Here is a 56,438-nt window from a genome sequence, read left to right on the forward strand (position 1 = left end):
TCGCCAGCGGCGCGCCGCCCTCGTTGGTGAGGCGTATATAGTCGGCACCCCTCCAAACTGTCAACAACCATTTCAATCTTTTTTGAATTTTTTGCGACAAAGGATTTTCGGTAGCCGACTTCCGCGGCGGCATGGGAATAACAAAGCCCACCACCACGCTGGAGCCCTATTGCCGCCGCATTACGGCTTAACACCAAGGCCAATAAAGCGGGCGTGCGCACCATCGGCGCGGCCCCCTTAATAAGAGACTATAAGAGAGCCACTGAGAGAAAAGTGTGATTGGGGATTTCGGCCGAGGCCAGGCGCTTCGTTGACTTCGCCCGCCGTGACAGGCAAATGTCATGGCCACAACAAAAGCGACAAGCCGTCCCGCCCGGGGAAGAAGCAGCCTTTCTGGATGCCAGATACGGAAAATGTCATAGCCGAACTCGGCAACGAGCCGCCGCTGATTGCGGACGGTCGCAGTGGCCCACCCGACCGGCGCGAGGTTTCGGCACGCTGGCTGTCGGGCACATTTCTTACCGGCGTGACGTCTAGCGTGCTGATGGGGGTTGCGCTGTTCGCGGCCCTTGATGGCCGGCAGCAACTGGCAACGCCGCCCGAGATCGCCGAACTGATCAGCCTTGCAAGAGGCGACGATTCCGGCGAGATCGCCAAGACCACCAGGCTGGTGGCGCCGCGCCAGATCGCCAAGGCCAAGGACCGACGGCGCATGGAAGTATCGATGGTGACCAAGGTCGGCGATCGCGACGTCATCCACACCATGCCTTTCGTGCAGATCAAGATGGCGCTTGCCGCCGGACACGCGACCAGCCGCGCCTATCCGCCTTTCGACCCGATGCAGGTGTTCGGCGACGATCGCGACGGCAATGCCGGCCAGCCGGCGACCGCCGCCGCCGGCCAGATCTATGGCGCCAAGGTTGAAAGCGAGATGAGCCTGAAGACGGTCGATTTTCCGATCGAGACGGCGGCCTTCGACGAAAAGAGCGACTTGTCCGCCGACGAAGTGGAAAAGGTGGTGCGTGAGGCCGGCACCGGTCTAAGCGACGGCGCGGTGCAGGTCGCATCGCTGCATTATGTCGACCCGCAGCGATTCGGCGACGCATTCGCCGAGAGCATGGCCGGCTCCTACGATGTCAGGATCATCCCGGAAAACGTCTCGGTGTCGCTACGCGCTGCCCCCGACGATCAGGCGCCGGCTTTCGCCGAGGAAATCATCCCCTTCACCAGGGATCGCGACATAGTCGAGGCCTTCGCCGATTCGGGCTATACGGGCGAGGACGCCACCGGCATGGCCGAGGCGATCGCCAAATTGCTGAATGCGACAGCGCTCAAGGCGGGAACCGTGCTGCGCGTTGGGCTCGAGATCCATGGCGACGCCGCCAAGGTCGTTCGCACCGGCATCTATGACAGGACGCAGCATATCGTCACCATAGCTATAGACGATCACGGCCAATATGTGCCGGCGCAGGAGCCGGAACCCAATCCCGAATTGGCGACCGCATTCGACGATTCGCCCGCGCCGGTGGTGCGCGGCAATCTGCCTAATGTCTACGATGGCATCTACCGCGCCGCCTACTCCTACGGCATGTCCAAGGCGATGACCAAGCGGCTGATCAAGCTCCTGGCCTCAGGTGTCGACTTCCAGTCGCGGCTCAATCCGTCGGACCGCATCGAGGTGCTGTTCTCGCAGCCGGACGGCGACGACCGGGCATCCGACGAATCCGAACTGCTCTATGTCTCGGCGACATTCGGCGGCACGACTCGCAATTTCTACCGGTTCCAGATGCAGGACGGCAGCACCGACTATTTCGACGGAGACGGCCGCAGCGCTCAGCAATTCCTGCTGCGCAATCCCCTGCCCGCAGGAAAGTTCCGCTCCGGCTTCGGTGCCCGCAGGCATCCGATCCTCGGCTATGTACGCATGCATACCGGCGTCGATTGGTCGGCCTCGATCGGCACGCCGATCATCGCCGCCGGCAACGGTGTCGTCGAGAAGGCCGGCTGGGCCGGCGGCTATGGCAAGCAGATCATCATCCGCCACGCCAATGGCTACGAGACCTCCTACAATCACCAGAGCGCTTTTGCCAAAGGCATCGCGCCGGGTGTGCGCGTCCGCCAAGGCCAGACCATCGGCTTTCTCGGCCAGACCGGTCTCGCCACCGGTCCGCATCTCCACTACGAGCTGATCGTCAACGGTACCAAGGTCGACCCGATGCGGGTTCGCCTGCCGGTCGGCAAGGTGCTGAAAGGCGACGATCTCGTCGCCTTCAAGCGCGAGCGCGGGCGTATCGATGACCTGCTCAAGCAGGAAGACAGTGATTCGCTGAAGGTCGCGAGCGCCAAGATCGAAGGCTGAGCCGACTTTGGAGCCTTCGGGCTCTTCAGCCTTGCGGATTCTCGGATCGGCGCGACCAGGGCAGTCGCTCGCCTGAAACGGTCGTCCACGCCACGATCGCCGAGAGCAGGCAAAGCAGCGCAGTCACCAGGGCGACGGCTGCGAAAGCTGCATCGCTGGCGGCGAGCCTTGCTGCATCGAGATCCGGTGCCAGGCCGGCCGGCGCCGGTTCGCCGAAACCCGGAATGCCGGATGCGGCACCGGTGTTCAGCGTTGCCGCATAGACCCAGGCCGCCAATGAACCCATCGCCGCCACTGCGATCAGGCCGCCAATGCGCGAGACGGCGTTGTTGATTCCCGAAGCAGCACCCGTATCCTTGTCATCGACCGCCGTCATGATCGCCGTCGACAGCGGCGACACGACCAGCGCCATGCCGAACCCCATCACCGCCATCAGCGGAAACACTCCCCACCAGAAACTGTGGATCCCGGCATAGGCCAGCCAGGCAAGCCCGGCAAAGGCGACAGCAACCACCAGACTGCCGCTGGCGATCGGAAACCGTGGACCGATCCGGTCGGACCAGTGGCCGATCGGCCCCGAGAACAGCGCGATCAGCGCCGACAGCGGCAGAAAGATGAAACCGACCTCAGCCGTGCTCAGCCCCCATCCGGCGATGAGCAGCATCGGCAGGTAGAACAGATTGGCCGACAGCGCGAAATAGAGGAAGAAGGTTGCCACATTGGCGCCGGCGAAGGCGCCGACCCGAAACAGCGAGAGATCGATCATCGGTTCGCGCTGCCGGCGCTCGAAGACAATGAACAACACGAGCAGCACCGCGCCGGCGGCGATGCTCGGGCCCGACATTTGCCCCTCGCCCTCTGCGCTCATCGAAGTCAAGCCGTAGGCAAGCGCCCCGAACGCCAAGGTGGCGAGTGCAGCGCCACCGAGATCGAGGCTGCGCTTTTCCGTCGGAGTGTCGGCCGGGACCTTGGCGAGCAGGAGATAGATCGAGAGAAGTCCAAGCGGCAGATTGATCGCGAAGATCGCCCGCCAGATACCGTCGCCGAAGGCCGACAAGACAACGCCGCCCAGCACCGGGCCAAGCGCCGTCGTCAGCGCCGAGGCCGCCGCCCAGATGCCGATCGCCGTGCCGCGCTCCTTCTTCGGATAGGCCTTGGCGATAATGGCGAGGCTGCCCGGCACCATGATGGCGGCACCGATGCCTTGAATGGCGCGAAACGCAATGAGCACTGGCGGGTTCGGCGCCACCGCGCAGGCAAGCGAGGCAACAATGAACAGCGCGATACCTGCCACGAAAGCATGCCGCAGGCCAAAACGGTCGCCGGCGGCGCCGCCGACAAGGATGAGCGCCGAAAGCGTCAGCGCATAGGAGTTTGAAATCCACTGCGCCTCGGCGAAACTGGCACCGAGGTCGACGCGGATCGCCGGCGTGGCGATGGCCAGGATCGAACCGTCGATGAAGCCGAGCGCGGAAGCCAGGATCGCCGCGATCAGCACGAACCTGCGCCGCGATTGCGGGCAAAACGTATCGGCCCGAAGAGAGCCGGTCAGGGAGATGGCAGCGGCTTCGCTTGGAGACTTCATGCAGCCTGCTTAGACCTCCGATCCGCCGGCAACAACCGGCCAGAGGGTTACTGTCGTTGAAACCAGAACAGGGATCGAGACCTTCATGGCACCGATCACGGCTCCTTGCCGACAGCGTTCAGTCGATGAATTCCACCGTGACGCCCGGCGAGACGATTTTTGCCAGCTCGCGCGCGTCCCAATTGGTCAGCCGCACGCAGCCATGGCTTTCGGTCTTGCCGATCTTGGAGGGATCGGGTGTGCCGTGAATGCCGTAGGTCGGCTTGTCCAGCGCGATCCAGACCGAGCCGACCGGGCCGTTCGGGCCTGGCGGGATGGTCAGGATCTTGTCGTTTTCGCCCTGCTTGAAATTAATGTTCGGGTTGTAGGTGTAGTTCGGATCCAACGCGACCCGCGACACCGCATGCGTGCCGGTGGGCGAAGGCGTGTCCGCCGAGCCGATGGTGGCTGGATAGGCCGCGATCAGCTTGCCCGATGCGTCATAGGCGCGGACCTGCTTCTTGCCCTTGTCGGCGATGATGCTTGCCACCGGCTTCACCACCAGCCTGCCGAAATTGGCGACCTTGATGATCGTGCCGGGACGGTTGAAATTGGCGTCCGGATTGAGCGCCTTCAGATAGTTCTCGTCCATGTGGAACCGCTCGGCCAGCGCTTCGGTGACGGAGGTGTAGCTCAGCCGGTCGAGTTGCGCCTTCTGGCTGTAGTCTTCCGGCACCGAGGCGACATAGGGGCCGGCCGCGTCTTCGGGGGTGATGGCATAGGAGGCGAAGGCATCGCCGCCGGACTGCTCGAGCGCCGCCTGGATGCCGACCACATCGGTCGACCGCAGGGAGCTGCCGGTGATCTCGTTGTAGGCGGCGAGCGCCTTGTCGACGTTCGAGCCGAAGCGCCCGTCGACGACGCCGGGCGAAGCGCCGGCGCGGTCGAGCAGCACTTGCAACGCCGCGACATCCTGACGTGCACCGAGTGAAAGCGACGGATCGACCGCCGTTTTGCCGCCGATCTTTGGCGGCAGTGCCGCCTGGTCGCCCGGCGCCGTCGGCTCGACCGGTTCGATCGAAGCCTCGTTGAGCGGCTGGCGTTCGATGGTGCGCGGCTGCGGCGCTTCCGGATAATTATCGCCGTAGCTATCATCCCGCGGGGCTTCGGGAAAAGCTTCGACCGAATTGTCGTCGTAGGGATCGTATTCGTCGGCCGGCGGCACGACGATCAAGCCTTCCTCTTCCAATTGCCTGCGGCGCAAGCCTGCCGTGTCTTGCCCGTCGAGATAATAGCGATCGTCCTCGACCGGCCCGAGATTGCGTGAGCCCTCGCGGCGCAGCGCACGGCGGTCGAACCTGGTCTGCGGCGGCTGGATCGCAAGGACCTTGCCGGTTTCCGCATCGACGATGACGCGGTTTCCCCTGGCGTCGTAGTAGACGTCGAAATCGCCGTTCTGGGCGACCAGCACACCGCCGTCATCGGCCGCACGGGTAGATCGCGGCGCAATGTCTTCCGTCGGCGCGGCCATTGCGCTCGAAGAAAGCAGCCCGGCGGCGAACGCCGAAAGGGTGAAGATCGTGCGGAACATGTTGCCCAAATTCTCCGGTCCGTAATTGCCGCCGCCCAGCATTGCCCTAAACGGCGAACCCCTTCGCCAGCAAATCAGTTGCCGACGATAAGGTTCCAACATGAACCGGGCATGAAGATGGCGGATTTCTGGCGACCTGGAGCAAGAACACTAGCTAGGGGCGAGCCGCAATTCCTTGCGCGCCTGTTTCGTCAGCTTGAGGACGACAAGGCGATGGCTTTCGCGCAGGTAGTCCTTCAGCGCGTCATCGTCCATGCTTTGATTTGTCTGGCGCTGGATCCATTTCATGCCGCGTGACGCAAGATAGGGCGCGGGCCGAAGGCCTGGCTGTTCCTTCAAGATGTCATAAGCGATGTCGGAGCATTTGAAGGTGACGAACGGCTCCTTCCCCTCGTTCCAACCGCCGATGGCAAACACCTTGGCACCGACCTTCCAGACATGGGCGCCGCCCCATTGGACGACGTGGGTCGTCGCAGGCAGCGAGGCGCAGAAGCCGTTGTAGTCATCCAGCGTCATCTGCGCCCCGCCATTTTATGCAAGCCTGCTCGGATCAGGCAGCCGCCTCCGTCGCCACGACCGTCGGCTTCGAGCGGAAGTTCAATCGGTCGGAACCTGCGGTGACCTTGACGGTCGACCCGTCGAGGACGTCGCCGAGCAGGATTTTTTCCGCCAGCGGGTCCTGCAGTTCCTTCTGCATCACCCGCTTCAGCGGCCGCGCTCCATAGGCCGGATCGTAGCCCTTGGCCGCCAGCCAGTCGACCGCCTCCTGGTCCAGCGAAAGCGTGATCTTGCGGTCGACAAGCAGGTTTTCCAGCCGCTTGAGCTGGATCTCGACGATGCGGCCCATATCCTGCCGGCGCAGCCGGTGGAACAGGATCACTTCGTCGACGCGGTTGAGGAACTCCGGCCGGAACGATGCCCGCACCACGCTCATCACCTCGTCGCGCACGACATCGACGTCCTGGTTCTCGCCGAGATTGACCAGATATTCGGCGCCGAGGTTCGACGTCATGATGATCAGCGTGTTGCGGAAATCGACCGTGCGGCCTTGTCCATCGGTCAGGCGGCCGTCGTCGAGCACCTGCAGCAGCACGTTGAAGACATCGGGATGCGCCTTCTCGATCTCGTCGAACAGTACGACCTGGTAGGGCCGGCGTCGCACCGCTTCGGTCAGCGCGCCGCCTTCCTCATAGCCGACATAGCCGGGAGGCGCGCCGATCAGCCGGGCGACCGAGTGCTTCTCCATGAATTCCGACATGTCGATGCGCACCATGGCGCTCTCGTCGTCGAACAGGAAGCTGGCGAGCGCCTTGGTCAGCTCGGTCTTGCCGACGCCCGTCGGCCCGAGGAACATGAACGAGCCGATCGGCCGGTTCGGGTCCTGCAGGCCGGCGCGGGCACGGCGAACGGCTTTTGATACGGCCTGCACCGCTTCGCCCTGGCCGACGACGCGCTTACCGATCTCGTCTTCCATGCGCAGCAGCTTGTCACGCTCGCCCTGCAGCATCTTGTCGACGGGAATGCCGGTCCAGCGCGACACGATATGGGCGACGTGATCGGGGGTGACCACTTCTTCGACCATGCCGACCTTGCCGTCTTGAGCCTCGGCCTGCGTCAGCTTCTTTTCGAGTTCCGGAATCTTACCATAGGCCAGCTCGCCGGCACGCTGGAATTCACCCTTGCGCTGGGCAATGGCGAGCTCGTTGCGCGCCTCGTCGAGCTGCTTCTTCAGATCCGCGGCGAGCCCGAGCTTCTGCTTCTCGGCCTGCCACTTCGAGGTGAGTTCGGTCGATTCTTCCTCCAGGGCGGAAAGATCCTTTTCGAGGCGGGCGAGCCGGTCCTTCGACGCGTCGTCCTTCTCGACTTTCAGCGCCTCACGCTCGATCTTGAGCTGCATGATACGGCGGTCGATCTCGTCCAGCGTTTCAGGCTTCGAATCGACCTGCATCCGCAGCCGCGACGCGGCCTCGTCGACAAGGTCGATCGCCTTGTCCGGCAGGAACCGGTCAGCGATGTAGCGGTTGGACAGCGACGCTGCCGCGACCAGCGCAGAATCCGAGATGCGCACCTTGTGGTGCTGCTCGTATTTTTCCTTCAGGCCGCGCAGGATGGAGACGGTGTCTTCGACGGTCGGCTCATTGACGAAGACCGGCTGGAAGCGGCGGGCAAGGGCCGCGTCCTTCTCGACATGCTTGCGGTACTCATCGAGCGTCGTCGCGCCGACGCAGTGCAGTTCGCCGCGTGCCAGCGCCGGCTTCAACAGGTTCGAAGCGTCCATGGCGCCGTCCGCTTTGCCGGCCCCGACCAGCGTGTGCATCTCGTCGATGAACAGGATAATGCCGCCAGCGGCAGCCGTAACTTCCGAAAGCACCGCCTTCAGCCGCTCCTCGAATTCGCCGCGATATTTGGCGCCGGCGATCAACGACCCCATGTCGAGCGCCATCAGTTGCTTGTCCTTGAGCGATTCGGGCACATCGCCGTTGACGATGCGCAACGCTAGCCCTTCGGCGATCGCGGTCTTGCCAACGCCCGGTTCACCGATCAGCACCGGATTGTTCTTGGTGCGGCGCGACAGCACCTGGATGGTGCGGCGGATCTCGTCATCGCGGCCGATGACCGGGTCGAGCTTGCCGGCGCGGGCGTCGGCGGTGAGATCGCGCGCGTACTTCTTCAGCGCATCATAGCCCTGCTCGGCGCTCGCCGAATCGGCGGTGCGGCCCTTGCGGACGTCGTTGATCACCTGGTTCAGCGCCTGTGGTGTCACGCCGGCTTTGGTCAGGATATCGGCGGTCTTGGCGGATTTCTCGACCGCCAGCGCCGTCAGCAGCCGCTCGACCGTGACGAAACTGTCGCCGGCCTTCTTGGCCAGTTCCTCGGCGGTAGAAAACACTTTGGCCAGCGGCTGCGCCAGATAAAGCTGGCCGTTGCCGCCCTCCACCTTGGGCATTGCCTCAAGTGCCGTCTCGACGCCAAGCTTGACGTCGCGAACGCTGCCGCCGGCGCGCTCGATCAACGACGCGGCCAAGCCCTCATCGTCGTCGACGAGCACCTTCAAGATATGTTCGGGGGTGAACTGCTGGTGGTTGCGCGAGAGCGCCATGGTCTGCGCGGACTGGATAAAGCCGCGCACGCGCTCGGAGTATTTTTCAAGGTTCATCTCTGTCTCCTTCCGTCACCGGCCCGCTTTGCGGCACCGGATCAGATTGCGGTGACGGACCCGCCCGTTCGAGCCGGGTCCTGTTCAGGCGAGATATGGGGCGCAAGCCACGGACCCTCAAGACGTCCCGATAATGGTGGACGCATAATATTCCACGGGCGCGCAAAACAAAAACGGCGGAGATTTCTCTCCGCCGCCCAAAAATGTCTGAAAGCCTTGCTCAATCAGTTGTTGACGTCGACGCTGGCGGGCTCCCCACCAGCGTCTTCCGCCGGCGCTGTATTCAAATTATCGGCGCCAGCATTGTCATTGCTGCTGTCCACCTGATCAGCGTTGACACGCGGGCGGCGCGGACGCCTGGGGCGCCGGGCAGCGCCATTTTCGGCAGCCGCTTCCTTCAGCTCGGCCTGGGCAGCGAGAGCCGCCGGCGAGAAGTTCTCGAACTGCGGCGCGGGCTCTGGCACAGAAACAGGCTCGACCGGGGACACAGCTTCTGCCTGTACGGGCGTTTCGCTCTGTACCGGCGTCTCGTTACGCCGGTTCTGATCGCCGCGCTGTCCGCCTTGCTCGCCGCGCGAACCATATTCGCCGCGCTGGCCGTTCTGGCCGTAGCCGCCATTGGGGCGACGGTCGCGATGGCGGCCGCCATTGTTGTCGCGCCCACCATTATCGCGCCCACTGTTCTCGCGATTATCGCGGTTTTCCTGGTTGAACGCCAATTCGGCCGGCGTGCCGTCGATAACCGGCTGCGGGCCGGCACCATGATTAACCACCGGAGCCGCGGTTTCACCAGCATTGCTGTTGCCGGTGTTGTCGAAATCGTCGCGGTCGTCGTCGCCGTCCTCGTCGAAATCGTCGCGGTTCTGCTGAGCGCTTTGGATCGGAAGCTGCGCCTGCGCGGCAGCGATGATGCGATTGTAGTGCTCGGCGTGCTGGAGATAGTTTTCCGCCATCACCCGGTCGCCGGAGCTTTGCGCATCACGGGCAAGGGTAGCGTATTTTTCGGCGATCTGCTGAGCCGATCCGCGGATCTTCACGTCCGGGCCGTTGCTCTCGTAGTTGCGCGTAAGGGGATTTGGGCCCTTGCGGTTGTTGTTATTGTTATTGCCGCCGCCGCCGTTGTTGTTGCGACCGCGCATGCGCCTGTTCTGCTGTTGTGGCCTCATTCGACTCTCTTCATTTTTGAAATTTTCGAAAATTCTTCACGAACGGAGGCGCTCATGCGGCCAGCCGTTTCGTCTCTTCACCGGCGTTCGCCCGCATCGATTGCGTTGGCGCCACGTGTCATCCTGTTCCGGTTACATCACTTGTCGGACGATTCCCGCACGAAGCTTGGGCGTCGTTTGCGCAAGAAGGCAGCTATTTCCAAGGAAACCGAATCGCTAAGAGCACTGCCTGCTTCGTCTCATCCGGTTAAGGCGACCCTAGCCGCATTCCCCGACATTGCCAAGCGTTTTTTCGCACTGCATCACGGCTTTGTCGGTTCAAAGATCAGAACCCTGTCGTTTCCGCCAAGATCGCGGAACACCCCTGCCGGCATGTAGCCGGCTTCGAAGAATATGTCCGTGACATCCTTGCATTGCGTGTGGCCGATCTCGACCGCAATCCTGCCTTCGGCTTCCAAAAAACCTGCCGCCTCGGCGGCGATGATCCTGTAGGAACTCAGACCGTCCGCGCCGCCATCCAAGGCTCTGCGTGGATCAAAACCGCGGACCTCGTCCTGCAGATTTTCGATGTCTATGGACGATATATAGGGAGGGTTAGCGGCAATTACATGGTATCGGCCAAAAACTTTTTCGAACCAGTCGGATTTGAGCACCTGGAACCGGCTGGCCAACCCCAATTCCTCGGCATTGCGCATGGCGGTGCCCAGCGCATCTTGCGAAATGTCGACCCCAGTGGCGCGCGCCGCCGGAACGGCGCTGAGCAGCGCCAGTGCGATCGCGCCGGTGCCGGTGCCGAGATCGAGGATGCGGCATTCGCCTTCCCGTTCTGCTGTGGTCTTCACGAAGGGCAGTACCGCTTCGACCAGCGTTTCGGTATCTGGTCGCGGCTCCAGCGTTTCCGGTGAAAGCGACAGGCGCAAGCCGTAGAATTCGCGATGGCCGAGGATGCGATGCACCGGTTCGCCGGCGATCCGCCGCCTTAACGCTGCATCGATAGCGGCAATCGCGCCGGCATCGACCCTGCGTTCGGGATCGGCGATGGCTTGCGTGCGGGTGGTGCCGGAAAAATGTTCGACGATCAGCCTGGCATCCAGCGCCGGATCGGCGACTGCGGCCGCGGCAAGGCGTGCCCGTGCCGCTTTCAGCAGCGGTCCCAGCATACCAGGCAGACTGTCAGCCATCGACGCCGATATCGGCGAGCAGCTTCGACTGGTGATCGGCCATCAGCGCGTCGATGATCTCATCAAGTTCGCCCATCATCACCCGGTCGAGCTTGTAAAGCGTCAGATTGATGCGATGGTCGGTGACGCGACCCTGTGGGAAATTGTAGGTGCGGATGCGTTCCGAGCGATCGCCCGAACCAACCTGCGACTTGCGGGATTCGGAGCGTTCCTCGTCGGCCTTGCTGCGCTCTAGGTCGTAGAGCCTGGCGCGCAGGATCTGCATGGCTTTCGCTCGATTCTGGTGCTGCGACTTCTCCGCCTGCACCACCATGATGCCCGTCGGCAGATGGGTGATGCGCACCGCCGAATCGGTGGTATTGACGTGCTGGCCGCCCGAACCCGAGGCGCGCATCGTGTCGATGCGGATGTCTTCGGCCCTGATGTCGATGTCGACCTCTTCCGCTTCGGGCAGCACGGCAACCGTCGCCGCCGAGGTGTGGATGCGCCCGCCGGCCTCGGTCGCCGGCACACGCTGCACGCGATGCACGCCGGACTCGAATTTCAGATGGGCAAAGACCCCCTTGCCCGAAATGGTGGCGATGATTTCCTTGTAGCCGCCGACCTCGCCCTCGCTTGCCGACACCATCTCGAAACGCCAACCGCGCGCCGCAGCGTAGCGTTCGTACATGCGAAACAGGTCGCCGGCAAAGAGAGCTGCCTCGTCGCCGCCGGTGCCGGCACGGATTTCGAGGATGGCATTCTTGTCGTCGGCGGCATCCTTGGGCAGAAGCAGGATCTGGATGTCTTTCTGCAATGCTTCGATGCGTTCCCTGACCTCGGGCAGATCGGCCTCGGCCAATGCCCGCATTTCGGCATCGGTGCTCTTGTCGGCGAGCATCGCCTCCAGATCGGCCTGTTCGTGCTCGGCGGTGCGCAGCGCCCTGATCTTTGCCACCATTTCCTGGATGTCGGCATATTCCGACGCCATCCTGACATAGGCGTCCGCCTCCGGCCCGGCCGACATCTGCGCCTCGAGCATGTCGAAACGCTTGACGACTTGATCCATACGGTCGCGGGGCAGGTTGATCATGGTGGGGTACTACTACAACGGTATAGAGCGGTCGTCGGCAAAGGCCTGCAGCAGCGCGCGCATCGGCAACTTCTGGGACGGCGCCATGAGATTGTCGGCGAAAAATGCTTGCAGCTCGGCCAGCGGCAGCTCCGTCAGCATCGCCTTGACCGGACCGATCGAGGCAGGCGACATCGAGATCGAACGGTAACCAAGGCCGACCAGCGCCATCGCCGAGATCGGCTTGCCGGCGAGCTCGCCGCACAAGGTCACCGGCGTGTTGTTGCGCACGCCCGCGTCGGCAATCTGCTTCAAAGCGCGCAGGAACGGCGTCGACAGCGTATCGAAGCGGTCGGAGAGCTGCGTATTGCCGCGATCGACCGCCATGACGAACTGGAACAGATCGTTCGAGCCTACCGAGACGAAATCGACCGCCTTCATCAGCTCGTCGAGCTGGAACAGCAGTGAAGGCACTTCCAGCATGGCCCCGAGCTTCAGGCTGGTCGGCAAATGATGGGCAAAACGCGACAGATGCCGCACCTCGCGATCGAGGATTTCGCGTGCCTGTGCGATCTCGCCGAGTTCCGTCACCATCGGCAGCATCAGCTTCAGTTCACGCCCGCCGCAGGCCTTCAGAAGCGCGCGGATCTGGGTGCGCAACAGGCCCGGCCGGTCTAGCGTCAGGCGGATGGCACGCCAGCCGAGCGCCGGATTCTCTTCCTGGACCACGTCCTTAAAGTAAGGCAAAACCTTGTCGCCGCCGATATCGATGGTGCGGAAGGTCACCGGCTTGCCGCGCGCCGCGTCGAGCACGTCTCGGTAGAGCCGTTCCTGAGCTTCCGCACGCGGAAAGGTCGAGGCGACCATGAATTGCAGCTCGGTGCGGAACAGGCCGATGCCCGCAGCGCCCGCCTCGGTAAGCTGCGGCAGATCGACGGCCAGGCCGGCATTCATCAACAGATCGACATGGACGCCGTCCTTGGTCACCGACGGCTTCTTGCGCAGTTCGCGATAGACTTCCTGCCGCCGGGCCCGGAAGCGGACCTTTTCGGCATAGGCGGCTTCGAGGTCGGGCTGGGGGCGCAGATGGATCGCACCTTCTTCGCCGTCGACAATGATGGCGTCGCCGTTTTCCGCCATGGAAACGGCACCCTTCATCTGGCCGGCGACCGGTATGCCCATGGCTCTCGCCACGATGACGACGTGGCTGGTCGCAGCCCCATCCTCCAGCACCACGCCACGCAGCTTGTCTCTGGGATAATCGAGCAGTTCGGCGGCGCCCATCGAGCGGGCGACGATGATGGCGTCCTTCGGCAGCGACGTCGCGACATCGTCCGGCCCACGCCCCATCAACTGGCGCAGCAGCCGGTTGGCGAGATCGTCAAAATCGCTCATCCGCTCGCGCAGATACGGATCGGTCATGTGCAGCATGCGGGCCCGCATGTCGCTCTGCACTTTTTCCACCGCCGCTTCCGCCGTCAGGCCGTTGCGGATCGCCTCTTCCAGCCGGCGCACCCAGCCGCTGTCGTTGGCGAACATGCGATAGGCTTCGAGCACCTGGCGATGTTCGCCCTCGAAGGCGACTTCGCGGCGTTCCAGCATGTCGTCGATCGAGAGCCTGAGCGAACCGAGGGATGCATCGAGCCGCCTGATCTCCTCGTCGCTATCCTCGTTGAACAGATTGGTGACGACGATGCGCGGCTCGTGCAGCACGACATGGCCAAGGCCGACACCCTCGTTGAAGGATAGGCCGGTAAAGCTCACCGGGCGGCGCAGGTCGAGTTCGAGCCCGGGCCGGGTCAGCCGCGCAAGATCGCCGGTGGCGATCATCTCGGCGATCACCATCGCCGTCGTTTCCAGCGCCTCGACCTCGTCGTCGCGATAATGGCGCATGGTCTTGTTCTGGACGACCAGCACGCCGAGCGTGCGCCCTGCCCTGAGCACCGGCACGCCGAGGAAGGAGTTGTAGATCTCTTCCCCCGTCTCTGGCAGGTAGGCGAAGGCGGGATGTTCCTGCGCGTTCGAGAGATTGAGCGGTCGTGCTGAGGCCGCGATCGTGCCGACGAGGCCTTCCCCCAGCCTGAGCTGCGCCAAATGGACGGCGTTCGGGTTCAGGCCTTCGGTGGCATAGAGTTCGAGCACCGAATCGGCACGCAGCACATAGAGCGAGCACACTTCGGCGACCATGTTGGAGGCGATGTCGCGCACGATGCGGTCGAGCCGCTCCTGCGGCTCCAGCGGCTCCTGCATGAGCTCGCGGAGCCGTTTCAACAAAACGCGCGGGCCACTGGCCGTATCACGCATCGCGGCTTGTTCTCCAATGGACATTTTGCCCGCCGCAGTTTCTCCCGCGGCCGACGCTCACGCAACAACTCAATTAGAGCGCCGTGCATCCGATTGGACGCATAAAGGACGCTCTAAGACTTTCGGTCCGCTGCATCGTGCTTTCCGAGAATCGACTGTCGATTTCGGGCCGATGCAATCTGCTACTGCTTATCCAGACCGTAGATGGAATGCAAAGTGCGAACTGCAAGTTCGGTGTAGGGACCGTCGATCAGGATCGAAATCTTGATTTCGGAGGTCGTGATCGCGCGGATATTGATCGATTTGTCGGCCAGCGCCTTGAAGGCGGTGGCGGCGACGCCCGCATGGCTCCTCATGCCGATGCCGATCACCGAGACCTTCGACATGCCGGCTTCCGACTGTACGACGTCATAACCGATCGTGGCCTTGATCCGCTCGAGCACGCCAAGCGCCTTGTCGACATCGCCGGACGGCACGGTGAAGGTCATGTCGGTGAATTTGCCGTCCTCCGAAATGTTCTGAACGATCATGTCGACATTGATATTGGCTTCGGCCAGCGGCCCGAAAATGCCGGCGGCGACGCCCGGCCGGTCGCCGACACGGCGCAACGAAATCTGCGCTTCGTCCTTGGCGTAAGCAATTCCGGTGACGACCTGCTGTTCCACGATCTCTTCCTCGTCGCAAATAAGCGTTCCGGGCGGATTGAGCAAATCCCCCATTCCGGGCGCATCGGGATCGTCGAAGGACGACCGCACGAAAGTACGCACCCTGTGCACCATGGCAAGCTCGACCGAACGCACCTGCAGGACCTTGGCGCCGAGCGACGCCATTTCAAGCATTTCCTCGAAGGAAATCTTGGCCAGCCGCCGTGCCTTCGGCTCGATGCGGGGGTCGGTGGTGTAGACCCCGTCGACATCGGTATAGATGTCGCATCGGTCGGCCTTGACCGCCGCGGCGATGGCGACGGCACTGGTGTCGGAACCGCCACGGCCGAGCGTCGCGATGCGGTTGTCCGGTCCGATGCCCTGGAAGCCGGCGACCACCGCCACCTGGCCCTCGCCGAAGCGCTTGATCAGGAATGCGCCGTCAATGTCGAGAATACGCGCCGCGCCATGGGCATTGTCGGTCTTGATCGGGATCTGCCAACCTTGCCAGGAACGGGCATGGACGCCCATGTTCTGCAGCGCGATCGCCAGCAGGCCGGCAGTCACCTGCTCGCCGGAGGCGACGACGGCATCATATTCGCGCGCATCGTGCATGGGCGAGGCTTCGCGCGTCCATTGCACGAGCTCGTTGGTCTTGCCGGCCATCGCCGAGACGACCACCGCAACCTCATGGCCGGCATCGACCTCGCGTTTGACGTGGCGCGCCACATTGCGGATGCGGGCGATGTCGGCGACGGAGGTTCCGCCGAATTTCATCACGATGCGCGCCATTGAAGCGAAATGCCTTTGACTGGATGCCCGGGCCGACGGCCGAAAAGCGGAAAGGGAGCGTCCGGACGGGCCGGTCGCTGAATTCGCGGCCTCCTTAGCCAAATGCTTGGGGTTTCGCAAGGCGTGCCGCCAGTCGTCGGTTGGTCGACGGAAGGCGAAGCAAGCTGCCACATGCCGGCAGATCGCAGCCGGCGCCTCCTGGCATCGTGAGCACTGCCCTGTCGACAGGCGAAATTGCTGCCTTGACATTCGCAGCCTCGCGACCGACTTCCTAGCGCACCAGAGCGCGATCAGCAAAAGTCGTATCCGGTTTTGCACCCGATCGCGCTCTGAACTTTTGAGTCTGCGGGAGACACACCATGCCAGAACCCAGACGGTCGACGATCGATGCCGGAGAAGTGGAGCGCTTTTCCGCCCTTGCCGCCGAATGGTGGAACCCGAACGGCAAATTCCGCCCGCTGCATAAGTTCAATCCGATCCGGCTTGCCTATATACGCGACCAGGTGGCGGCGCGCTTCGGCCGCGACCCGCGTGCGGCGCGGCCGTTCGAGGGCCTGCGCTTCCTCGACATCGGCTGCGGCGGCGGGCTGTTGTGCGAGCCGATGGCGCGGCTTGGCGCCGAGGTGGTCGGCGCCGACGCATCCGCCACCAATATCGAAGTGGCCAAGCTGCATTCGGCGGAGGTCGGCGTGACGGTCGATTACCGTGCCACGACGGCTGAGGATCTGGCCGACGCCGGCGAGAAATTCGACGTTATCCTCAACATGGAAGTGGTCGAGCATGTCGCCGACATCGACCTGTTCGTTGCCAAATGCGGCGAGATGGTCAAGCCCGGCGGGATCATGTTCGTCGCCACCATCAACCGCACGCTGAAGGCGCTGGGTCTGGCCATCATCGGCGCCGAATATGTGCTGCGCTGGTTGCCGCGTGGCACCCACCAGTTCGGCAAGCTGGTGCGGCCGGACGAGTTGGAAAAGGCGCTCGCCGGCGCTGGCCTGACCATCATCGACCGCACCGGCGTCGCCTACAATCCGCTCGCCGACCGCTGGCAGCGATCTAAGGACATGGACGTCAATTATATGGTGCTGGCGGAGAAGGCACCCGCCTGAACTTTGTCATGAAATGCCTGAACCTTCTCACGTCGCCACGTTCTCACCTGTCTGGCTCTGCGCCTTTGTGGTGATCTGGCTTTGCGCTTTCGTGGTGATGAACACGCCGGCGGTGATGATGATAGCACCCGCCCAGGTCAGCAATTGATAGTGCTCGCCGAGAAAGATCGTGCCGGCAAACAACCCGACCGCAGCCGCGACATAGCCAATCTGGCTGAGATAGACCGGGCCGCCGACCGCCTGCAGTCGGAAGAAGAAGGCGAACATCGCCGCGGCTGACGCGACCTGCCCGACGACCACCAGCGGCACATTGCTGAGTGGAGCAAGCGAACCGCCGCCCTGCAGCGTGAGGATGCCGCAGAGGAGCAGCGCAGCCGCTGCCAGATGGCTGCCGACGGCCAACTCGATCGGTCCGGTCCCTTCGGGCCAGTCGACCGTGCGGTAGATGTTGCCGACGGCGAGGCTGACCGGGATGAGCAGCCCTATCGCCACCCAGAAAAATTCGGCCGGCTGGCCGGCCTCGCCGCGCGTCATCGCCACCATCACCGCACCGACAAAGCCGACTGCAATACCGACGACACCAAGCAGATTGGGGCGGCGAACGCCGAGCAGGATCGAAAACACCAGCGTGACCACCGGCGACAGCGTGAACATGATGCCGGTGTAGCCGGCGCCGAGATGCGGAATGGCCGAGAACATCAACAGATTGGGGAAGGCGTAGGACACCGCCGCGGTGACGAAGAAGTAGCGCAGCCTGTGCGGGGTAAGCCGGATGCGCTGCCCGCGCAGCAGCAAGGCGCACAAAAGCACGCCGCCGGCGCCGAGCGAGATGACCAGGGCCCAGACCATGGCGGGGAAACGCCGGCTGCCGTCGCGATCTTGCCGAACGGCAGCGTCAGGCCGAGCAGCCCGCCGGTGACGACCAAAAGGCCGAGCGCTGAATCCCAGAGAAATTTCATTTCGTAGCCCCGACGCTATTTGCGGCCCTTGGCCGGCATTACATCTTGAGATAAGATAATGCAAAGATACTTAACGTCAAGATATTTAATGGTGAGATAGATGGATCGTGCAGCCAACGCCATCGAGCAGTGGAAAAAGGAACGGCCGGATTTGGACGTTTCACCGATGGCCGTGCTTGGACGGTTGAACGAAGCCTCGTCGCTGATAGCACGAGAACGCCTCGCTCCGCTGTTTGCCCGTTTCGGTTTGCAGACCGGGGAATTCGATGTGCTGGCGACGCTGCGCCGTTCCGGATCACCTTATGCGCTGACGCCAACCGCCCTCTATGAAGCGACGATGGTGACGTCGGGCGCCATGACCAACCGGCTCGACCGGCTGGAGAAGTTAGGATTGATCATGCGCGGGCCGCATCCCAACGACCGGCGCGGGATTGTCGTGCAGCTCACCGCGAAAGGTCTCGCCTTGATCGATGAGGCGGTCGCCGCCCACGTCGCCAACGAACACGAGATACTTTCCGGTCTGACGCGTCAGGAGCAGGAGACGCTTGCTCGCCTGCTCGAGAAGTTGATAGCGAGTGTGGGCTAGCCTGTCAGTTCCGCTCGTCGGGAAAACTCGGAATCGGCATGAATTCGACGCCGTCTTCGGCCAGGCTCTTTGCCTCCTCGAGCGTCGCCTCGCCATAGATGCCGCGTGGATCGCTCTCGCCGAAATGGATCTTGCGCGCTTCCTCGGCAAATTTGTCGCCGACATAGTCGGCGTTCTCGCGCACCTTCTCGGCCAGCGCCTTCAGTTGCGCCAGCGCCTGCTTCTGGGCCTCGCCCATGGCGAGAGCGATCTTTTCCTGTTTGCGCCCGGTGGAGACGGCCGGCGCCATCAACGCCTTCTCGACTTTGTGCGAGCCGCAAGTCGGGCAATCGACGAAGCCACGTTTCTTCTGGGTGTCGAAATCGTCATTGCTGCGAAACCAACCCTCGAATTCGTGCTCGTGGTCGCAGATCAGGGCAAAGCGGATCAAGATGCTGCACCCCTGAGCGGCAGCGCCTCGGACAATCCGCCGTTGACGGCAAAATCCCGCGCATTTTTCAGGTTGGGGATCTTCTTGCGCGCGGCGACCGACTGCGTCGGGTCGATCTCGGCGACGATCACCGCCGGTTCGTCATGCGCAGCTTCTGCGAGGATGCGGCCCCAGGGATCGACGATCAGCGAATGACCATAGGTCTCGCGGCCGTCCTCGTGCAGTCCGCCTTGCGCCGCAGCTACGACATAGGCGCCGTTCTCGATGGCGCGCGCCCTGAGCAGCACGTGCCAGTGCGCTTCGCCGGTCTGGCGGGTGAAGGCGGCGGGCACCGAAAGCATGTCCGCGCCCGCCAACGCCTCGGCGCGGAAGAGCTGCGGAAAGCGCAGATCGTAGCAGACGGCGAAACCCAACCTCGCGCCATCGATCCCGGCGCCGCTGATCTCGGTGACGACGGCCTCGGTGCCTGGCTCGTAGGCGGCCGATTCGCGCCAGCTCTCGCCATTGTCGAGATCGACGTCGAACATGTGGATCTTGTCGTAGGTGGCTAGTGTCGCGCCATTCGGCCCGAACAGAAGCGCACGATTGGCGAGCTTGCCGTCGGCGCGCAGGATGGCGGTCGAGCCGATATGCAGGAAGATGCCAAGTTCTTTCGCCAGCTTGCGCGAGGTCGCGACGATGATGTCCTTGTCCTCGGACGTGAACGAGGCGGCCCGCGCCTGTTTGTCGCGGACCAGCGCACCGGTCATTTCCGGTGACTGGATATAGGTCGCGCCCTGGCTTGCCGCCTCGCGCACCAGCCGCTCCAGATCGGCCGCATTGCGCTCGGGGCTGATGCCAGAACGCATCTGGATCGCCGCCGCCTTGAAAGCACCCATCGTCATATCCTCAATTCGTCGAACCATCGGTGAGCAGACGGTCCAGCCGGCCCTCCGCCTCCAATTCGTGGAGATCGTCGCAGCCGCCGACATGTGTGTCGCCGATGAAAATCTGCGGAAAGGAAGAGCGGCCGTTCGCGCGGGAAATCATTTCCCGGCGCAGTTCCGGCGAGAAGGAGGCGTCGTGCTCGGTGTAGGCGACGCCCTTGCGCTCGAGCAGCCGCTTGGCTGCCGTGCAATAGCCGCACATCACCCGTGTATAGATCGTCACGTCGACCATCGGTCAGCAATCCTGCCTTTCCTTCAATCTATATAGTCGCGGACTCGTCGGCCCGAAAGTCCCCCGGCAGCACACGCGCAAAGGTCAGCACGTCGACCGCCCCGGCGCCGCCCTTCTTCAGCGCCTTGGCGACCGCGCGAACAGTGGCGCCGGTGGTATAGACATCGTCGATCAAGAGCACCCGGCGGCCGGCGATCTCGATCTCGGCCTCCTCGGGCACGCGAAAGGCGGCGCGCACATTCTCCTCGCGTTCCCGCCGCTCCAGCCCGACCTGCTGGCGGGTGAGTTTGACGCGCCTGACCGCGGAAGGCGCAAAAGGCAGGCCGCCAAGCTGCGATACCGCCCTTGCCAGTTCCGCCGACTGATTGAACTGGCGCCTGAAAAAGCGCCGCCAGTGCAGCGGCACCGGCACGACCACATCGGCTTCCGCGGTCAGTTCGGCGCCGGCGCGCAGCATCCAGCGCGCCATCCACGGCGCCAGATCGGTGCGATCCTGGTATTTCAACCCTTGCACCATCTGGCGGGCGACACCGGAGTAGGCGACCGCGGCCCGCGCGCGCTCGAAGGGCGGCGGGTCTGCGATCGCCTCGGCCGACAGGAAACCCTCGCCCATATGATGGATGAATGGCGTGCCCATGACCGGGCACCATGGCCGTTCCAGGAGCCTGAGCTTCGGCCAGCAGGCACCGCACAGCACGCCGGGCTGCGAGACATGCCGGCGGCAGCCGGCGCAAACCGGCGGAAACAGCACGCGCGCCGGCCAGTCCAATGCCTTTCGAGCGATACTCTTGATATCTGGCATTGGATCGGCCACGTGGTTCGTTGTCCGCCACCCTATATCAGAGAGCGGAAACCAGGAACCGTCAGTTGCAGCCCATAGTCGATACGTCTCTCTGGCTGGCGCACAAGCGCCGGGCGCTCTCCAATCCGGCTGCCGGCGCGGATTTCCTGATGCGTCGGGCGGCCGAAGAGCTTGCCGAGCGGCTGGGCGCCGTCGAGCGCAAATTCGACCGAGCGGCCGTGCTGTTTTGCCAGACGCCGGCGGCGGTCGACGTGCTCGCGAAAAGCGGCAAGGTGGCGGAGATCGCGCGCGTCGAGGCGGACGCTGCGTTCCTGGACGACGCTGAGGGATTGGTGGCGCCGCTGGAGACAGTGCCGTTCGAGCCGGAAAGCCTCGATCTCGCCGTGTCTCTTTTGTCGCTTCAGGCAATGAACGACATTCCCGGCATGCTGGTGCAGATCCGCCGCGCGCTGAAACCGGACGGTCTTTTCCTCGGCGCTTTTGCCGGCGCCGGCACGCTTTCCGAACTGCGCGAAAGCCTGCTCGCCGCCGAGACCGAGCTTTATGGCGGCGCCAGCCCGCGCGTCATCCCGTTCACCGACGTGCGCGACGCCGGCGCGCTTTTGCAACGCGCCGGCCTGGCCTTGCCCGTCGCCGATGTCGAGACGGTGACGGTGCGCTATGATTCGCTGTTCGGGCTGATGGCGGACCTGCGGGCGATGGGCGAGACCAGCGCCCTCATCGACCGCACCAGGCGACCGGGGACACGAAGGCTGTTTGCCCGCGCCGCAGAAATCTACGCCGAGCGGTTTTCGGATGCCGATGGCCGCGTCAGGGCGAGCTTTCCGATCGTCTGGATGTCAGGCTGGGCGCCCGACGCCTCGCAGCAAAAGCCGCTGAAGCCAGGCTCGGCGAAAATATCGCTGAAGACAATCCTGGAAAATCCCGAAGGGCGTTGACCGGATTCTACGGATTAGGGGCCCGATCGTGATCACTACGGGAGAGCGTTCGCAAGCCTGTCGCTGAACAGCAATTTGAGGGCATCGAACGCCTGGCCGCCCCCGGCAAGGATGGCGACCGACAGCACGGCCGCGATGAGGCCGTATTCTATGACCGTCGCGCCGGCCTCGTCTTCCAGAAATCGTTGCAACGATGTTTTCATGCCGTCGATCCCGCCTGCCGGAATCCTAGCGCCGACCTGTTAAGAAAGGTTAATGGCGCAAGCTTAACAGGCGATGAAACGAGCGTTTTAAACGATATCAGCAGTCGCCGCTGCGCTTGCCATTGTCGCGTATCACGCAGACCGAACTGGGCAGCGGCTGCAGCACGCTCCTGCGCAGCGTGTAAGTGCCACGACGGCCGATCGAGTTCCTGCTTTCAATCGACCCCGTGCTCATCCTGTCGAGGCCGCCGACAAAATCGGCGCGGTCGGACTGCAGTCGCATCCGGCTGTCGAGGAAGGGCGTAGCGATCAAAGCCAGCGCCACCGCGGCAGAGCCGAACAGCAGCGTGATCCGCAATATGCCCATGCCGGCATTGACAGCCCTGTAATTGCGCTCGGGTCGGATCGAATCCCAGTCCCTGTCGACGCTCATGCAACCGCTCTCCGGCGAAGGCCGAACACGACCTTCCCTTGATTTCCGCGCTCCAGTTCTTTCACGGCGAGATAAATCTTCCATTAACGCTGTCCAAATCCGGCAGTGACGGCGCTATCACAGAAGGTCGATGAGGAACTGGATCAGCGGCGCGTCGGCCGGTGGCATCGGAAAATCGCGCATCTGGCGCGGCCGCACCCATTTCAGCACCTGCCCCTCCTTCGGCTGCGCGATGCCGCGAAAGCGGCGGCAGACGAACAGCGGCATCAGCAGGTGAAAATCATCATAGGAGTGGCTGGCGAAAGTGAATGGCGCCAGGCAAGGGATATCGGTCTCGATGCCGATCTCCTCGTACAACTCCCGGATGAGGCATTCTTCCGGTGTCTCGCCGGGCTCGACCTTGCCGCCCGGAAACTCCCACAAGCCGGCGAGTTGCTTGCCTTCGGGCCGCTGCGCCAAAAGCACGCGGCCGTCGGCATCGACCAGCGCGCAGGCTGCGACCAACAGCAGGCGCTTGCTGGCAGGATTAGCGCCGGTCATGCGCCGGGCGGCCGGCGATAGTGGTAGCGATAGACCTCGTCGAACCCGAGCGAACGATACAGCGCCAACGCCGGCGCATTGTCGGCCTCGACCTGCAGCCAGGCTTCCCGGGCACCGCGCAGCCGCGCCCATTTCAGCGCCGATAGGATGAGGTGGCGCCCATGGCCCTTGTTGCGCACCGATTTGTCGGTGGCGATCTCGAACAGCCCGGCAAGATCGCCGTCATGAACGCAGATCAGCGTCGCCAGCGGTTCGGTGCCCTCTTCGAGCGCGAACAGCCCGGCTTCCGGCTGGATGGCGCCGATGATTTCCGACAGGCCCGGCCGCAGCGACACATCCGAGCCGCTCACCTTGAGCGACGCCCCAATGAAGCGGCTGATGTCCTTCAGCGGAATCTGGTCCATGGCGGCATCGAGCTGGGCGTCGGCCAGCGGCAGCCGCATCACCAGCGATTCGTCGAATCTGCTCCAGCCTTCGCTGTCGAGATGTTTGGAAAGGACCGGCCCCGACAGCGGCGATATGCGGAAGGTCAGCGGCCGGCCATAGGCGTCGAAACGGCGGCTGGCGCGGCCGATGCGCTCGGCAATGTGCTGGATATCGCCCGGATCGAGCGGGTTGACCGAATTCAACCGCTTGGCCGGATGACCCGCCGTTAGCCGCACCACCCAGGTGCCGTCATAATGGACGGCCGCCGCCGGCCAGGCGCGAAAGCCGGCCGCCTCGTAGCGGCGCACGATGGCAAGCACGCTTGCCGGATGTCTGGAAACCAACGCCATCAGCTCCGATAATCGCCGTTGATGGCGACATACTCCTTGGTGAGGTCGCAAGTCCACACCGTCGCCTTGCCGCGGCCGATGCCGATATCGGCACGGATGCGGATCTCGTCGCGCTTCATGTAGGCCGATGTCGCCTCTTCGGAATAGGCGGCATCGCGCTCGCCCTCATGCGCAAGCCTGTTGTCGCCGAACCAGATCGACAGAAGATCGCGGTCGGCCGGTTCGCCGGCCTTGCCGACGGCCATGACGACGCGGCCCCAATTGGCGTCCTCGCCGGCGACCGCCGTCTTGACCAGCGGCGAGTTGGCGATCGACAGCGCGATGCGCTTGGCCGAGCGGGCTGATTTCGCGCCGGTAACGGTGACTTCGACCTGCTTGCGGGCGCCCTCGCCATCGCGCACCACTTGCAGCGCCAGCGATTTCAGCACCTTGCCAAGCGCGCGGCGGAAGGGGCCAAGGCGCGCATCCCCGGCATCCGTGATCTCAGGCGCGCCGCGCCTGGCGGCCGTGCCGGTGGCGAAGATCAGCAGCGTGTCGCTGGTCGAGGTGTCGCTGTCCACAGTGACGGCGTTGAAAGTCTTGGCCGTGCCGCGCGATAAAAGATCCTGCAGCACCGGCGCTGCGATCGGCGCGTCGGTGGCGATGAAGGAGAGCATCGTCGCCATGTCGGGCGCGATCATGCCGGCGCCCTTGGCAATGCCGTTGATGGTGACGTCGGCGTCGCCGAGCTTCACCGTTGCGGTCGCCAGTTTTGGATAGGTGTCCGTGGTCATGATCGCCTTGGCGGCTTCGGTCCACAGATCCGGCCTGCCGTCCTTGACCAGTCCGGCAAGCAAATGGCTGAATTTGCCGGCATCCAGCGGCTCGCCGATGACGCCGGTCGAGGCCAGAAACACCTCATCCGGCGCGCAACCCGCAGCCTTGGCTGCAGCCTCGCCGGTCATTGCCGTGGAGCTACGGCCCTTCTTGCCGGTAAAGGCGTTGGCGTTGCCGGAATTGACGACCAGGACGCGCGCCTTGCCCTGCCCAAGATTCTGCCGGCAGAAATCGACCGGCGCCGAAGGGCATTTCGACTTGGTGAACACGCCGGCGACCGTGGTGCCGGCATCGAAGACCATGGCGAGCAGATCGGTGCGGTTCTTGTACTTTATCCCGGCCTCGGCGGTAGCGATGCGGACGCCCTCGATAGCAGGCATTTTGGGGTATTTCTTCGGCGCGAGCGGCGAAATCGTGGCGGACATGAAGACCTCGGGCGGGGAAAACGCAAGGGAACGCCGGTTTGCCCGATAGCGGGCGCCGACGCAAGGGCGTTTTCCCGGCCGTTGCGGGCGGTGCCGGGAGCTTCGCCCGATTCATCGGAACGATGCGTTCCCTTATCCAAAACGGGCCGTTTCGTTTCGCTGGGAAAAGTATGTATGGTTTGCGGACGAAAAATCATCGGCAAAGGGAAACAGGATGGGTGTTGATCGGGTCCGCAAATCGATTGGCCCGCGGCGCAGCCCCGACAGCGCCGACGCCATCCTCAACGCCGCCGAGGCGGTGCTGGCCGAGGCCGGTTATTCCGGCTTCTCGATCGAAGCGGTGGCGCGGCGGGCGCGTGCGGGAAAGCCAACGATCTACCGCTGGTGGCCGAGCAAGGCCGCTTTGCTCTTCGACGTCTATCAGCGGGGCAAGCGCGTCGACAATCCCGACAGCGGGAATCTCGAGGATGATCTCGTCGGTTTCCTGAAGAGCCTGTTCTCGCACTGGCGCGAAACACCATCAGGCAGCGTCTTCAGATCGCTGATCGCCGAGGCGCAGTCGGACGCAACCGTGGCCGCCGCCCTCGCCGAATACACGAAAGGACGCCATGTCCATACCGGCCGAATGATCGAACGCGCCAAGGCAAGGGGCGAAGTCGCGGCCGATGTCGATCCGGCGCTCGTCGCCGACCTGGTCGCCTCCTTTGCCTGGAAGCATCTTTTGACCAATCGCCTCGACGAAGACGAAACGACCATACGCACAGCCGTCCGCTACGTGATACAAGGCATCGCTCCACCGGAGCACGCGGCGATCCAGCGGCGTTCAAAACGTCGACGCATTATAGGATAGGGCGCACTTCTTCCCTTCCCCCCCTTGTGTGGGAGAAGGTGGATTGGCGCGCAGCGCCAAGACGGTTGAAGGGTGTTGGACGGAGTGCCGGCGGTGCCAAGCTGGAACACCCCTCATCCGACCGCTTCGCGGCCACCTTCTCCCACAAGGGAGAAGGGAAACCCTAGCCTCACATTGGCCTACTTGGTGTTTTCCAGCGCGTCGACCGTCTGCTTCAGCTTCTCGTCCGGGATTTCGACTTTGGCGTCGGCGCGCAGCGTCTTGACCAGCGCGATATACTTGTCGCGGATGACCGCCTGACGGGCCTGATCCTTGACAGCGTCGAAAGCCGGCGGCTGCTTGGTCCGCTTGTCCTCGACCTTGATGACGTGCCAGCCGAACTGCGTTTGCACCGGCTGCTCCGTATATTTGCCGACCGCCAGCGCGGCGGCCGCCTTGTCGAATTCCGGCACCATCTGTCCAGGACCGAACCAGCCGAGATCGCCGCCGCTGGTCTTGCCGCTCGGATCGCTGGTGTGCTCATTGGCGAGCTTTTGGAAATCGGCGCCGCCGTCGAGCTGCTTGATGATCGCATCGGCTTCTTCCTTCGACTTCACGAGGATGTGACGGGCATGCACCTCGTTGGTCGGCGGCGTGTTGGCGATTTCCTGGTCGTAGCGGGCGCGAACCTCGGCATCGGTGACCTTGTCGACGACATCCTTCTCGACCATTTCGCCATGCAGCGCGCGCTGCTGCAGGAACGCCATGCGGCGCTGGAAGTCGGGATCCTTGTCGAGGCCGCTGGTGACCGCCTGGGTTGCCATGACCTTGATTTCGATCGCCGCCGAAAGTGCTGCGGCGCGGCGCTGTTCGGGCGGCATCTGCGCGAACTGCTGCGACAGCTCGCCTTCCGCAAGCGCAAGGTCTGCCTCGGTCAGCGTCTGGCCGTTGATCGTGGCGACCACAGCGTTCGGATCGACAGGCGCTGCCGGCTGGGCGGGGGCGGCCGGTTGGGCGGGGGCGGTGTCCTGCGCCATCAGCGGCGACAGCGACAGGGCCGACAGCCCGAATGCCAGGCCGAGGCTGGCGAGCGACGCGCGGCGGAACAATAGGGACATACGATCAACTCCAATGGGGGATAGCTAGAGCGGGATGGCTTCAAGACCAGCCGGATTATGGCGGAATTTGGCACGGTCGACAGGGCGAGCGCGCCGTTGACATCGATTGAGCCCCCTCTTATCTGTCCAACGACTTTGCGTCCAGAACCGTTTTCCGGGCGCTTTTTGCGTTTGTCCGCGTTTCACGTGGATTTGATGGGGCCGCCCGGCACCCGTCGCAACGACTTGGAATACTATCGAAAGGACCATTGAATGGTCAGTTTTGGCGGTCTCGCCCGTAAGGTTTTCGGCTCCTCCAACGATCGTCGGGTCAAGTCGACGCGGCCGCGCGTCGAAGCGATCAACGCCATGGAAAACGAGATGCGGGCGCTCTCCGACGCCGAGCTGACGGCCCGCACGGAGAAATTCCGCCAGGATGTCGCCAACGGCGCCAGTCTCGACGACCTTCTGGTGCCGGCCTTCGCCACCGTGCGCGAGGCGGCGCGCCGCGTGCTCGGCATGCGCCCGTTCGATGTTCAGCTGATCGGCGGCATGGTGCTGCACAATGGCGGCATCGCCGAGATGCGTACCGGCGAAGGCAAGACGCTGGTCGCCACGCTCCCCGTCTATCTCAACGCGCTCGCCGGCAAAGGCGTCCATGTCGTCACCGTCAACGACTATCTGGCCACGCGCGACTCCGAATGGATGGGCCGCGTCTACAAATTCCTCGGCCTAACCGTCGGCGTCATCGTCCATGGCTTGTCCGACGAAGAACGCGCCGCCGCATATGCCGCCGACGTCACCTACGCCACCAACAACGAGCTCGGCTTCGACTATCTGCGCGACAACATGAAGTTCGAGCGCGCCCAGATGGTGCAGCGCGGCCACAGCTACGCGATCGTCGACGAGGTCGATTCCATCCTGGTCGACGAGGCGCGCACGCCGCTGATCATTTCCGGTCCGCTGGAAGACCGCTCGGAAATGTACAACACCATCGATGCCTTCATGCTGAAGCTCGACCCGGCCGATTACGAGATCGATGAGAAGCAGAAGACCTCGATCTTCACCGAGGAGGGCACCGAGAAGCTGGAAAACCTTCTGCGCGACGCCGGCCTGCTCAAGGGCGAGTCGCTCTACGACGTAGAGAACGTCGCCATCGTCCACCACGTCAACAATGCGCTGAAAGCGCACCAGCTGTTCCAGAAGGACAAGGACTATATCGTGCGCAACGGCGAGATCGTCATCATCGACGAATTCACCGGCCGCATGATGCCGGGCCGCCGCTATTCGGAAGGCCTGCACCAGGCGCTCGAAGCCAAGGAGCATGTGGCGATCCAGCCGGAGAACCAGACGCTCGCCTCCGTCACCTTCCAGAACTATTTCCGCCTCTACAAGAAGCTCGCCGGCATGACCGGCACGGCGCTGACCGAGGCCGAGGAATTCGGCAACATCTACGGCCTCGAAGTCACCGAGATCCCGACCAACCTGCCGGTCGTCCGCATTGACGAGGACGACGAGGTCTACCGGACGGTCGAGGAGAAGTACAAGGCGATCGTCAAGGAGATCAGGGAGGCGAGCGCCAAGGGCCAGCCGACGCTGGTCGGCACCACCTCCATCGAAAAATCCGAGCAGCTCGCCGAGCGCCTGCGCAAGGAAGGCTTCAAAGATTTCGAGGTGCTGAACGCCCGCCACCACGAGCGCGAAGCCGCGATCGTCGCCCAGGCCGGCAAACCCGGCGTCATCACCATCGCCACCAACATGGCCGGCCGCGGCACCGACATCCAGCTTGGTGGCAATGCCGACATGCGCATCGCCGAGGAGCTTGGCGATATGCCTGACGGTCCCGAGCGCGAAGCCAAGGAAAAGGAAATCCGCGACGATGTGCAGCGGCTGAAGGAAAAGGCGCTGGCCGCCGGCGGCCTCTACGTGCTCGCCACCGAACGCCACGAGTCGCGCCGTATCGACAACCAGCTTAGGGGTCGTTCAGGAAGACAAGGCGATCCCGGGCGCTCGAAATTCTTCCTGTCGCTGCAGGACGATTTGATGCGCATCTTCGGCTCCGAGCGCATGGACGGCATGCTGCAGAAGCTCGGCCTCAAGGAAGACGAGGCGATCATCCACCCCTGGATCAACAAGGCGCTGGAAAAGGCGCAGAAAAAGGTCGAGGCGCGCAACTTCGACATCCGCAAGAACCTGCTGAAATATGACGACGTGGCCAACGACCAGCGCAAGGTGGTGTTCGAGCAGCGTATCGAGCTGATGGACGGTGAAGGCCTGTCGGAGACCATCGCCGAGATGCGCGAGGGCGTCATCGACGAGATCGTCGCCAAGGCTATTCCCGAAAACGCCTATGCCGAGCAGTGGAACGTCGCCGGCCTCAAGGCCGAGGTCGCCGAATTCCTCAATCTCGACCTGCCGATCGAGGACTGGGTCAAGGAAGAGGGCATTGCCGAGGACGACATCCGCGAACGCATTGCCCAAGCCGCCGAAACGGCGGCCAAGGAGCGCGCCGAGCGTTTCGGCCCCGACGTGATGACCTATGTCGAGCGCTCGGTGGTGTTGCAGACGCTCGACCATCTGTGGCGCGAGCACATCGTCAACCTCGACCATCTGCGCTCGGTCGTCGGCTTCCGCGGCTATGCCCAGCGCGACCCGCTGCAGGAATACAAGGGCGAGGCGTTCGAGCTGTTCCAGGCAATGCTGGGCAATCTGCGCCAGGCCGTCACCGCGCAATTGATGCGCGTCGAGCTGGTCCGCCAGGCGGCCGAAGCCCCGCCGCCCGAAGCGCCTGACATGTTCGGCAGCCATATCGACGGCACCACCGGCGAGGACGATTTCGGCGAGACCGGGCTTCTGATCCGCCAGGAGACCAACACCATCGTCGCCCCCGAAAACCGCGACCCCAACAACCCCGCCACCTGGGGCAAGGTCGGCCGCAACGAGGCCTGTCCGTGCGGTTCGGGGAAGAAGTACAAGCACTGCCACGGAGCGTTTGCGTAAGCACTCCCTTCCCTTCTCCCCGTTCACGGGGAGAAGGTGCCCAAAGGGCGGATGAGGGGCGGCGCGGTGGTCAAAAATAGAAAATGGCCAAGACGCGCCAGCAGATTAAAAGCGCTCAATACCAGCGCCATCGATGCTTTTGAACTCCATTGCATTGATGTCTAGTGCGCCGCATAAAGTGCCATCACCGTGACGATATACGAGACGGTGATCATGGCATAGGCGATCTGGAGAAAGGTCATGTAGTCATCCTTTTGATTCGAGAACGACCTACCAGATATTCCCAGATTTCCTTTCCCGCCATGGGAAAATGAAGAGCGATTTCCCGTACTTAAACATTTACTTATCTACAATGCCCTTACTAAATCGACCACCGGACACAGGGGCGTTAATTATCTTGCGACTCTCTATCGGTGCTGCGCCGTCGATTTCACAGTTTGCATCGTTTGGATTTGTTGATCCTCGGTTGCGTCACCGCCACGGCACCGTGAACCACAGCGCAAAGCAGTACGTTTCAGGCGAGATTCACACCAACAACATCGAGTCCTTCTGGTCGCACGTTAAGCGGTCTATGTGCGGGACTTACGTTTCGGTTTCGAAGAAGTGGTTGCAGACCTACCTTTGGGAGTTCGAGTCTCGCCAGAACCTTCGTCGGGAACCGCACTTGATGATTGATCTCTTGTTGAAATCGTTCCCGCGCCCGGTTGGGAAGTGAGTGGCGGCTTTAGTGGCCATCGCCTTTAGAAGGCGGTCGAAACGTGCGTCAGGTTTGTCGATCATTGTTCATGTCCCTTCTTATCGTCGGGGATTAGAGAGAGCTGCCGGCCGGCAGGCGTAGCCGGTACAAACCTGAGCACCTCCAATATCTTGTATGCTGGCTTTCCCTTTTTGCCGCTTTCGTCCTTTGAAGTCGTGATTTCTAGGCGGACTTGATAGGTGTCATCGACCATTGCTCCGCCACGAGCAAGAGCGTCCTTGGCAATAGTGGTTTCTGAGATGTCGGCATATATATGATCCGTGCCGAGCTTGAACCGCCACTTGTCTGCCTTTTCATCGTAGACAGGTCCATACACACTTAGCCACGCAGTCGTCGGGTCAACGTCGGGTTCACTCTGCTCTTTTTCCGCAGGCCCTGTGTTGCACGAGGCCAATATTGCATCTGCCGATGATGCATCGATTGTTTCGACAAATTGGTCATCTTTGCGCACGCCGAGACTGGTGAAGCGGTCTCGCCCAATGGGTGAAAGCGCATCCCTTGTCGCGGCGAGGGCTTTAGGGTTTTCGCCAAGGTTGTGGATGTGGTGGTGCACGTGAACCTCGTTGTGATCGCCCTCGAACCTAATGGCGACCACGCCTTGGCCATTCTGATCGGTGATTTCGGTCTTGCTTTCGATCTTTCGTCCGCGCTTCACTTTTAGATATCCAAGATAACTTAAATACCCTGCAACGCCGACACCTGTTGGCTTAAAGATTCCAATCCATTCCAAGACTTCCTTCGCCGTCTTGACGGGGCTGCTGTCTATGAGTGATTTGACGTACTCATAGTATGTTATAACAGCTTCAAAATTGACCTGGAAGCACTTATGTTCGAAGTCGGATACTACGAGTACCTTAGCCTTCGCCTTGCTGCCGTTGAACTCAGTATTAGCTTCTCGGATAAGCTTGCCGAATCCGAGTAGTGCAGGAGCGAGGTTTTCGACATCCATAGTATGGTCATCGACCCGCTCGGTGCCGTCATATGCAATTGAAAATTCGTGCCGACTCATGTTCGGCCCCTCTGATTCCGGCATATTTCCCCCCAGCCAGATAAAGCCGGAGTGAACCACAAATATCTGTCTGCGGAAAGAATTGCGTCATACATGGCAAAGATGGCGCAAAGATCGAAGCAGCCAAGGGGCGTAACATGCGATTTCTATTCACTGTGTTGTTCATGGTGCTAGCCACCCACGTAAGCGCGCAGGAAGCCCAAGGGCTGGCCGCTGAAGCCCCACGCCAACAAGAAGGCAAAGATGGGAAGGCAAGCGACACTCAGCCCCGCGCCAATGAGCCTTCTATCCCGGTGCGCATTATCGAAAACCCATATGATACCCAGCGTACCAGGGACCGCGAAGATGCAAGCGACAAGCACGATTCCGATGATTTGAAAGCCCAGCAAAAAGCCGCTGATGCCGCCGATAGAGCTGCTACAGCCGCTGAGAGGCAGGTAGTAACGGCATGGTGGCAAGTCGGCGTAGGAATCGCTGGTATGGCCGCTCTGCTTGTCACTATCTGGTTCAGCATCCGAGCCACCAATGCCTCTGTGGCCGCAAACAAGATCGCTCAAGAACATTTCGTTGCTGAAAACCGCCCTTGGCTTTCCATCGGCGAGCCAGTCTTCTCCATACATTCCGACGACGGCAGCTCGCCTGTCGTATTTGTAAAGGTGGCCGTCAAAAATGTTGGAAGAAGCCCCGCGCTTAATGTCTACCTTCACGTTAAGACCGACCCGATGGCCATCAATTTCGAGAATAGCAAAGCTGCAGAGCGGCTGGCCGCAGACGTGGCTAAGCCAACGGCTTGGCGATGGGGAAATGTGGTAATTTTCCCGGACAACACCGAAGAAGTCACAGGGGTAAGTGACGGGGTGGACAATGTGACCGAGAAGAGTCGGTACTTGCGGGTGGTTATCTGCGCCACTTGCCGGGGCGTCACCGGGGACACAATTTTCCATGCCGCATCCGCGTACCGCTTTGACGCGCACATTTTGACGGAGCTGAAAGGCGAGATGTTCGAGGCCATTGAGGCCACGCGCATTCGGGGCAGCAATTCCATCGGATAGCCCCGCTAGAATCGCCCCGACCGCCAAGACAATCGCTTCACAATGCCGCCTCGCGGACGCGTACGACTCGTTGATTTCGTTGTGGAATAATATTTACATGCTTGAAGGGGTACATCCGGCGCTTTGCGCAGGGCGTACTCCGAAGTACATGCCTCACCAAGGTCACAGACCGGCCGGGATCCCGTTGCGCCCGGCAACTCCCCGGTGTGCGCCGCCCCTCATCCGCCTGCCGGCACTTTCTCCCCGTGACGGGGAGAAGGGAGCACTCCCCCACACCCAACCGTTTCTTAATGTGTCTTCGCTACACCCAGCCCCAGAAACGAGGCGGAAAACGGAGTGTAATCAGGGTGCGCTTTTCCGCGGCGACGACAGCCGGGCGGTTCCTGCCGCAGCGCCTTGCGCTGCGCGTAAAGCCGCTGCTTGGCCGCATCGACGCCGTGCTGTTCACCGCCGACGAGCGCGGCGAGGCCGGCCGCATGTCGCTCATCGCCTTCTCCATCCGCATCGTCAGCGCCGTCATCGCCTTCGCCAGCCAGGTGCTGATGGCGCGCTGGATGGGTTCGTTCGAATACGGCATCTTCGTCCTCGTCTGGGTGACGATGGTCATCCTTGGCAATCTCGCCTGCCTCGGCTTCCACACTTCGGTCATCCGCTTCATTCCCGAATATCGCGAGCGCAACATGCTGGCCGAATTGCGCGGCATCGTGCTGGCCAGCCGCCTGTTCGTGCTAATTGCCTCGACCGCGATCGCCGCCCTTGGCGCGCTCGGTGTCTGGCTGCTCTCGCCCTTTATCGAAAACTACTATGTCGTGCCGTTCATTCTCGGCCTCATCTGCATGCCGATGATCGCGATGTCCGATCTGTTGCAGGGACTGGCGCGGGCCAACTCATGGGCGCTGTTTGCGCTGGCGCCGACCTATCTGGTGCGGCCGGTGCTGATCCTGGCGCTCATGGCGCTGATGCTGCTGGCGGGCTTTGCGCCCGATGCAAGGACCGCGATCTTCGCCTCGATCGCCGCCGCCTATGCCACCACGCTCGGTCAGCTCATCGGCGTCACGGCGCGGATGGACAGGAATATCCCGGCCGGGCCGAGGAAGGTGCATTTCGCGCAATGGTTCCTGGTGTCGCTGCCGATCTTCCTGGTCGAAGGCTTTTTCTTCCTGCTCACCAATGCCGACGTGCTGATGGTCGGCGCCTATATGGCCCCCGAGGACGTCGCCGTCTACTTCGCTACTGTCAAGACGCTGGCGCTGGTGCATTTCGTCTATTTCGCGGTCAAGGCCGGAGTCGCCCAGCGCTATGCGCAATTCACCCATGGCGAGCCGGAAAAGCTCGCCGCCTTTGCCCGCGAAACGGTGTCGTGGACCTTCTGGCCGTCGCTGTTCATGGCGCTGATGGTGCTGGCGTTGGGACAGCCGATGCTGGCCTTGTTCGGGCCTGAATTCAGCGCCGGCTATCCGCTGTTGTTCCTGCTGGTGTTCGGCGTCGTCGCCCGCGCCGCCGTCGGCCCCTGCGAAAGCCTGCTCACCATGAGCGGTCACCAAAACGTCTGCGCCGCCGTCTACGCCATGACGCTGGCCTTCAACATCGGCCTCAATCTGGTGCTGATCCCGCTTTTCGGCCTGTGGGGCGCGGCGATGGCCACTGCCTTCGCCATGGTCTTCGAGGCCGTCGCCCTGTCCTTTACGGTCTGGCGCAAGCTCGGCATCGTCATGGCCATTTTCGTAGCCGCCGAAGGAGCCGCATGATGGCTGCCATCCCATTGCTCGAGGAAACCAGCGGCGGCCCGGCCGGCGCCATGGTGTCCGGCCTCACAGGGCTCGCCCGCGAAGCCGACCCCGCCCATCTCGAGCTCCTGGCCAACGACCGGCCCGAGCGCAAACTGGCCGTCTACCCGGCCTCCGCCGGCTTCGATCTGGTCGAGGAACTCGATTATCTCTGCACCCGCACGATCGAGCCCAACGTCTTCTTCAACCCGCGTTTCCTGGCGCCCGCCATGCCGCGGCTGGAAGACCGAGAGGTGCGGCTGGCGGTCATCCGCGACGGCAACGAATACCGCAACCGGCTGCGCTTGCTGGTGCCGTTCTCGGTGGAGCGGCCGGCAATGCCGCTCGGCGTGCGGGTGATGCGCACATGGTCGAGCCCGTTCGGCCCGATCGGCACGCCGCTGGTCGACCGTGACGATCCAGTCGGCGTCATCGAGGATTTCTTCTCGATGCTGTCGCGGCCGCATCTCAAATTGCCGAAGGTCTTCGTCCTGCCCGACATCCGGCTCGACGGCCCGGTGGCAAGCCTGCTGGCCACCGTCGCCGAGACGCGTGGCCTGACGCTGGTCACCACTGGGAAGGCCGAACGCCCGATGCTCGAAAGCGAGATCGACGGCGATGAATATCTCAAGACCTCGCTGCGCTCGCACCACTATCGCGAGTTCCGCCGCCTGAAACGCCGCCTCGCCGACCTCGGCCGGCTGGAGCATCTGGTGGCACGCGGGCCGGAAAACATCCGCCATGCTATTGAACGCTTCCTGACGCTGGAAGCAGCAGGCTGGAAAGGCCGCGAGCGCACCGCCATGGCCGTCGACCGCTACCGCGCCGCCTTTGCCCGCGAAGCCGTGCACCGGCTGGCTGAACAGGACCTGTGCCGCATCCATTCGCTGACGCTCGACGACCGCACCATCGCCAGCCTGATCGTCTTCGTCGAGGCCGGCGTCGCCTATACCTGGAAGACGGCCTATGACGAGACGCTTGCCGCCTATTCGCCGGGCACGCTCTTGATGATCGAGGTGACCAGGCAGCATCTCGACGACCCAAACATCATGATGAGCGATTCCTGCGCCGTGCCCGACCATCCTGTCATGAGCCGGCTCTGGATGGAACGCAGGCCGATCGGCACGCTGGTCATCGGCCTGACGCCGGACGCCGACCGCCTCGTCCGCCAGGCGGCATCACAGCTTCACCTCTATCGCGAAACCCGCAACATGGCGCGCCTCCTGCGCAACCGGATGAAGAGCTTGTTGGGGCGGCGGTAGGGCACAGGACGCGCTGGGCGTAAAGAAACTTGCGATATTGTACGCAATCAGGTACAAGAACCCCATGCGTACCACATCCTACAGTGACCTGCGGCGCAATCTCGCCGCCATGATCGACCGTGTTAACGCGGACCATGAACCGGTTGTCATCACGCGCGACCGCGGCAAGCCGGCGGCGGTGCTGATGTCGGTCGAGGATTTCGCCTCCTACGAGGAGACACGCTATCTGCTGAGGAGCCCAGGCAACGCCGCGCGGCTGCTCGAGGCGACGGCGGAGCTGGACCAGGGCGGCGGCAGCGAGCGCGAGCTTGCCGAGTGAAGCTCGTCTTCCACGAGCGGGCCTGGCAGGACTACCTGCACTGGCAAGCAACCGACCCGAAGCTGCTCTTGCGCATCAATACACTCATCAAGGAATGCAGTCGCACCCCCTTCAGCGGCACCGGCAAGCCGGAGCCGCTACGTGGCCCTCTGTCGGGTTGGTGGTCGCGGCGCATCACGCAGGAGCATCGCCTGGTCTACCGCGCCACCGAGGACAGCCTGCTCATTGCGCAGTGCCGTTATCATTATTGAAAGTAGCGTCACGCGGTCGTTCATCGGTCTTGCAACTTCTCTAAGGCTGATATGGGCAGCGGCCGATGTCCGAGTCACATTTAAAGGACTGTCCGAAGTTCAGGGAGCGGCCTCGAGGAGGTCGGGATGCTCCAAGCTCATCCCACGGACCGGCTCGACGAAATGCCGGTCCGGAATGACGACGATATTCCCGACAAAGGCCTTGGCCATGAACTGCTTCTGCGCGTGGTGGAATTGCGAAAGTGGAAACGTCGCCGCCAGCACCGGCTTGATGGTGCCGCTGCAGATATAGTCGAGAACGCGTGCAAAGGCTGCACGCGTGCCCTGCGACGATCCATGCAGTTGCAGATGCTTAAGATACATCGTGCGCAGGTCGAGTTGCACGACAGGGCCGCCGATGGCGCCGGCGGTCGTGTACCTGCCTTCAGGCCGGAGTGCGTTGAGGAGCTTGGGAAACATGGAGCCGCCGACCAGGTCCGCGACCACGTCGAGCGGCCTGCCTTGCAAGATGTCGCGCAGGTCCGCCGCAAAGTCCTCCGTCTCACGCAGAATCACGCCTTCCGCGCCCAGATTCAGCACCGCCTGCTCCTTGCCCCGGCTGACCACCGCGAAAGGGATAGCGCCGCGCGCGCGGGTAAGCTGGATGAGCCCGGATCCGACTCCTCCTGAAGCGCCGGTTATCAGCACGGTCTCGCCAGGGCGGACGTCCGCCCGCTCCAGCATCTGCTCTCCGGTGTGGTAGGCGCACCAGAACGTAGCAAGCTCGGCATCCGAATAGGGTGAATCAACGACATGCGCGTTCGCTGCCGGCACGGCGACGTATTCGGCAAAGCCGCCGTCACGCCCGTGCCCGATGTAGTCGATATCGGCGAGGCTGTCGTCGTCACGGTTGTAGATCGAGGCATCGACGATGACGCGCGCTCCAACCCGGTCGGCCGGAACATCGTTCCCCGCAGCCACGATCCTGCCGACGATGTCGGCTCCTTGAACACGAGGAAAAGTCAGCGTCGAGCGGCCGCGCCGCCAGGTGGACACGGCTTCTGGATCGTCGTCCGTTCCATAAGCTCCCTCGCGAACCCAGACATCGGTGTTGTTCAGGCCGCACGCGGTGACTTCGATAAGAACCTCATCCGGGCCGACTGAAGGGACAGGAACATCTCCGTAGACGAGCTTGTCGCTGCCGCCATGGCCGATCAGTACTACGGCCTTCATTGCCTTTGGTATCATGGTCTTCTCCCAGTCTGGGTTTTCCTTCGCGCAGCGATGTCGAGGTGGCTTTGGCAGATCATGCATACCAAATGTTCTATACAAATCATCATGTCAATACCGATATTGTATCATACCAAGTCTGAGATTGAGGCAGCGCAAAATAGGCATCGAGCGCGCCGTCAAATGCGGCGGCTACGGCAGCGTTTAGCGCCGTGTTGCCCATCGGGCAAAGCGGATCCGTCAGGAAGCTATGCGCATTCGCCGTTCGAGCAGCCGCGCCAGGTAAGCGCATACAAGACTGATAACGAGAAAGAATACGCCGACCAGGGTGATCGGCTCGATGTACCGGTACGTGGTGGTGGCGATCGCTCGGGCCTCACCCATCACTTCATAGACTGTGATCGCCGAGAGAAGCGGCGTCTCTTTGAACATGGCGATCAAATAGTTCGACAAGGCCGGGATCATAGGCGGGAGCGCTTGGGGCAGGACGACATGGCGCCACGTCTGGACCAGGCTAAGATTGCAGGCCCGCGCCGCTTCCCACTGGCCCCGCGATACGCTCTCGATGCCGGCGCGATAGACTTCCGCGATGTAGGTCGAATTGTGCAGCCCAAGTCCGATGACGCCGGCAAGCAGGGGAGACAACGTTATGCCCACACCCGGAAGCGCGAAGAACAATATGTAGAGCTGGACCAGCAGAGGCGTCCCCCGGATGAAATCGGCAGCAATGCCCACGGGGAGCGCCAACCATCTCGAGCGCGAGCGTCGTGCGAGGGCGATGACCAGGCCAAGCACGGCGGCCAACGCAAAGCCCAGAAACGTTGCCAGGATTGTGATCCGAATGCCGTCGAACAGGCGCGGAAGGATCTCCCAGACGAACTCCCAGTCCCATTCCATGTCAGGCTCCCGGTGTCTCGATTCGGTCCGCGCCGACGGCCAGCCGTCGCTCGAATGGCTTCACGATGGAAAACTTGATCAGCGACGACAGTGCAAAATAGATGACAAGCACGATCGCAAACGGCAGGAAGGTCTGCCCCGTCTGGTTACGCACGAGCTGCGCCTGATAAGTCAGGTCGGGCAGCGAGATGAGTGACGCGATCGCCGTCATCTTGAGCATGGTGATGGCAAGATTGCCGAATGGCGGCAGCATCAGCGCCAGCGCCTGCGGAAGGATCACATGCCGCATGCGTTGGTATCGCGTCATGTTGAGCGCAATGCATGCTTCGGTCTGCTCCACCGCGATGGCGAGGACACTGCCGCGCACCACCTCTGCGCCGTAGGCGCCGAGATTCAGCCCCAAGGCAAGCACAGCGGCTTCCATAGGCCCGAGCGCGATGCCGAAGAGCGGCAGAACGTAAAAGGCCCAGAACAATTGAACGAAGAGCGATGTCCCGCGAAAAAACTCGATATAGGCGGACGCCATCATCCGAATCGCCGCCGATGGGGAAAGCCGCCCGAGGCCGGCCAGAAACGCAGCCACCAGCGCCAGCACCGAGCTGAGGACCGACAAGATGACGGTGACCTGGAGACCCTTCAGGATGAGTAGAAGGCTATCGGTCACGCCTGGGGCGCTCCACCGGAGAGGGAACGATAATTACAGGCATAATTGATATGCATCAATGAACGACATGTACTGAAGCATATGCGCCGCAATCGAAGTGTCAAGACGAGAGGCGGACGAACAACGTCCCAAAGAGCGCAGATCTTCCGGCTGTCGGGTATGGTCAGGCTGGAAGGGGCGCCTCCGGCGGCGCCTGCAGGACGCTTGCAATCGTGTCCAATCCCAAGCCGAGCGCCTCTTCAGACACCGAACCGAGGGAGACGCGAATCGCCGAATAAGGCAGCCGATCGTTCGCCAGGAAAGAGCTCGCAGTGGCGACGGCGACGCCGAGGGAGCGTGCATGGGCAGCAAAACCCGCATCCGTGAACCCCTCGGGGGTCGGAATCCAGGCATGCAAACTCTGCGGATGAGTCGAATGCGGAACCTTGCCCAGTTTGCTCTGGAAGATGCGATGCCTCGACCGAAGCGCTTGACGCTGCCAATCAACCAGGCTCAGCGCCGTCCCGTCCTCGATCCATCCCGTCGCCAGTTCTTCCAGCAGCGGCGTCGCCATCCAGTTCGTCACCAGATGCCGGTTCGTTGCAGTGGCAACGAAACGCTGCGGGGCGACCAGATATCCGATCCGCAGCCCAGGCATGACGATTTTCGTGAGGCTGGTCACGTAGAAGGTTCGGGTCGGCGCGTGCGCGAAAAACGGCGGCGGGCGATCCGAAATCAGTGGCCCGAGCGGGTCGTTCTCGATGACCAGTAGGTCGTATTTCTCCACGATTGCCGCAACACGGCGCCGCCTGTCTTCGGACAACATCGTCGATACGGGGTTGATCACGGTCGGCTGCATGAACAGCGCCCGCAGCTTGCCATCGACGCAGGCGCGTTCAAGGCCGTCGGGCACCAGGCCTTCGTCATCGACGTCGAGTCCGACGATGCCGATGCCCATGTAGGACGCCAGCGGCTTGAGCGAATGATGGCCGAATACCTCGGTCGCGACCAGGGAGCCGGGAGGAGCGACCGTCAGCAGGGCGACCGCCAATGCCGGCGTAGCGCCGTTGGTCAGGCACACATTGTAGGGCGAGGTTTCCACGCCGCATTTCTTCAGCCAGGTCAGGGCCGCAGCGCGGTAGCGCGAGGTGGCACTCTCCGGCCGGAAAGCATGCACGACCCTGAGCGGCACGCCCGCCGCCAAGCGGGAAAGGGCTGCGCCCATGCGCTCCATGTGAAGCTCTTCGCAAACCGGCTTCAGAATTGAAAGATCGATGAGGTCGGGAACGCGTTCCAAGGTGAACGGGGGACCCCGATCGGCCTGCGGACGCTTGACGAACGTGCCTCGGCCAGCCTCACCGGAGAGGAGATTGCGGCGCGACAGCTCCTCATAGGCGCGGCTGACGGTCTGCACCGAGATCTTGAGTTCCTCTGCGAGCTGGCGTTGCGGCGTCATCCGGGTGCGATCGGCAACGCGACCGTCGAGTATGGCATCGGCAATTTGGTCGGCGAGGGATTTGTATATCGGGACGCTCAGCAGGGTCCGATCAGGTTTCCAATTTTCCGTCATCTCGTTCCCGTCTTATTCAATGCTGCGTCATACGCGGAGAGTGTGCTGATCGCTGTGTCGACGCAAGCTGCGGTCGCAAGCACGGTCGAGATGGTGACTAGCGCAACGGACCCGCAAGCAGCAAGCCTGGGCGGTTTGCCTGCCGCCGTCGTGCGCGTCACCGACAACCGCGCGCTTCGTAATTTGATATGATGCAATTTAGTATCTTGATCAGACGTTTTTTCCGAAATACAGTTTTATTGCACCTTTCTTGAACTAGAACAATAAGCCGACCCGCTTAAGAAGGGCGGCCTGCAAGGGAACACGTCATGAGAATTTCCAGCGCCTCAATAGGCAGGATAACCGCCGTATTTTCGTTGGCCTTCGTCGCCGCGGCGACCGTCCCCGGGGTCGCCCGCGCGGACGATCTCCAAGAAATTCGCGACCGCGGCTTCGTTCGTGGCGTCACAGCGAACGAGCAGCCCTATGGGTATATCGCTTCCAACGGCAAGGCCGCAGGAATCGGACCCGACGTGGCGACTGCAGTGCTGAACAAGCTCGGCATTGAAAAAATTGAGTGGACGGTGGTCGCATTCGACGGTCTCATTCCGGGTGTGAAGGCGAACCGCTTCGACTTCTCGGCCGCGGAGCAAGCCATTCGGCCGGAGCGCTGCAAGCAGGTCGCGTTCAGCGAGACGACCTCCAGCTACACGGTCGGCCTCCTGGTCAAGGCAGGAAACCCGAAGAAGCTCCATGGATTGGAAGATGTGGCCGCAAACCCCGGCACCAAGCTGGCCCAGTTGGCCGGAGCCGTCGAGCTGCTCGCCGACGAATACGAGATTCCCCGCTCGGACCGGGTCTACATCCAGAGCGCTTCGGACGCCATTCCATCGTTGGTCGCCGGCCGCGCGGACGCCTATATTGCCACGGAATTGACCGTGGCGGGTCTTGCCAAGCTCTCCAGCGATGTCGAGGCGGCCGAGATGAAGTCGGCCCCCATGCTCGACGGTAAGCCCTACCGCAACTACGGCGCCTTCACCTTTCGCCCGGAAGACAAGGAATTCATCGCCGCCTTCAATTCGGCCTTGGCTGACTTCAAGAAGACCGACGACTACGAAAAAATCCTTCTGTCATATGGGCTGACGAAAGCCAGCGTCGAGGCCGCGCGGAACGGATCGACCGAGAGCCTTTGCTCGTCCCAATGATTGGCCCAGCACCTGCGCTTGGCCCTTCCGGCCGGCAGCAGGCTCCATGGTCTCTGTCACATTCCAAGGGCATTTCATGAAGATTCGACGTATCGGGGTGATCTATCCTAGCAATGGCGTCTACGAAGCGGAGTTCGAGAAGTTTGCGCCCGACGATGTGACGCTGCATTTCACGCGCTGGCGATGGCCGCATCCCGAATGGTTCCGTCCCAACTGGCCCGACCGGATGGCGTCGCTGGCCGACGATCCGGGAATCGCCACCTGCGCCACTCTGTTTGAAGCGATCAATCCGATGGTCGTGACCTTCGGCTGCACGAGTGCCAGCTTTGCGGGCGGAGCAGGTGCCGACGTGGCCGTGCTGAAAAACATCCGCCGCGGCACCAATGCCTTGGCATCCACCACATCGACGGCCTATCTGGCGGCGTGTGCGGCGCTCCGTGTCGAGCGGGTCGCGATCGCCTCGGTCTACCGCAAGGAGGTCACCCAGCGCTTCGTTGAGTTTCTCGCCGGTGGCGGAGTGAAAACCACGTCGCATCAAAGCGTAGGCTGGGAGCGCCAGCCCGACGACGACCACCGGTTGACGACGGAAGACGTTTGCCGGCTTGCCGGCGAATGCGACCATCCGGACGCCCAGGCGATCCTCATTCCGGAAACCAACATCCTTACCACCCAAGCCATCCCGATGATCGAGGATCGACTGGGAAAGCCGGTTCTCACCGCGATCCAGGTTACCGTGTGGCATGCCGCCCGCCTGGCTGAATCCATTTATAGAGAAGGGATCGGTCGCATCTGGTCGGCGAGATGACCCATAAAGACCGCCGGGATGCCTGCTGTTCGGAGGGCCGAAGATGAACAATCCGCGCATTGGAATCATTTATCCGAGCAACGGCATCTACGATCTCGAATTCATCAATTTCGCGCCGAGGGAAGCTTCGCTGCACATCACCCGCTGGCGCTGGCCCGAGCGCGATTGGTCGCGGCCCGACGCTCCCGACATCATGGCCGATTTGTCGAACGATCCTGAGATCGCGGCTTGTGCCTCCCTGTTCGACCAGATCGAGCCCGCCGTCGTCACCTTGGGGTGCACCTCGGTGAGCTTCGCCGCCGGCGCTCGCGGCGATGTCCCGGTACTCGAGAACATCCGACGCGGCACTGCGGCCAAGCCGTCCAGTACATCGACGGGCTTTCTCGCCGCCTGCGAGGCGCTTGCTGCCGATCGGATAGCCGTCGCCTCCGTTTACCACGAAAGCCTTACCCGACGCTTCGTCGATTTCCTCGAGCATGGCGGACGAAGAGTGGTCTCCTGCAAGAGTGAGAACTGGGCGCGCGAGCCCAGCCGGATCACCAGCGAGGACCTGGTCGACTTGGCCGCGACGAGCGATCATCCGACAGCCCAGGCCATCCTGCTTCCGGAAACGAATATCCACACGAGCGAAGCCATTCCTCTCATTGAAAGAAGGTTGAAGAAACCGGTGCTGACCGCCGTTCAGGTAACCGTCTGGCATGCGGTTCGGCTAGCAGGCTCCGACTGGAAGGATGGCATAGGCGCGGTTTGGCAAGCCAGTTAAGCCACTCTGTAAAGCTGTCGGCCAGCCGGGCACCGCCACAGCCGTGCCGCCTGGCAGGGCGAGACATCCTTGGGTATTTGGTCTCTCCCGACCGAGAGCCTGCTGAGGGCCTAGGTCATGAGGGTTAATTCTCCCAACCGGCGGAAAGGATTAGCATCGGCGATAATCTCGGCCGCGCAACCAGCATCATTGCCGCCTTGGTCTGCACGGCCAATAAAATGGGAGGCATTGCATGACCAAAACAGTTCACTTCAGGCGTCGCAGTCTTCTCGCTTTGGTCGGCCTTATTGGCGGCTGTCTGAGCGCGGTCGCGGCTCAGGCCGCCGAGCCCGACAAGGCCGAGATCGATGCCCTGAAACAATCGCTAACCAAGTACGAAGACTACAAGGCCGCCATCCGCGACCTCTATCTGTCGACGGTCGGATGCGTTTATTACAGCGGCGAAAAAGTGGCTGGGGCTATGGATTACCCGAAGGGCGCGATGGGTATTCATTTCGTCAACGTCGCGAGTGTCAGCCCGACACCGGATCCGACGCGCCCCAATGTCCTTATCTATGAACCGGTCGACGGCGGCTTGCGCCTGGTGGCCGTGGAATGGCTTGTACCGTTGACGCCTGACACCAAGGAGCCGCCGAAACTGTTTGGACAGACGTTCCAGGGGCCGATGGAAGGGCACTATCCGCTTATTCCGGCGGAGTTCCATCATTACGATCTTCACGCCTGGCTGTTCAAGGACAACCCGCTCGGAATGTTCAGCCCGACGAACCCCGACGTGAAATGCGAAAATTACGCGTTTCCGATGCCGGAGCAGCCGACCAAGATGGTGCCAGGGCCGATGTAATCGCGACCTGAGCTACGGGGGCGCCGAGAGGCGCCCGGACCTCGATTGTGGTTATTCCAGAGGCGCCTGGGATGACATCCAGCGAGCGTTCAAGGTTCCCGGATGGGAAAGTGGCGCCCCTAGCCGGGATCGAACCAGCACCGCTTGCGGAACTCGATTTTGAGCCGTCCCTTCTCCATGGCTTTCGGCAGTAACCGGGAGCCGACCCCCCGAATGTTCCTATTCGGCTCCTAGAATTTTTGAGGTTCGGAGACGATAGACGGCCAAAATCAAGCTAGGTTCTCAGTGGCTCCCCACGCGCCAGGCGGCGCCGACGCTTGGGCACCCTACATCTGTACGGAGAATTCCTCGATCAGGCCGTCCTTCGGCTCGAGGCCCAGCCCCGGGTCCTGCGACACGGTCAGGTATCCATTCTCGGGCTGCGGAACCTTCTTGAAGATCGCGTTGTAGGCCATCCACTTGTGGAAATGATATTCGACCAATCCGCCGTTCGACAGGCCGGCATGCAACGCGATGTTGTGCGGACCATTGCCGTTGCCATGCGAGAGCGGGATGTGGAACATCTTGGCAAGGGCGGCGGTGCGGATTGCTGCCGAGTAGCCGCCGTCATTGTTGACGTTGGGCTGAATGTAGTCGACCGCGTCGGCCAGGATCAGGTCGCGCGCGGAGAACTTCTCGTTCTCCGCCGCGGCCACCGGGATAATCGTCTTCGAGCGCAATTCGCGCAAAAGCCTCGGGTCGTTGTAGTAGAGCGGCTCCTCGACGAAACTGATGTCGAGTTCCTCGCATCGTTTGCACAGCTCCACGGCCTGCGCCAGGTTCATGCGCAGATTGCCGTCCATGGCGAGCTTGACGTTCGGGCCGACCGCCTCGCGCATCGCCTTCATGCGGATGCAATCGTCCTTCGGGTCGGGGATGGGCTGGCGGCCAACGGTGTTCTTGAGATGGTTGTTGCCGAGCTTGACGAGGTGGGCCGCCTCCGCAGCCAATTCCTCAGGCGAATAGACCGGAGCGTTGTCGTAGGCCGCGCCGTGCGTGACATAGACCGGCACCTTGTCGCGCGCGCCGCCCAGCAGGTGATGCACCGGCTGGCCAAGCATCTTGCCCTTGATGTCCCAGAGCGCGATGTCGATCATCGCCAGCGCCGAGATCAGCGTCCTGCCGAGCGGCCGCTCGAAGCTGGCGCGATCGAACAGCAGGGGAATGCGTTCGGTGCGCATCGGGCTTTCTCCGATGATCGTCGGCGCGATGTATTTGTTGATCAGGTCGATAGCGACGTGGTGGGTGTAGCCGCTGGTCGCCCAACCGACGAGGCCGTCGTTGGTCTCGACCTGGAGAAGCAGTGCGCCTTCCTTGTTCGGCTTGTCGCGATAGGGCGGCGGCGTGATCGGAATGTTGGCGAGCTTGTGCGCTTGGATACGAGCGATCTTGATCCTGGTCTCGACGACATTGTTGTTCTGTTGGACGTAAACATCCTGAAGCACGACTTCCCTCCTTTCCCGACGTTCCGTGTGCCGGGAAGGCACTGTCTAGCGGAAGCCGAACTTCAGAAAAAATTCAAAAATCCCATCGATTATTCTGAATATCTGAAGTCGCCTTGATCGCGCCGGCCTTCAGGTCTGGCGCAGCGACACCCGGATCAATTGTGCTAGCCGTTCGGCGGCCGGCGACAGTTCCTTGCCACGCTTGCGCACGATGCCGTAGCGGTGAATGAGCTCGGGCGCGACGATCTGGTAGACGCGCGACCGGTTCGGCTCCGCGAAACGGACGATCGACTGGGTGAGAATTGCCGCGCCGATGCCGGCCTCGGCCATCGCAACGAGCGTCTCCGCCTGGATGCAGCGGTACCGCACGTTCAGCGCGATGCCGCGAGCGGCAGCCTCGCGCTCGAACATCGCCCCCATCAGGGTGGTGGTGTGATAGTGGAGCAAGGGCAGGCTGGACAGTTCCGCCAGCGTGATGGTGCGACGATTGTGCGGACACATCCGCGTGGGGATCAGCGCGTGCAGCGGATCGTCGAGCAGTGGCTCGAAATCGAGGTCCGGATCGCCTGAGATCGGGCCTATTCCGAAATCGACAGCATCGGCCTGTATCACCCGGTAAAGGTCGGCGGACTTAAGTTCCGACAAAAGCATCTTGATTCCCGGATAGTCGCGTTCGAACTCGGCGAGGATACGCGGCAGATGGGTCGACGCGATGGTAGGCGCGCAGGCCAGCGCGACCTGGCCGCGCCGGATGGCCAGTGCCTCCTGGACATTGCGCAAGCCGATGCCGACCTCTTGCAGGCCGCGCTGTGTGCTGGCGAACAATTTGCTTCCTTCAGGCGTGAGCTTCACGTCGCGCGTGGTGCGGTTGAACAGCTTGGCGCCGAGTTGGTCCTCGAGTTGCTTTATCTGCATGCTGATGGCGGACTGCGAACGACGTGCCCGGTCGGCGGCCTCCTTGAAGCTGCGGTTTTCGGCCACGAGCATAAAAGTTTGCAACAGCTTGAGGTTGACCCGCGCCAAAGCGGCCGCATTCGCGTCCAGCGGTGGTTTCGGTTCGCTCATTGGCGTCGCACCCCGAGATCCTCCTTGGCCACGCCGGCGCCCGACGAGACTGCCTCGAAGGCGTCCAGAAGGACACGCACCAGCCGCCCTGAAGGCGCGCTGCGCGGCCACAACATGCCGATCTCGCGCACCAGCGGCGGGCCAGGCAGCGGTAGGCGCGCGACCGACAGCCCCTCCGGCCATGGCGGCGCCCAGTCGGGCAGAACGGATACGCCGAGACCGTTGCTGACCATCACCGTTATGGCTTCCAGCGAATCCAACTCCAGCCATTCCCGGGGCCGAAGCTTCTGGCGGCGCAGCCACTCGTCGGCCAGCCGGCCACCCCAATTGTTGCGGTCATACCGGATGAAAGGCAGCGTTGCGAGCAACTGTTCCGGATCGCCAGTGGCGAGCGCGCTCGGCGCAAGCAGGATCATAGGCTCGGTCCGAAGCACGCTCCAATGCAGCGATTTTGGGATCGGAAAGGGCGGCCGAACCAATATGGCCGCGTCGATGCTTCCGTCGCCCAGCGCCTGATAGAGATCAGTGGAAGTGCCAGGGAGAACGAAGACCTCGACCGAGGGAACCGTGTCGACAAGGTGCCGCAGGGCGGGCGCAAGGATGCCGGTCAGCGCGGTCGATATGGCGCCGAGTCTCATCTCGCCTGAAGGCGAATCGGTCTGTGCAAGGGTTTTCAGGTGGCGGATGTCGCCGAGGATTCTGCGGCTTTGCTCCAGAATTGCATGGCCGGCATCGGTCGGCTGCACCACGCGGCCCGCACGTACCAGCAGCCGCTTGCCGAATTCGTCCTCCAGCGCCTGCATGCGCTGGGCCACGGCGGCCGGCGTGATTGCCAGGCGGCGGGCCGCCTCGGCCAGCGAACCGAGTTCGGCCACGAGCAGGAACGTTTCGAGAAAGCGTGATTCCATCGATAGAAAAACTATCATCAAATTATACGGCAAGCCATGTTTTCTTCTGTACGGTGTTGATGATAATCCACCTTGAATTGGAGGGTTTCCTGTGGATCTCGAACTGAAGGGTAAGGTCGCACTCGTCTTTGGAGCCGGGGGCGGATTGGGCGGGGCGATTGCGCGGTCGCTGGCCGGCGAAGGCGTGCGCGTGGTCGTCGCCGACATCGACGAAGCGGCCGCGGAAAACACCACCTCTGCTATCAAGGGCGCCGGCAACGAGGCGCTGACAATGGGCTGGGATATCGGCGACCTGTCGTCGATCGAGGGACGCCTGGCCTCGATCGAGAAGGCCTTCGGCTCGGTCGACATTCTGGTGAACAATACGGGCGGCCCGCCGCCGACGCCGGCAGCCGGTCAGTCTTCGCAGGACTGGTCGAAGTACTTCGACAGCATGGTGCGTTCGGTGATCGCCGTCACCGATGCGGTGCTGCCCGGCATGCGCCGGCGCAAATGGGGCCGCATCATTACCTCGACCTCGTCGGGCGTGGTGACGCCGATCCCAAACCTCGGCATGTCGAACGCGCTCAGAATGGCATTGGTCGGGTGGTCCAAGACGCTGGCGGCCGAAGTCGGCCGCGACGGCATCACCGCCAATATCGTTCTGCCCGGGCGCATCGCCACGGGACGCATCACCTTTCTCGATGAACAGAAAGCCAAGCGCGAGGGGCGCTCGGTCGAGGAAGTGGCCGCCCAAAGCACGGCGTCCATTCCGGTCGGGCGCTATGGCCGGCCGCAGGAATATGGCGACGCGGTCACCTTCCTGGCAAGCCCGCGCGCATCCTATATCACCGGCTCCGTCATTCGCATCGACGGCGGCTTGATCCCCAGCATCTAAGGAGACCCCGATGACCCTCGACCCGAAAGTCGTAGAGACCCTGCAGGGCGTCTCCACCGCGACCCTCACCACGGTCCTCCTGAAGAAGGGCCTGCGCAACGTTTGGATGCGTGGAACCAAGCCTATCCGTCCAGGCCAGCCGCGCGTGGTGGGGCCGGCCTTCACTTTGCGCTTCGTGCCGGCGCGCGAAGACCTCGCCACCCCGGCAAGCTGGGCCTCGCCTATTTCGACCCGTGCGGCGATCGAGGCGATGCCCGAAGGCTGCGTGGCGGTGGCTGACGCAATGGGCGTGCTCGACGCCGGTATTTTCGGTGATATCCTCTGCGCGCGCATGGCCAAACGCAATGTCGCCGCATTGATCACCGACGGCGCGATGCGCGACGCCGCGGGCGTGCTCGGTACCGGCCTCAACGTATGGTGCAACGGCATTTCCGCGCCGCCTTCAGTGGCCGGTCTCACCTTCGTCGGCTGGCAGGAGCCGATCGCATGCGGCGGCGTGGCGATCTTTCCTGACGATATCGTGGTGGTGGATGATGACGGCGCGGTATTGATCCCCGCGGCATTTCTCGACCAGGTGCTGGCCGAAGCGCCGGAGCAGGAGACGATGGAAGCCTGGATCATGACCGAGGTCGGTCGCGGCGTGCCGCTGCCCGGTCTCTATCCGATGAACGAAGAGACGAAGGCGCGCTATGCCGCTTTCGCCAAGAAGACATGACCTTCGGCGTCGATGCCAGGGGCGTCTACCCGATCGCGGCGACGCCGTTCAATGCGGACATGTCGGTCGACTACGACTCCGTCGACCGGCTGACGGAATTCTACCAGGATTCCGGCGCCACCGGCATGACAATCCTCGGTATTCTCGGCGAAGCCCAGAAACTGGAGCCCGAGGAATCGCTGACAATCGCAAGGCGCGTGATCGCGCGCTCGCGTGTCCCTGTCGTGGTTGGAGTATCCAATCCGAGCTTTGCCGCCATGCGCAGGCTGGCGCGCGAGGTGACCGATGCCGGCGCAGCCGGCGTGATGCTGGCTCCGGCCTCGCACCTGCGCAGCGACGAGCAGATCGCCGCCTATTTCCATCACTGCGTGGAAGCAATCGGTCCGGACGTGCCCTGGGCCCTGCAGGATTACCCGCTGACGCTGTCGGTGGTGCTGTCGGTGCCGATGATCTCGCGCATAATGAAGGAACATCCGTCCTGCGTCATGCTGAAGGCAGAGGACTGGCCGGGGCTTGAGAAAATCTCGGCGATCCGCAAGCTCCAAGCCGCGGGCGACCTGCGGAAATTCTCGATCCTGACGGCCAATGGCGGACTGTTCCTCGACTTCGAGCCGGAACGCGGTTCGGATGGCGCGATGACGGGCTATGCCTTTCCGGACATGCTGGTCGAACTCGATCGGCTGCACCGCGAAGGCGAGCGCGACGCGGCGCACGATCTTTTCGATGCCCACCTGCCGTTGATCCGTTTCGAGCAGCAACAGGGGATTGGCCTCGCGGTGCGCAAATACGTGCTGATGCGGCGCGGCGCCATTGCCTCGGACGTGCAGCGCAGCCCGCGTTCATCGCTGACGCCGGCCGGTCGATCCGAAGTCGACTACCTACTGGAACGGTTGGCTCGAAAGGACCCGCGCGCAAGGCTATGACGATGCATGCCGAGCGCCTGCCGCGGGATACGCGTGGGGGCAACGGATTGTATCGGGCCGGCATCATTGTGACCGCTCCTCGATCCGGTCGACGATCATCTTCGCGATCGGCATGGCGGACGTCGCCGCCGGCGACGGCGCGTTACAGACATGCAATTGGCGCGGGCTGTCGAGGAACAGGAAATCGTGCACCAGCGTGCCGTCGGCAAGGACCGCCTGGGCGCGGATGCCGGCGCCCGGTCCACCGAGGTCCGAGAGTTCGAGCGAGGGGCAGTATTTGCGGCACTGCTCTAGATACCCGCGGCGGAAAATCGAGTTGCGGAACTCGTCGATACCTGACGTGAGATTCTTGCGAGCCATCTTCCAGAAGCCGCCGAAAGCAAGCATCTGGGCGATGTCGCGCAGGTTAACGCTGCCCTTTTTGTAGCCTTCGCGATGGAAGCCCAGCACGGCGTTAGGCCCGACCGTCACCCGTCCGTCGATCATGCGCGTCAGGTGGATGCCGAGGAAAGGCAGATCCGGATCGGGTATCGGGTAGATCAAGTGCTTGACGATCGTCGATTTCGCGTCGGGCAATGTGTAATATTCGCCACGGAACGGCACGATCTGGTGGGTGGGATTGAGCCCAGCAAGCCTCGCAAGCCGATCCGACTGCAGCCCGGCGCAGGCAACAAGCTGCTCGGCGCGGATCGTTTCGCCACGATCGGTGGTCACCGCCACGCCAGTGTCGTCTTCAGATATGCCTTTGACGCGGGTGCCGGTCATCAGCTTGGCACCATTCGCCTTGAGACCCTCGGCCAGAGCGCCGCAGATCAGCTTATAGTCGATAATGCCGGTCGACGGCACGAGCAATGCGCCTAGGCCAGCGATGTTTGGCTCGATCTCACGCAGACGCGCCGCGCTTACCTCCTCGAAGCCGATGCCGTTCTCGGTGGCGCGGCCCTTCAGCGCCTCCATGCGCTCCACCTCGAGCGGGCTGGTCGCGACAAGCAGCTTCCCGCACACCTCGAACGGAATCTTTTTGGCGCGCGCGAAAGCCTTCGTGGCCTCGGCTCCCTCGCGGCAGAGCTTCGCCTTCAGCGAACCGGGAGCGTAGTAGACGCCGGCATGGATGACACCGCTGTTGTGGCCGGTCTGGTGTTCGCCGAAACCGGCCTCCTTTTCGATGACCAGGATGCGAGCCGCCGGATCGCGGGCCAGGATATCGGAGGCAGTGGCAAGCCCGACGATACCCCCGCCAACGATGCAATATTGAAATGTCATATACCGCAGTCCTGTCAGACCTCAGCCTCGTCCGCGGCGATCTTCTTGCGCCCGGTCAGCTTGAGGAAGAGTGGGATCGAGAGCACGAGAATCGTGGCGATGAACAGCCCCAGGGCAATGGGCCGCTCGATGAAGACGAGCAAGTCGCCCTGCGACTGGATCAGCGTGCGGCGGATGTTGCGCTCCAGCAGCGGCCCCAACACCAAGCCGAGGATCAGCGGCACGGCTGGATAATCGAGCCTGGCAAGGACGATCCCGGCACCGCCTGCCAGGATGGTCAACATCACATTGAACGTCGAATTGTCGATGGCGAAGACACCGTAAACGACGATCGCAATGACGATTGGATAGAGATAGGCTGTCGGAACGAAAAGCGCCGCCGCCAGCAGCGGAGTCAGCAACAGCGTCAAGAACACAAGTGCAAGGTTGCCGATGGCGAAAGAGCCAAACACCGACCAGACAAACTGCGGATTCTCGGTAAACAGCAGCGGGCCTGGCTGCAGGCCGATCATGATCAACCCGCCCATCATCACCGCCGTGGTCGCCGAGCCCGGGATGCCAAGCGTGAACAGCGGGATCATCGCGCCGTAGGACGCTGAATTGTTGGCCGCCTCCGGCGCTGCCACGCCTTCGACGATGCCGGTGCCATATTTTTCGGGCGTCGGCGACAGGCGCTTGGCGAGTGCGTAAGAGAGCATGGTCGCTGCCGAGGCGCCGACGCCGGGGAGGACGCCCACGAAGAAGCCGAGCACCGACCCTTGCAGCAGTTGCCAGCGTGTCTGAACGGCATCGCTCATCCTCGGCAACAGCGAGGCGAAAGTGTATTTGGCCACCGGCTTGTCCACATTCGCCTCCAGGGAGGTGAAGATCGCGGTAAGCCCGAACAGGCCGACAGCGACAATGGAGAAGTCGAGCCCATCGAACAGGTTCATCGACCCGCCGGTATAGCGCGGCAAGGCGGAAATGGGATCGAGTCCCACCATGCCCAGCCACAAGCCCAGCGCCAACGCGACGAAGCCCTTGAAGGCGTTGCGGCCGCCCAACACGCTGAGCAGCGAAAGCGCAAAACACATCATCGCCGTCATCTCGGTCGGGCCAAAGGCGAGTGCATAGCGAGATACCGGAACCGAAAGAGCCACCAGCCCGGCTATGCCGAGAAGACCGCCGACGAAGGAGGCGAAGACGCTCGTCCCCAGCGCCCGCCCGGCCTCGCCTTTCTGGGCCATCGGATAGCCATCGATGACCGTCATCACGGAAGGCGCGTCGCCGGGAATGCCGAGCAGGATCGACGTGATGGCGCCGCCGAACATCGAGCCATAGTAGACACCACCGAGGCACGCGATTGCCGCGACGCCGCCGAAGCCTGCCGCCACCGGCAGCATAATCGCAACGCCGGCGGTCGGTCCGAGGCCAGGGAGCGCACCGATCAGCAAGCCGACCACAGCGCCCAGTATGGTGCAGGCGAAGATTGCCGGATCGGTGGCGGCGAGAATTCCGTCCCACAGCAGCGCAAGCGTTTCCATCGCGGTACCTCTCCTGGTGGCCGATTAGAAGCCGAGCGGTCCCCTGGGGGTCGGCACGCCCAGGAGATTTTCGAACAGCAGCAGAAGGACGATCGGCGTGATCACCGACACCGCCGCAAGCTTGACAAAGAAAACCGGCCCCGGTTCGGTCCTCAGAGCCAGGCCGATCGCCGCCATGGCCAGCATGGTGGCGATCATCATGCCGAGATACGGCGTCAGCCAGACGGCGATGAGCAGCGCCGCGATCACGACCCCAGCTTTTGCCGCCTCGCGGCCCGATATGCCCGGGCCAAGCTTCTCAACCCCGCCAAGCGCTCGGTATAGATTTATTGCGCTGAGTAGAGCGATCGACGAACCGATGATGATGGGGAAGAGACCGGCCCCGGGCGTGGTGCCCTGCATCAGGCCATAACCGAAGCCTGTGTAGATCAGCCAGAGACCGAAGATTATCAGCAGTGCGGCGACCAGCAGGTCGAGCCGTTGAACGCTCATCGCTTTCCTCCTCGCAACGGATGGGAGCCACCCCGTCGGGTGGCTCCAGAGCAACGTGACTATTTGATGATGCCGAGTTCCTTCATCATCGTCTCATAGCGCGCATTGGTGCGCTCGAGCACTTCCTTGAAGCCTTTCGCGTCGACATAGTCCGGGATGTCGTGGAAGCGGTCGATATACTGCTTCTTCCACTGCTCGCTGGTAGCAACCTTTTGCAGGATACCCTCCCAGTACGTTACGACTTCCGGCGGAACGTCCGCGGGCATGACCAGTCCGCGAAGCTGGGTGTGCAAAATGTCGCCGTAGCCGAGTTCCTTGAAGGTCGGGATGTCGGGGAAGGCCGGCGAACGCTCGGCCGATGTGATCGCCAGTGGCCGCAGCTTGCCGGCCTTCATCTGCGCCATCGCCTCGGATGGGTTGAGAAAGCCGACGTTTACATGTCCGCCAAGCAGCGCCGCCATCACCTCGCCCTCACCGTCGAACGGCACGGAATCGATCTGGATGCCGAGCGCGTTGGACGTCATCTTGGCCAGCAGTGCCGCGTCGGAGACGACGCCCGTCGTACCGGTGGTGAAGCGCGGCGTCTTCTTCAGGTCGTCAAGCTTCTGGTATTCGCTAGAGGTAGGAACAACCATGATGTATGGCGACTGCGCGATCGCAGCGAGTGGAGTGAAGTCCTTGTAGCTCACCGGCGAGCCACCCAGCAGTGGCGTTGTGAAAAAGCTGACGCTGACGGTCGCCAGATGATAGGGGTCACCCTTTTCCATGGCGACTGCACTGTAGCCGACCGCGCCCGAGCCGCCTGTACGGTTCTCAGGCAGGATCTTCACAGGGATCAGCTTCATCTCCTCGATCACGCCGGCGATGGTGCGGGCGAGCGTATCGCTGCCGCCGCCGGCGCCGAACGGGATTATCATTTTGATGTCCTTGTCCGGATACTCCGCTGCCGCGGCGCTGACCGCGATGGCCGCAGCTGTGAGCAACCCGAGGCCAACGACGCGGCCATGGTTGACGAAGTTCGAGAGTCCGTAGGTCATAGTCATTTCCTCCCAGTTAGAACTTGGAACAGCACCGGAACCGATCGAACCATTTTTTGGGGTCCCGGGGCTGCGATTGTCAGGCGTTCTTCTTTTCGATGGTTTCACGCAACAGGTAGCCGTGCGCATCACGACCGGTGAACTGGCTGCCTTTGGGGTCCTTGACCCGGGCATCCTTCAGCGCTTCGTAATTCGGCGTAAAGCCAAGGCCCGGCGCGTCCGGGATTGTCATCTTGCCGTTCACGGGGTCGGGCGTGCCGTTGAAGAAATGTTTTCCGGTCATCCACATGCCGTAGTGGAATTCGACCGGGCCGCCATTCATCACGCCCGCCAGAATGTGCATGTTGAAGATCGGCCAGCCGCCGCCATTGGCCATCGGCAGATTGAAGGCCTGGGCGAGGTGCGCCACTTTGAGCGCCTCGGTGTAGCCGCCATTGTAGAGGACGTTCGGCTGCAGCACGTCCACCGCGTGATGGACGACGAGTTCGCGGAAGCGCCAGCGGTTGCCTTCCATCTGGCCGGCGGCGATTGGAATCTTGACGCGGCTGCGCAGGTCGGAAAGCGCACGCGCGTCGTTCTGCTCGATCGGTTCCTCGAACCATTTCAGGTTCGCGTCTTCCACGGCCTTCGCCAGCATGAAGGCGTCATGCGGGTTGAAGTAGCAGTTGGCGTCGATCATGAGGTCGACGTCGGGGCCGATTGCCTCGCGCGCGGCATAGACGCGACGCACGTCGTCCTTCCAGGTACGCGTCGGCTCGCCGCCGACGACCATCTTCAGCATGGTGTGCCCGTCGGCCAGAAACTTCTTGGCATAGTCGGCGATCTGCTGCTCGTCGAAGAACGGGTAGCCAAACGTCGCATAAGTATAGGCTTCGCGGGAATAGCCGCCCAGCAGCTCCGAGACCGACTTGCCGACAATCTTGCCCTGGAGGTCCCACAGCGCGATGTCGATTGCCGAGAGAGCGTTGGAAATGACTCCGGTATAGGCGCGGTTGTTGAGCTGCTTCCATACTTTGGAATGGATAGCCTCGGTGTGAAAGACATCCATGCCCTTGATCAACGGAAAGATATGATCCTCGATGCAGGGCATGGTCGACCAGGGCAGGAACTGGCCGGTGCAGCCGAGCCCCTTGAGGCCCGTGTCGGTCTCGACCTCGACAAAGACGAACATGCGAGATTCGATGGATTCGCCAATGCCAGGCAAATCGATCTCGTGGCGATGCAGGCTGGCGGTGATGTTTGCAATTTTCAAGTGAGATCTCCTTGGGACAAATGGGTCATATGGCGGCCACGGCGGCCGCCGCATTTTCGATGGATGCCTTCCAGCGTGCCTTGCCGTTGAGGACGTGATCGAGCCCACGCTGCCGAGCGAGCTCGACGTCGCCGCGCTCAATCGCGTCGGCGATGCTGCGATGCTCCAGATTGGTCTGCTCCGGCGATGACAGCGAGCGCCGCAGGACATGAGTTTCCCGGATCAGGTCGTTGTAGACGCGGCGCGCACAGGAATGATCGGCGATACGGCCGATCAGTTCGTGGAACGCAAGGTTGATCTCGTAGTAGCGCACGATCCTGCCGGCGGCGATCGCCGCATCCATGTCGGCTATCAGGCGCTTGAGCTTTGCCGCTTCGGCTTCGGTACGCCGTTCCGCTGCCCGCGCGCACATCAGCCCGGTGAGCAACGAGCGCACGTCGTAGTTTTCGGCAATCTCGCGGTGGGACATTTCGCGGACGAAGACGCCGCGCGCCGGAATAGAGACGAGAAGGCCTGCCTCGACAAGTGCCCGCGTCGCCTCGCGCACCGGCGCTCGGCTCACGGCCATCTGCCCGGCAAGCACCGCCTCGTTGATCCTGCTGCCGGGCTGTATGTCCCCCGTGAGGATCATCCGTTCTATTTCGCTGTAGACGCGAGCGCT

At 62.5% G+C, this 56,438-nt stretch carries 52 protein-coding genes and 3 pseudogenes (1 of these 55 running past the window's edge); 20 read left to right on the forward strand and 35 right to left on the reverse strand.

The features are described 5' to 3' along the window. Positions 1 to 224: pseudogene (locus NKH73_RS26525) on the reverse strand (hypothetical protein); the annotation flags it as partial. A gap of 173 nt (positions 225 to 397) precedes the next feature. Here NKH73_RS26525 and NKH73_RS26530 point away from each other — a divergent pair. After that, complete coding sequence (locus NKH73_RS26530; protein WP_352937354.1) at positions 398 to 2,359, forward strand: M23 family metallopeptidase; 1,962 nt, start codon at positions 398 to 400, stop codon at positions 2,357 to 2,359. Between the two features lie 25 nt (positions 2,360 to 2,384). Here NKH73_RS26530 and NKH73_RS26535 read toward each other — a convergent pair whose 3' ends face one another. The 9 genes from NKH73_RS26535 to NKH73_RS26575 form a co-directional block, all read right to left on the reverse strand. Then, on the reverse strand, positions 2,385 to 3,944 hold the full coding sequence (locus NKH73_RS26535; RefSeq protein ID WP_352937355.1) for an MFS transporter: 1,560 nt from the start codon (positions 3,942 to 3,944) through the stop codon (positions 2,385 to 2,387). Between the two features lie 118 nt (positions 3,945 to 4,062). Next, positions 4,063 to 5,514 carry a L,D-transpeptidase family protein gene (locus tag NKH73_RS26540; RefSeq protein WP_352937357.1) on the reverse strand — a complete coding sequence of 484 codons (1,452 nt, stop codon included), beginning with the start codon at positions 5,512 to 5,514 and terminating at the stop codon, positions 4,063 to 4,065. 150 nt (positions 5,515 to 5,664) lie between these two features. Then, complete coding sequence (locus NKH73_RS26545; RefSeq protein ID WP_352937358.1) at positions 5,665 to 6,030, reverse strand: MmcQ/YjbR family DNA-binding protein; 366 nt, start codon at positions 6,028 to 6,030, stop codon at positions 5,665 to 5,667. A 34-nt stretch (positions 6,031 to 6,064) separates the two neighbouring features. Continuing rightward, positions 6,065 to 8,671 (reverse strand): ATP-dependent chaperone ClpB, encoded by a 2,607-nt coding sequence (gene clpB, locus NKH73_RS26550; protein ID WP_352937359.1) that lies wholly within the window; start codon positions 8,669 to 8,671, stop codon positions 6,065 to 6,067. Positions 8,672 to 8,895: 224 nt separating this feature from the next. Continuing rightward, the gene (locus NKH73_RS26555; RefSeq protein WP_352937361.1) at positions 8,896 to 9,837 is read right to left on the reverse strand and encodes a DUF4167 domain-containing protein; all 942 of its coding nucleotides are present in this window, start codon (positions 9,835 to 9,837) and stop codon (positions 8,896 to 8,898) included. A gap of 302 nt (positions 9,838 to 10,139) precedes the next feature. Then, positions 10,140 to 11,018 carry a peptide chain release factor N(5)-glutamine methyltransferase gene (gene prmC / locus NKH73_RS26560; RefSeq protein WP_352937363.1) on the reverse strand — a complete coding sequence of 293 codons (879 nt, stop codon included), beginning with the start codon at positions 11,016 to 11,018 and terminating at the stop codon, positions 10,140 to 10,142. Further along, positions 11,011 to 12,090, reverse strand: a complete 1,080-nt coding sequence (prfA, locus tag NKH73_RS26565; RefSeq protein ID WP_352937364.1) for a peptide chain release factor 1 — start codon at positions 12,088 to 12,090, stop codon at positions 11,011 to 11,013. Before prfA ends, prmC begins: the two co-directional genes overlap by 8 nt. 12 nt (positions 12,091 to 12,102) lie before the next feature. Beyond that, on the reverse strand, positions 12,103 to 14,373 hold the full coding sequence (gene ptsP, locus NKH73_RS26570; RefSeq protein WP_352937365.1) for a phosphoenolpyruvate--protein phosphotransferase: 2,271 nt from the start codon (positions 14,371 to 14,373) through the stop codon (positions 12,103 to 12,105). A 182-nt stretch (positions 14,374 to 14,555) separates the two neighbouring features. Further along, on the reverse strand, positions 14,556 to 15,809 hold the full coding sequence (locus NKH73_RS26575; RefSeq protein WP_352937366.1) for an aspartate kinase: 1,254 nt from the start codon (positions 15,807 to 15,809) through the stop codon (positions 14,556 to 14,558). Positions 15,810 to 16,168: 359 nt separating this feature from the next. Here NKH73_RS26575 and ubiG point away from each other — a divergent pair, with 359 nt between their 5' ends. Continuing rightward, positions 16,169 to 16,918, forward strand: a complete 750-nt coding sequence (ubiG, locus tag NKH73_RS26580; protein ID WP_352937368.1) for a bifunctional 2-polyprenyl-6-hydroxyphenol methylase/3-demethylubiquinol 3-O-methyltransferase UbiG — start codon at positions 16,169 to 16,171, stop codon at positions 16,916 to 16,918. Between the two features lie 27 nt (positions 16,919 to 16,945). On the opposite strand, the pseudogene NKH73_RS26585 reads toward ubiG, so the two are convergent. After that, positions 16,946 to 17,877 (reverse strand): annotated as a pseudogene (locus NKH73_RS26585) (DMT family transporter). 100 nt (positions 17,878 to 17,977) lie between these two features. On the opposite strand from NKH73_RS26585, the gene NKH73_RS26590 reads away from it, so the two are divergent. Continuing rightward, the gene (locus tag NKH73_RS26590) at positions 17,978 to 18,463 is read left to right on the forward strand and encodes a MarR family winged helix-turn-helix transcriptional regulator (RefSeq protein ID WP_352937369.1); all 486 of its coding nucleotides are present in this window, start codon (positions 17,978 to 17,980) and stop codon (positions 18,461 to 18,463) included. A 4-nt stretch (positions 18,464 to 18,467) separates the two neighbouring features. Here the strand turns inward: NKH73_RS26590 and NKH73_RS26595 are convergent, their stop codons facing one another. The 4 genes from NKH73_RS26595 to NKH73_RS26610 are packed head-to-tail and all read right to left on the reverse strand — an operon-like array spanning position 18,468 to position 20,865. Then, positions 18,468 to 18,893, reverse strand: coding sequence for a DUF1178 family protein (locus NKH73_RS26595; RefSeq protein WP_352937371.1), 426 nt, complete (start codon positions 18,891 to 18,893; stop codon positions 18,468 to 18,470). Next, complete coding sequence (locus NKH73_RS26600; protein WP_352937372.1) at positions 18,890 to 19,771, reverse strand: carbon-nitrogen hydrolase family protein; 882 nt, start codon at positions 19,769 to 19,771, stop codon at positions 18,890 to 18,892. Before NKH73_RS26600 ends, NKH73_RS26595 begins: the two co-directional genes overlap by 4 nt. 10 nt (positions 19,772 to 19,781) lie before the next feature. Continuing rightward, positions 19,782 to 20,051 carry a glutaredoxin 3 gene (gene grxC, locus NKH73_RS26605; protein WP_352937373.1) on the reverse strand — a complete coding sequence of 90 codons (270 nt, stop codon included), beginning with the start codon at positions 20,049 to 20,051 and terminating at the stop codon, positions 19,782 to 19,784. A 28-nt stretch (positions 20,052 to 20,079) separates the two neighbouring features. Beyond that, positions 20,080 to 20,865, reverse strand: coding sequence for a ComF family protein (locus tag NKH73_RS26610; protein ID WP_352937375.1), 786 nt, complete (start codon positions 20,863 to 20,865; stop codon positions 20,080 to 20,082). A 53-nt stretch (positions 20,866 to 20,918) separates the two neighbouring features. On the opposite strand from NKH73_RS26610, the gene NKH73_RS26615 reads away from it, so the two are divergent. Continuing rightward, positions 20,919 to 21,791, forward strand: coding sequence for a methyltransferase domain-containing protein (locus tag NKH73_RS26615; protein ID WP_352937376.1), 873 nt, complete (start codon positions 20,919 to 20,921; stop codon positions 21,789 to 21,791). Between the two features lie 35 nt (positions 21,792 to 21,826). Here the strand turns inward: NKH73_RS26615 and NKH73_RS26620 are convergent, their stop codons facing one another. The 5 genes from NKH73_RS26620 to argJ form a co-directional block, all read right to left on the reverse strand. After that, positions 21,827 to 21,994 (reverse strand): Flp family type IVb pilin, encoded by a 168-nt coding sequence (locus NKH73_RS26620; protein ID WP_352937377.1) that lies wholly within the window; start codon positions 21,992 to 21,994, stop codon positions 21,827 to 21,829. A gap of 97 nt (positions 21,995 to 22,091) precedes the next feature. Beyond that, complete coding sequence (locus tag NKH73_RS26625; protein ID WP_352937378.1) at positions 22,092 to 22,427, reverse strand: hypothetical protein; 336 nt, start codon at positions 22,425 to 22,427, stop codon at positions 22,092 to 22,094. A gap of 117 nt (positions 22,428 to 22,544) precedes the next feature. Further along, positions 22,545 to 22,967 carry a (deoxy)nucleoside triphosphate pyrophosphohydrolase gene (locus NKH73_RS26630; protein ID WP_352937379.1) on the reverse strand — a complete coding sequence of 141 codons (423 nt, stop codon included), beginning with the start codon at positions 22,965 to 22,967 and terminating at the stop codon, positions 22,545 to 22,547. Next, the gene (locus tag NKH73_RS26635; protein WP_352937380.1) at positions 22,964 to 23,743 is read right to left on the reverse strand and encodes a GNAT family N-acetyltransferase; all 780 of its coding nucleotides are present in this window, start codon (positions 23,741 to 23,743) and stop codon (positions 22,964 to 22,966) included. The genes NKH73_RS26630 and NKH73_RS26635 overlap by 4 nt, the downstream gene beginning before the upstream one ends. Continuing rightward, positions 23,743 to 24,984, reverse strand: coding sequence for a bifunctional glutamate N-acetyltransferase/amino-acid acetyltransferase ArgJ (gene argJ / locus NKH73_RS26640; protein ID WP_352937381.1), 1,242 nt, complete (start codon positions 24,982 to 24,984; stop codon positions 23,743 to 23,745). The genes NKH73_RS26635 and argJ overlap by 1 nt, the downstream gene beginning before the upstream one ends. 214 nt (positions 24,985 to 25,198) lie before the next feature. Between argJ and NKH73_RS26645 the strand changes: the two genes are divergently transcribed. Then, the gene (locus NKH73_RS26645; RefSeq protein WP_352937382.1) at positions 25,199 to 25,834 is read left to right on the forward strand and encodes a TetR/AcrR family transcriptional regulator; all 636 of its coding nucleotides are present in this window, start codon (positions 25,199 to 25,201) and stop codon (positions 25,832 to 25,834) included. A gap of 179 nt (positions 25,835 to 26,013) precedes the next feature. On the opposite strand, the gene NKH73_RS26650 is transcribed toward NKH73_RS26645, so the two are convergent. After that, positions 26,014 to 26,931 (reverse strand): peptidylprolyl isomerase, encoded by a 918-nt coding sequence (locus NKH73_RS26650; RefSeq protein WP_352937383.1) that lies wholly within the window; start codon positions 26,929 to 26,931, stop codon positions 26,014 to 26,016. Positions 26,932 to 27,183: 252 nt separating this feature from the next. On the opposite strand from NKH73_RS26650, the gene secA reads away from it, so the two are divergent. Further along, positions 27,184 to 29,910, forward strand: a complete 2,727-nt coding sequence (secA, locus tag NKH73_RS26655; RefSeq protein WP_352937384.1) for a preprotein translocase subunit SecA — start codon at positions 27,184 to 27,186, stop codon at positions 29,908 to 29,910. A gap of 484 nt (positions 29,911 to 30,394) precedes the next feature. Further along, positions 30,395 to 30,625 (forward strand): annotated as a pseudogene (locus tag NKH73_RS26660) (transposase); the annotation flags it as partial. 61 nt (positions 30,626 to 30,686) lie between these two features. Here the strand turns inward: NKH73_RS26660 and NKH73_RS26665 are convergent. Further along, a complete protein-coding gene (locus tag NKH73_RS26665) occupies positions 30,687 to 31,700 on the reverse strand; it encodes an LAPAL motif-containing putative phage structural protein (RefSeq protein WP_352937386.1) in 1,014 nt (337 codons plus the stop codon). Between the two features lie 113 nt (positions 31,701 to 31,813). On the opposite strand from NKH73_RS26665, the gene NKH73_RS26670 reads away from it, so the two are divergent. From NKH73_RS26670 to NKH73_RS26690, 5 genes are all read left to right on the forward strand, one after another. Then, positions 31,814 to 32,728 (forward strand): hypothetical protein, encoded by a 915-nt coding sequence (locus tag NKH73_RS26670; protein ID WP_352937388.1) that lies wholly within the window; start codon positions 31,814 to 31,816, stop codon positions 32,726 to 32,728. 347 nt (positions 32,729 to 33,075) lie between these two features. Beyond that, positions 33,076 to 34,476, forward strand: a complete 1,401-nt coding sequence (locus NKH73_RS26675; RefSeq protein WP_352937390.1) for an oligosaccharide flippase family protein — start codon at positions 33,076 to 33,078, stop codon at positions 34,474 to 34,476. Continuing rightward, positions 34,476 to 35,756 (forward strand): GNAT family N-acetyltransferase, encoded by a 1,281-nt coding sequence (locus NKH73_RS26680; RefSeq protein ID WP_352937392.1) that lies wholly within the window; start codon positions 34,476 to 34,478, stop codon positions 35,754 to 35,756. Before NKH73_RS26675 ends, NKH73_RS26680 begins: the two co-directional genes overlap by 1 nt. 64 nt (positions 35,757 to 35,820) lie before the next feature. Beyond that, positions 35,821 to 36,075 (forward strand): type II toxin-antitoxin system Phd/YefM family antitoxin, encoded by a 255-nt coding sequence (locus NKH73_RS26685; RefSeq protein WP_352937393.1) that lies wholly within the window; start codon positions 35,821 to 35,823, stop codon positions 36,073 to 36,075. Next, the gene (locus tag NKH73_RS26690; RefSeq protein WP_352937394.1) at positions 36,072 to 36,326 is read left to right on the forward strand and encodes a Txe/YoeB family addiction module toxin; all 255 of its coding nucleotides are present in this window, start codon (positions 36,072 to 36,074) and stop codon (positions 36,324 to 36,326) included. Before NKH73_RS26685 ends, NKH73_RS26690 begins: the two co-directional genes overlap by 4 nt. Before the next feature lie 99 nt (positions 36,327 to 36,425). On the opposite strand, the gene NKH73_RS26695 is transcribed toward NKH73_RS26690, so the two are convergent. From NKH73_RS26695 to ehuR, 4 genes are all read right to left on the reverse strand, one after another. Further along, the gene (locus NKH73_RS26695; protein WP_352937395.1) at positions 36,426 to 37,553 is read right to left on the reverse strand and encodes an alcohol dehydrogenase family protein; all 1,128 of its coding nucleotides are present in this window, start codon (positions 37,551 to 37,553) and stop codon (positions 36,426 to 36,428) included. 222 nt (positions 37,554 to 37,775) lie between these two features. Then, complete coding sequence (gene ehuD, locus NKH73_RS26700; protein ID WP_352937397.1) at positions 37,776 to 38,432, reverse strand: ectoine/hydroxyectoine ABC transporter permease subunit EhuD; 657 nt, start codon at positions 38,430 to 38,432, stop codon at positions 37,776 to 37,778. A 1-nt stretch (position 38,433) separates the two neighbouring features. Further along, entirely contained in the window at positions 38,434 to 39,096 is a 663-nt protein-coding gene (ehuC, locus tag NKH73_RS26705; RefSeq protein WP_352937398.1) for an ectoine/hydroxyectoine ABC transporter permease subunit EhuC, read from the reverse strand. A 163-nt stretch (positions 39,097 to 39,259) separates the two neighbouring features. After that, positions 39,260 to 40,615: a MocR-like ectoine utilization transcription factor EhuR gene (ehuR, locus tag NKH73_RS26710; protein WP_352937519.1), complete on the reverse strand. Its 1,356-nt coding sequence runs from the start codon at positions 40,613 to 40,615 to the stop codon at positions 39,260 to 39,262. Between ehuR and NKH73_RS26715 the strand changes: the two genes are divergently transcribed. The 5 genes from NKH73_RS26715 (at position 40,520) to NKH73_RS26735 (ending at position 44,238) form a co-directional block, all read left to right on the forward strand. Then, positions 40,520 to 40,837: a hypothetical protein gene (locus NKH73_RS26715; RefSeq protein ID WP_352937526.1), complete on the forward strand. Its 318-nt coding sequence runs from the start codon at positions 40,520 to 40,522 to the stop codon at positions 40,835 to 40,837. The two genes, ehuR and NKH73_RS26715, sit on opposite strands and share 96 nt — an antisense overlap. Before the next feature lie 116 nt (positions 40,838 to 40,953). Next, a complete protein-coding gene (ehuB, locus tag NKH73_RS26720) occupies positions 40,954 to 41,829 on the forward strand; it encodes an ectoine/hydroxyectoine ABC transporter substrate-binding protein EhuB (protein ID WP_502893928.1) in 876 nt (291 codons plus the stop codon). 76 nt (positions 41,830 to 41,905) lie between these two features. After that, positions 41,906 to 42,634: a maleate cis-trans isomerase family protein gene (locus NKH73_RS26725; RefSeq protein WP_352937401.1), complete on the forward strand. Its 729-nt coding sequence runs from the start codon at positions 41,906 to 41,908 to the stop codon at positions 42,632 to 42,634. A gap of 43 nt (positions 42,635 to 42,677) precedes the next feature. Then, positions 42,678 to 43,397, forward strand: coding sequence for a maleate cis-trans isomerase family protein (locus NKH73_RS26730; protein ID WP_352937402.1), 720 nt, complete (start codon positions 42,678 to 42,680; stop codon positions 43,395 to 43,397). 232 nt (positions 43,398 to 43,629) lie between these two features. Further along, on the forward strand, positions 43,630 to 44,238 hold the full coding sequence (locus NKH73_RS26735; RefSeq protein ID WP_352937403.1) for a hypothetical protein: 609 nt from the start codon (positions 43,630 to 43,632) through the stop codon (positions 44,236 to 44,238). A gap of 326 nt (positions 44,239 to 44,564) precedes the next feature. On the opposite strand, the gene NKH73_RS26740 is transcribed toward NKH73_RS26735, so the two are convergent. The 3 genes from NKH73_RS26740 to NKH73_RS26750 all read right to left on the reverse strand — a co-directional run bounded on the left by NKH73_RS26740 (position 44,565) and on the right by NKH73_RS26750 (position 47,695). Beyond that, positions 44,565 to 45,722, reverse strand: coding sequence for a mandelate racemase/muconate lactonizing enzyme family protein (locus NKH73_RS26740; protein ID WP_352937404.1), 1,158 nt, complete (start codon positions 45,720 to 45,722; stop codon positions 44,565 to 44,567). A gap of 129 nt (positions 45,723 to 45,851) precedes the next feature. Further along, positions 45,852 to 46,787 carry a LysR family transcriptional regulator gene (locus tag NKH73_RS26745; RefSeq protein ID WP_352937405.1) on the reverse strand — a complete coding sequence of 312 codons (936 nt, stop codon included), beginning with the start codon at positions 46,785 to 46,787 and terminating at the stop codon, positions 45,852 to 45,854. Then, the gene (locus NKH73_RS26750; protein WP_352937407.1) at positions 46,784 to 47,695 is read right to left on the reverse strand and encodes a LysR family transcriptional regulator; all 912 of its coding nucleotides are present in this window, start codon (positions 47,693 to 47,695) and stop codon (positions 46,784 to 46,786) included. The genes NKH73_RS26745 and NKH73_RS26750 overlap by 4 nt, the downstream gene beginning before the upstream one ends. 91 nt (positions 47,696 to 47,786) lie before the next feature. On the opposite strand from NKH73_RS26750, the gene NKH73_RS26755 reads away from it, so the two are divergent. Genes NKH73_RS26755 through NKH73_RS26765 form a run of 3 tightly spaced genes read left to right on the forward strand, consistent with a single transcriptional unit; the run spans position 47,787 to position 50,210 of the window. Continuing rightward, complete coding sequence (locus NKH73_RS26755) at positions 47,787 to 48,572, forward strand: SDR family oxidoreductase (RefSeq protein WP_352937409.1); 786 nt, start codon at positions 47,787 to 47,789, stop codon at positions 48,570 to 48,572. A 10-nt stretch (positions 48,573 to 48,582) separates the two neighbouring features. Next, positions 48,583 to 49,287, forward strand: coding sequence for a ribonuclease activity regulator RraA (locus NKH73_RS26760; RefSeq protein ID WP_352937410.1), 705 nt, complete (start codon positions 48,583 to 48,585; stop codon positions 49,285 to 49,287). Beyond that, positions 49,284 to 50,210, forward strand: coding sequence for a dihydrodipicolinate synthase family protein (locus tag NKH73_RS26765; RefSeq protein WP_352937412.1), 927 nt, complete (start codon positions 49,284 to 49,286; stop codon positions 50,208 to 50,210). The genes NKH73_RS26760 and NKH73_RS26765 overlap by 4 nt, the downstream gene beginning before the upstream one ends. 63 nt (positions 50,211 to 50,273) lie before the next feature. Here NKH73_RS26765 and lhgD read toward each other — a convergent pair whose 3' ends face one another. The 6 genes from lhgD to NKH73_RS26795 all read right to left on the reverse strand — a co-directional run. Continuing rightward, positions 50,274 to 51,473, reverse strand: coding sequence for an L-2-hydroxyglutarate dehydrogenase (lhgD, locus tag NKH73_RS26770; RefSeq protein WP_352937413.1), 1,200 nt, complete (start codon positions 51,471 to 51,473; stop codon positions 50,274 to 50,276). Positions 51,474 to 51,487: 14 nt separating this feature from the next. Then, entirely contained in the window at positions 51,488 to 52,996 is a 1,509-nt protein-coding gene (locus NKH73_RS26775; protein ID WP_352937414.1) for a tripartite tricarboxylate transporter permease, read from the reverse strand. A gap of 24 nt (positions 52,997 to 53,020) precedes the next feature. Next, positions 53,021 to 53,488 (reverse strand): tripartite tricarboxylate transporter TctB family protein, encoded by a 468-nt coding sequence (locus tag NKH73_RS26780; RefSeq protein ID WP_352937415.1) that lies wholly within the window; start codon positions 53,486 to 53,488, stop codon positions 53,021 to 53,023. Positions 53,489 to 53,547: 59 nt separating this feature from the next. After that, positions 53,548 to 54,525, reverse strand: coding sequence for a tripartite tricarboxylate transporter substrate binding protein (locus tag NKH73_RS26785; RefSeq protein ID WP_352937417.1), 978 nt, complete (start codon positions 54,523 to 54,525; stop codon positions 53,548 to 53,550). Between the two features lie 79 nt (positions 54,526 to 54,604). Then, positions 54,605 to 55,777: a mandelate racemase/muconate lactonizing enzyme family protein gene (locus NKH73_RS26790; protein WP_352937418.1), complete on the reverse strand. Its 1,173-nt coding sequence runs from the start codon at positions 55,775 to 55,777 to the stop codon at positions 54,605 to 54,607. A 25-nt stretch (positions 55,778 to 55,802) separates the two neighbouring features. Further along, positions 55,803 to 56,438 carry the 3' portion of a GntR family transcriptional regulator gene (locus NKH73_RS26795; RefSeq protein ID WP_352937420.1) on the reverse strand. Its footprint extends 42 nt past the window's final position, so the window shows 636 of its 678 coding nt (coding positions 43–678); its start codon lies beyond the right edge, outside the window; it ends in the stop codon at positions 55,803 to 55,805.

The sequence above is a fragment of the Mesorhizobium sp. M0938 genome (assembly GCF_040319125.1).
GTDB classification, from domain to species: Bacteria; Pseudomonadota; Alphaproteobacteria; order Rhizobiales; family Rhizobiaceae; genus Mesorhizobium; species Mesorhizobium robiniae.

Excerpts from the sequence above, each read along its gene's own strand:
- NKH73_RS26530 (WP_352937354.1), top strand. The coding sequence starts at position 398 with ATGCCAGATACGGAAAATGTCATAGCCGAACTCGGCAACGAGCCGCCG.
- NKH73_RS26535 (WP_352937355.1), bottom strand. The coding sequence starts at position 3,944 with ATGAAGTCTCCAAGCGAAGCCGCTGCCATCTCCCTGACCGGCTCTCTT.
- NKH73_RS26540 (WP_352937357.1), bottom strand. The coding sequence starts at position 5,514 with ATGTTCCGCACGATCTTCACCCTTTCGGCGTTCGCCGCCGGGCTGCTT.
- NKH73_RS26545 (WP_352937358.1), bottom strand. The coding sequence starts at position 6,030 with ATGACGCTGGATGACTACAACGGCTTCTGCGCCTCGCTGCCTGCGACG.
- clpB (WP_352937359.1), bottom strand. The coding sequence starts at position 8,671 with ATGAACCTTGAAAAATACTCCGAGCGCGTGCGCGGCTTTATCCAGTCC.
- NKH73_RS26555 (WP_352937361.1), bottom strand. The coding sequence starts at position 9,837 with ATGAGGCCACAACAGCAGAACAGGCGCATGCGCGGTCGCAACAACAAC.
- prmC (WP_352937363.1), bottom strand. The coding sequence starts at position 11,018 with ATGGCTGACAGTCTGCCTGGTATGCTGGGACCGCTGCTGAAAGCGGCA.
- prfA (WP_352937364.1), bottom strand. The coding sequence starts at position 12,090 with ATGATCAACCTGCCCCGCGACCGTATGGATCAAGTCGTCAAGCGTTTC.
- ptsP (WP_352937365.1), bottom strand. The coding sequence starts at position 14,373 with ATGCGTGATACGGCCAGTGGCCCGCGCGTTTTGTTGAAACGGCTCCGC.
- NKH73_RS26575 (WP_352937366.1), bottom strand. The coding sequence starts at position 15,809 with ATGGCGCGCATCGTGATGAAATTCGGCGGAACCTCCGTCGCCGACATC.
- ubiG (WP_352937368.1), top strand. The coding sequence starts at position 16,169 with ATGCCAGAACCCAGACGGTCGACGATCGATGCCGGAGAAGTGGAGCGC.
- NKH73_RS26590 (WP_352937369.1), top strand. The coding sequence starts at position 17,978 with ATGGATCGTGCAGCCAACGCCATCGAGCAGTGGAAAAAGGAACGGCCG.
- NKH73_RS26600 (WP_352937372.1), bottom strand. The coding sequence starts at position 19,771 with ATGGGTGCTTTCAAGGCGGCGGCGATCCAGATGCGTTCTGGCATCAGC.
- grxC (WP_352937373.1), bottom strand. The coding sequence starts at position 20,051 with ATGGTCGACGTGACGATCTATACACGGGTGATGTGCGGCTATTGCACG.
- NKH73_RS26620 (WP_352937377.1), bottom strand. The coding sequence starts at position 21,994 with ATGAAAACATCGTTGCAACGATTTCTGGAAGACGAGGCCGGCGCGACG.
- NKH73_RS26625 (WP_352937378.1), bottom strand. The coding sequence starts at position 22,427 with ATGAGCGTCGACAGGGACTGGGATTCGATCCGACCCGAGCGCAATTAC.
- NKH73_RS26630 (WP_352937379.1), bottom strand. The coding sequence starts at position 22,967 with ATGACCGGCGCTAATCCTGCCAGCAAGCGCCTGCTGTTGGTCGCAGCC.
- NKH73_RS26635 (WP_352937380.1), bottom strand. The coding sequence starts at position 23,743 with ATGGCGTTGGTTTCCAGACATCCGGCAAGCGTGCTTGCCATCGTGCGC.
- argJ (WP_352937381.1), bottom strand. The coding sequence starts at position 24,984 with ATGTCCGCCACGATTTCGCCGCTCGCGCCGAAGAAATACCCCAAAATG.
- NKH73_RS26645 (WP_352937382.1), top strand. The coding sequence starts at position 25,199 with ATGGGTGTTGATCGGGTCCGCAAATCGATTGGCCCGCGGCGCAGCCCC.
- NKH73_RS26650 (WP_352937383.1), bottom strand. The coding sequence starts at position 26,931 with ATGTCCCTATTGTTCCGCCGCGCGTCGCTCGCCAGCCTCGGCCTGGCA.
- secA (WP_352937384.1), top strand. The coding sequence starts at position 27,184 with ATGGTCAGTTTTGGCGGTCTCGCCCGTAAGGTTTTCGGCTCCTCCAAC.
- NKH73_RS26665 (WP_352937386.1), bottom strand. The coding sequence starts at position 31,700 with ATGCCGGAATCAGAGGGGCCGAACATGAGTCGGCACGAATTTTCAATT.
- NKH73_RS26670 (WP_352937388.1), top strand. The coding sequence starts at position 31,814 with ATGCGATTTCTATTCACTGTGTTGTTCATGGTGCTAGCCACCCACGTA.
- NKH73_RS26680 (WP_352937392.1), top strand. The coding sequence starts at position 34,476 with ATGGCTGCCATCCCATTGCTCGAGGAAACCAGCGGCGGCCCGGCCGGC.
- NKH73_RS26685 (WP_352937393.1), top strand. The coding sequence starts at position 35,821 with ATGCGTACCACATCCTACAGTGACCTGCGGCGCAATCTCGCCGCCATG.
- NKH73_RS26695 (WP_352937395.1), bottom strand. The coding sequence starts at position 37,553 with ATGATACCAAAGGCAATGAAGGCCGTAGTACTGATCGGCCATGGCGGC.
- ehuD (WP_352937397.1), bottom strand. The coding sequence starts at position 38,432 with ATGGAATGGGACTGGGAGTTCGTCTGGGAGATCCTTCCGCGCCTGTTC.
- ehuB (WP_502893928.1), top strand. The coding sequence starts at position 40,954 with ATGAGAATTTCCAGCGCCTCAATAGGCAGGATAACCGCCGTATTTTCG.
- NKH73_RS26725 (WP_352937401.1), top strand. The coding sequence starts at position 41,906 with ATGAAGATTCGACGTATCGGGGTGATCTATCCTAGCAATGGCGTCTAC.
- NKH73_RS26730 (WP_352937402.1), top strand. The coding sequence starts at position 42,678 with ATGAACAATCCGCGCATTGGAATCATTTATCCGAGCAACGGCATCTAC.
- NKH73_RS26735 (WP_352937403.1), top strand. The coding sequence starts at position 43,630 with ATGACCAAAACAGTTCACTTCAGGCGTCGCAGTCTTCTCGCTTTGGTC.
- NKH73_RS26745 (WP_352937405.1), bottom strand. The coding sequence starts at position 46,787 with ATGAGCGAACCGAAACCACCGCTGGACGCGAATGCGGCCGCTTTGGCG.
- NKH73_RS26750 (WP_352937407.1), bottom strand. The coding sequence starts at position 47,695 with ATGGAATCACGCTTTCTCGAAACGTTCCTGCTCGTGGCCGAACTCGGT.
- NKH73_RS26760 (WP_352937410.1), top strand. The coding sequence starts at position 48,583 with ATGACCCTCGACCCGAAAGTCGTAGAGACCCTGCAGGGCGTCTCCACC.
- NKH73_RS26765 (WP_352937412.1), top strand. The coding sequence starts at position 49,284 with ATGACCTTCGGCGTCGATGCCAGGGGCGTCTACCCGATCGCGGCGACG.
- lhgD (WP_352937413.1), bottom strand. The coding sequence starts at position 51,473 with ATGACATTTCAATATTGCATCGTTGGCGGGGGTATCGTCGGGCTTGCC.
- NKH73_RS26775 (WP_352937414.1), bottom strand. The coding sequence starts at position 52,996 with ATGGAAACGCTTGCGCTGCTGTGGGACGGAATTCTCGCCGCCACCGAT.
- NKH73_RS26780 (WP_352937415.1), bottom strand. The coding sequence starts at position 53,488 with ATGAGCGTTCAACGGCTCGACCTGCTGGTCGCCGCACTGCTGATAATC.
- NKH73_RS26785 (WP_352937417.1), bottom strand. The coding sequence starts at position 54,525 with ATGACCTACGGACTCTCGAACTTCGTCAACCATGGCCGCGTCGTTGGC.